Source organism: Acetanaerobacterium elongatum, assembly GCF_900103835.1.
Classification (GTDB): Bacteria; Bacillota; Clostridia; order Oscillospirales; family Ruminococcaceae; genus Acetanaerobacterium; species Acetanaerobacterium elongatum.
Map to the genome: position 1 here is coordinate 1 of NZ_FNID01000019.1, position 57,671 is coordinate 57,671.

A 57,671-nucleotide genomic window follows, 5' to 3' on the forward strand; every position below is an offset into this window, starting at 1 on the left:
TCCTTCTGCGCATGCGACCTATCAGGTCGAGCTCTTCTTTGGTATGCTGATTTGGATGACTGTGTGGCCTTCGTGATTGGCAGCCTAGAGATTCTACCGTTCCATCATATCGCTTTTTCCAAAAATAGATATACGATCGGCTTTTGTTATATTTCCGGCTGGCTCGGCTCACGCCATATTTCTCCACATACTTCATTAGGGATTGTCTGTACTTCATGTCTTGTGTTATGCTGTTCATGAGAGATGAGGTCTCCTTTCGGCTTGTTAGGTGTGGTAACTCAACAATAACCGATTTCTCCTCATCTTTCATCTTTTTTTATCTACTGTCCAATATGTATTGTAGTCCTACAATTTCTTACTGAAAAATACACTTAAACCACTTGCATTTGATGTAATTCCATGTTAATATATATAGGCATTTAGTGTTCCTCCGGGCAGGTGTGTCCGGTGGGGTTTGATGCCCGGCTTCTTGAGCTGTGACATTAAAGCTGACAGTCCTCTGCCGTTATTGCTGTAACGGGAATGAATGTCTGATAATTTAAGGAGGATTTACCTATGGATGCCCTTAAGCAGTTTGCTGCAGAGCAACTAAAGAGCGAGATGCCCGAGATTAATATCGGTGATACCGTTCGTGTTCATGTAAAGATTGTAGAAGGCGAAAGGCACAGAATTCAGGCTTTTGAAGGTACTGTAGTTGCCCGTAAGCATGGCGGCATTGCCGAAACCTTTACCGTGCGCCGTGTTTCTTACGGTGTTGGTGTAGAGAGAGTGTTCCCCATTCACTCACCGAACGTTGATAAAGTTGAAGTTATCAGACACGGTAAGGTTCGCAGAGCGAAGCTCTACTACCTGCGTGATAAGGTTGGTAAGGCCGCTAAGGTTAAGCAACAGATTCAATAAGCTTTTAAAAAGGGACTTAAATGTCCCTTTTTTGCTATTGCCTCAATCATGTTAAAAACTACCATGCAGAAAGAGGCCCTTTATGCAGCAGGAAGTGTTAGAGAATAAAATACCAGACACTGAAAATACGGGAAAAACTAGCCTGATAAAATCTGTGTATGAATATGCGGAGATGATTATCTGGTCGTTACTTTTTATTGTACTGTTGTTTACGTTCATCGTAAGAGTGGTGCAGGTAAGCGGCCATTCCATGGATAACACACTTCATGATGCCGAGATGTTGGTAGCCTTCAACTGGTTTACGCCTCAGGATGGCGATATTGTCGCAATTGCACATACGCAGGGCTTGGATAAACCTCTAGTTAAACGTGTGATTGCCACCGAAGGCCAGACAGTTGATATCAATTTTGAGAACGGTGATGTAATTGTTGACGGCAAATTGCTAAAGGAAGATTACATAAAGGAGCGTACGGCAGTAAAAGGTGACGTGATATTCCCCGTAACCGTACCTAAAGGGCAGGTATTCGTAATGGGTGACAACAGAAACAATTCAACTGATAGCCGCTTTTCAGAGGTTGGTATGGTTGATAATCGGTTTATCTTCGGCAAAATAATCTTTAGATTATTCCCAATTAACAGAATGAGCGTATTTTAACCTGTTTCATTACAGGACTATATAAGTTTAAAATTAAGTGAAAGAAGCAGATAGCATGGAAACTGCACAGGAAGTAGTTACGCCGGGCGGTGAGGAGAAGTTTAATCCGGTTAAGTCGGTGTATGAATGGACTGAAACACTCATTTGGTGTTTTGTATTTGTGGTTATTCTTTTTACCTTTATTGTCCGCGTGGTAGGAGTAACAGGCCCTTCCATGGAAAATACATTGATTAAAGAAGAGCGGTTGATAACCTTTAACTATTTTACACCCCAATACGGTGATATTGTAGCAATCACTCAACCGATAAATCTCAAGGTGCCCCTAGTTAAGCGAGTAATTGCCACCGAGGGACAGTCTGTTGATATTAACTTTGATAAGGGAGAGGTTTACGTCGACGGTAAACTTCTGACCGAAAAATACATTAAAAACAGAACTACCGTAAAGGGTGACGTGGACTACCCTATAACAGTACCCAAGGGTTGTGTTTTTGTTATGGGTGATAACCGAGATGTTTCTTTAGACAGCCGCTATAAAGAGGTTGGCATGATCGATACTCGTTATATCTTTGGTAAAGTAATCTTCCGAATACTGCCCGTCAACAGGTTTGGAACTCTGCAATAATAATCTGCGTTTTCAGCATTCTGTAAGTAATATGTAAGATAGTGGATAGTCTGCTATAGATTTGCGCGGAGTCGCTTTTATGAGAAAGGAATGGTCATAACAATGACCGAAACACCATCAATACAATGGTTTCCCGGCCATATGGCCAAAACCAGAAGGCTGATGCAGCAAAGCCTTTCACTGGTAGATATTGTAGTAGAACTGCTGGACGCCAGAATACCGGCCAGCAGCCGAAACCCCGAGATAGACAGGCTTACCAAGGGTAAGCCGAGAATGGTTGTTCTTAACAAGAACGATATGGCCGACGGCAACATCACCCGCCAGTGGTGCACCTATTTTGCTTCCAAGGGAATTCCTTCACTTGCAGCCGATTGCCGCAGTGGTAACGGCTTGAAAGCATTTCTGCCAACCGTCAAGGAGGTATTAAGTGAGGAGCTGCTGCGCTGGGAAAAGAAGGGGATGGCGGGTAGGCCTATCCGCATGATGATTGTGGGGATACCCAATGTAGGAAAGTCGTCCCTGATTAATCGGCTCGCGGGTTCAAAACGTGCAAAGGTGGAAGACCGCCCCGGTGTTACCCGCGGAAGACAGTGGGTAAGCTTGGAGGGCGGTATCGAGCTTTTGGATATGCCCGGTGTTCTATGGCCAAAGTTTGACGACCGTCAGGTGGGAGAGTTTCTGGCGTTTACAGGTGCCGTAAAGGACGATGTAATAGATATCGAGCACCTTGCTATGCGCTTGCTTGGCAGACTTAACAACGATTTTCATGACCTGTTGGATGCCCGATATAAGGTGGGGGATACACAGGGCATGGAGGATGCCGACCTGCTTGAGCTTGTGGGCAGAAAACGTGGCATGTTGGTTTCGGGCGGGGAGGTAAACACCGAACGAGCCGCCATAACCGTTTTAGATGAATTCCGAAGTGGAAAAATCGGCCGTATAACACTTGAACGCCCACCTAAAACGGAGGCAGAAAAGTGATGAATGACCTGTTTGGGTTTGATGCAGCTTATTATGAAAACGGCGTGGGGCTTCTGTGTGGAGTGGATGAGGCTGGCCGCGGACCGCTAGCAGGCCCAGTGTTTGCAGCAGCGGTTATTTTGCCAAGGGGCGTTGTAATTGACGGCCTAAACGATTCTAAAAAGCTTACCGAGAGTAAGCGTGAGTTTTTATATGATCAGATTATCAATACCGCTGTAGCGTATGGTATCGCCTATGCTACCGAAGCGGAAATCGACGAATATAATATTCTGCAGGCAACCTTTCTGGCAATGCGCCGTGCGGTTGATCAGCTGGGTTCACTGCCGGGTTGTATATTAGTAGACGGCAATCGTATGCCGCCGCTGCCTTCACCCGCTGAATGTGTTGTGAAGGGTGACGCAAAATCTGCGTGCATTGCCGCAGCCTCCATTCTTGCTAAGGTTTCGCGGGATCGATTACTGTATGAACTGGATAAGCAATATCCGCAATACTGCTTTGGGCAGCATAAGGGCTACCCGACGGAACTGCACTATGAGATGCTTATACGGTACGGTGTTTCCCCCGTACACCGTAAAAGCTTTTTAAAGAACCTTTCGGAGAAAAGTCATGCGTGAAACAGGCAATAAGGGCGAAGGTTATGCTGCCGAATATCTGAAAAATAACGGATATAATACCCTTGCCCGGAACTACAGCTCCCGCTATGGAGAGGTTGATATTATCGCCAGTAAGGATGAATTTATTGTATTTGTTGAGGTGAAAACCCGCAACAGCCGCTGCGCTTATTCACCCAGAGAAGCCGTAGATATTGCGAAGATGAGGAAGATTACGAAAACTGCGCTGTGCTATCTGCAGGAACACCCTTCAACATTACAGCCAAGGTTTGATGTAATAGAAATAGTTACTAAGGCTAACGAGCCCTTTTCGGTTCTTTCATGTGACCATATCATCAACGCGTTTGATTCTGTTCTATAGATAAACTATGCCTTTCATATATTAAGACAGGCAAATTGGGGGAAGTTATGAATTATTTCGACCTGCATTGCGATACTCTTTCAGAGATACAGAAAAACAATACCGCATTATCCGACGGTAAAACCGCCGTCAGCATGCAAAAGGCTGAAAAGCTCGAAGCTTGGTGCCAGTGCTTTGCGGTTTGGACACCCGACTTTTTAAAGGGCGAGGCAGCTTATCAGAACTATAAAAAGCAGATTGAGATTTTAACTGAGCAATCCCTGCAGAATAACGAAAAGATGGTATTCTGCAAGAAGAAGGATGATATTGCCGAGGCCATTAAAGAGAACAAATGTGCTGCAATCCTGACTGTGGAAAACGGCTCAATACTTGCAGGTGACCTTGCACGTATTCAGGAACTGAAAAAAGACGGTGTAAAGATATTCTCCTATACATGGAACGGGCAGAATGAGCTCGGCAGCGGCATCAGCAACAATAACTCTCTTTCTATGACCGGCCGAAGTGCAGTACGTGAATTTAACCGCGTGAACATTACGATTGACGTTTCACATATCGCCGATAAGGGGTTTTATGATATTTTAAACCTCACCTGCAAGCCTATCATTGCCACTCATTCCAATTCCCGCGCGGTTTGTAACCACCCCCGAAATCTTACCGACGATCAGTTTCAGGCGATCCTGCAAACAGGCGGTATCGTAGGCATTAACTTCTATAACCTGTTTTTAAACAACAGCAAGAATGCAGGCTTAAACGATATTATCAAGCACATCGAGCATTTCTTAAAGCTCGGCGGTGAGAACAGCCTGTGTATCGGTTCTGATTTTGACGGTGCGGAGCCACCGGCACAGCTAAAAAATATCTCGATGGTTGATGCGCTTTATGAAGAGATGCTCAAACGCGGGTATGGTTTTGAGCTAGCTAACAAGATTATGTTTAAAAACGCTTATGATTTTGCGATGAAAAATTTTGATTAATGTGATAAGATAGATACATCTACTCATCCTGGAAAGGTACGGTTATAAATATGGATTATAAAAGCACTAGGGATTCCTCGCTTAGAGTTACCTCTGCACAGGCCATCGCACAGGGGATATCAAAAGACGGCGGTTTATTTGTGCCGGGGGAGATTCCGTCAATCACCTTAAATGACATTAAGGCGCTATGCGATATGAGCTATATCGAACGTGCCGAGTGCATACTTCTTAAGTATCTGACCGATTTTACGTTAGATGAAATTAAGGAATGTGCAAACGGAGCTTATGGCGGCGAAAAGTTTGAAAACGGTATGCCCGCGCCGCTCAGCAAAATCGGGGACACAGGTTTCTATATGCTTGAGCTGTGGCATGGCCCTACCTGCGCGTTTAAGGATATGGCGCTTCAGCTTTTGCCATACCTGCTTACCTATTCGGCGAAGAAAACCATTGCCGGAAAAGAGATTGTTATTCTGGTGGCTACCTCCGGTGATACGGGTAAGGCGGCGCTTGAAGGTTTTAAGGATGTAAAGGGCACCCGTATTGTGGTGTTTTACCCGCAGGACGGTGTAAGCGCCATGCAGAAGCTGCAGATGACTACGCAGGAAGGCGGCAATGTATTTGTTTGCGCCGTAAAAGGCAACTTTGATGACTGCCAGCGCGGGGTGAAGGAGATATTCACAAATCTCGAAATCACCAAGGAGCTTGAAGCGCATAACCTTGTGTTCTCTAGTGCAAACTCCATTAACTGGGGCAGGCTGCTTCCGCAGATTATCTACTATATCAGCGCCTACTGTGACCTCGTAAACGATAAAGAGATTACACTAGGCGACGAGATGAATATTGTTGTGCCTACCGGTAATTTCGGCAACATCCTTGCGGCATATTACGCCAAGAAGATGGGGCTTCCGGTAAAGAAGTTTATCTGTGCCTCTAACGCCAACAATATACTTACAGATTTTATCAATACAGGCGTCTACGATACCAACCGTAAATTCTACACCACCATGTCGCCTTCGATGGATATCCTGATATCCAGCAATCTGGAACGTCTTCTTTATGATCTTTCAGGATGTGATGATCGTTATATCTCCGAATGTATGTCAGCCCTCAAAAACGAGGGGAAATACACCGTGCGTTCCGAGATGCTTCAGCTTTTAAAAGAGCAGTTTGTAGGCGGCTGTTGTGATGATGCGATGACACAGGCTACTATCAAGGAACTGTTCGAGAAATACTCCTACCTTTGTGATACTCATACAGCAGTTGCCGTAAAAGTGTATAACGATTATGTAAAGGCTACGGGGGATAACACTAAAACGGTGATCGCCTCTACCGCTAACCCCTATAAGTTCCCCAAGAGCGTTGCCGAGGCGATTGAAGGCAAGAGCGGAGAGGATAATGAGTTTGTAATCTCGCACAGGCTGTCTCAGCTTACCAAAACCGCAATGCCCAAACCCTTGGGCGGCCTTGATGAAAAAGCAGTACGGTTTAACGGTGTATGTGATAAAACAACGATGCAGAAGGTCGTTTATGATTATCTTGGCATTTGACCAATAAGACAGGGCCGCAAGCCCGATATACCGGAGGTGCGCCGTGGCCCTGTATGCAATAGCTGACCTGCATTTATCGTTAAGCGGCAGTAAGCCGATGGACGTTTTTCCGGGGTGGGAAAACTATGTAAGCCGCTTGCAAGCCGGCTGGGAAGCGCTGGTGAGGCCACAGGATACGGTGGTAGTGCCGGGGGATATCTCATGGGCCATGGACCTAAACGGTGCACTTGCGGATTTTAGGTTTCTGGATGCGCTTCCGGGAAAAAAGGTAATACTAAAAGGCAATCATGATTACTTTTGGACGACGCTTTCCAAAATGAACACCTTTTTAAGCTCGAATGGTATTGAAAGCATTTCCATACTCCATAATAACTGTATTACGGCAGAGGGGTATTGCCTATGCGGAACCAGAGGTTGGGTATACGACGGAACCGAGCCTGCAGACCAAAAGGTAATTCTGCGCGAGGCAGGCAGGCTGCGGATGTCGCTTGAACAAGGGGCGAAAACTGGTTTTCCTATCCTATGTTTTTTGCATTATCCGCCTATTTTAGGCAAAGAACGCTGTGAAGAAATTTTACAGATTCTAAACGAATTCAACATAACCAGATGTTATTATGGTCATATACACGGAAGTGCCTGCCAGTTTGCCTTGAATGGTATGGCAGAGGGTATTCAATTCACCCTTATATCAGCCGACGCACTTCGTTTTATACCGCTTCGTATTCAATAAGGAAAAAACAGTAGATTAATTCTGTATGTTATGCTATAATTGTACGGATATAGTATTATTACAGTTTTAATATCCAAGTCACGAAAGGATTGTTAACTATGCAGTTAAATGCCTCCAAAGAGATTGAAACCAACAAATACGAGCTTGAGATCGCCGTTACCGGCACAGAGTTTGAGGATGCCGTAGCTAAGGCGTTTCATAAGAACTCGGGTAAAATACAGGTTCCCGGCTTCCGCAAGGGCAAGGCCCCCAGAAAGATGATCGAGAAGATGTATGGTAAGGGTGTATTCTGGGAGGATGCTATTAACGATTTATATCCTTCCGCGTATGACGCCGCTGTAAAAGAAGCGAAGATTGAGCCCGTAGATCGTGCTGATATCGAAGTACTGTCTGTAGATGAAAACGGCTTTACCTTTAAGGCAACCGTTTTTGTAAAGCCTGAGGTTAAGGTAAATGATTATAAGGGCTTAAAGGCTGAAAAGGTGATTCCAACCGTTTCTGAGGAAGAAATCGGTGCAGAACTGAAAAAGATGCAGGAGAGAAATGCCCGCATCATCAATGTAGAGGATGAACCTGCAAAGCTTGGTGACTCTACTGTTATAGATTTTGAAGGCTTTACCGACGGTGTAGCTTTTAACGGCGGTAAAGGCGAGAAGTATACACTGGTATTAGGCTCCAACCAGTTTATTCCTGGATTTGAAGACCAGATTGTTGGGCATAAGATTGGTGAAGAATTTGATGTAAACGTTAACTTCCCCGAGGAATACCATGCGGAAGACCTAAAGGGTAAGCCCGCTGTATTCAAGGTGAAGCTGCACGAGATCACCAAAACCGAACTGCCTGAGCTTGATGACGAGTTTGCCAAGGATATAAGCGATTTTGACACCCTTGCTGATTTGAAGGCTGATATCCAGAAGAAGATTCAGGAGCACAAGGATGCCCATGCAAACGACGATGTAGAGAATGCACTCATCGACCAGATTATTGCCTCCATGGAGGGCGAGATTCCCGAGGTTATGTATGAGCGCCGCATCGACGAGATGGTGCATGATTTCGAGCATCGTCTTGAGGGGCAGGGGCTTAACCTTGATACCTACTTAAAATATACCGGCAGCGAGCTTTCTACCTTTAGAAAGACCTTTGCTGAGCAGGCACAGCGTCAGGTAAAGATTCGTCTGGCTCTTGAGAAGATTGCCGAGATAGAGAAGCTTGAGGTGTCTGAACAGGATATTAACGCTGAATACGCCAAGATTGCCGAAGGGTATAAGATAGATCTGGAGCAGGTAAAGGCTGTAATCCCCGCGCAGGAACTCGTAAAAGATTTGGTAGTTACTAAGGCTATTGATCTTGTACGCAACAGTGCCGAGATTACCGAGAAGGCAGAGGATAGCGCGGAGGCCGCTACGGCCCCTAAAAAGGTAACTGCAAGAAAAACAACAAAAAAAGCAGAGGCTCAAAAAGACGCTGAATAGTGGTATAAACCGTTCAAAACAGCCTCATAATGAGGATATTATGTTCAATGCGGCCTTGAAAGCTTCATGTATGTTGTATCTGGTTTTTTATGGAACACATAAGATGTAACGTATTGGGAAAGGTGTTGAAATTATGAGTTTAGTACCAATGGTCATAGAGCAAACCAATCGCGGCGAGCGCTCTTACGATATTTTTTCAAGGCTTTTAAACGATCGTATTGTAATGCTTTCTGATGAAGTAAATGATACAACCGCAAGCCTGATTGTGGCACAGCTGCTTTATCTTGAAGGGCAAGACCCGGATAAGGATATCAACTTTTACATTAACAGCCCCGGCGGCTCCATTACTTCCGGTATGGCGATTTACGATACCATGCAGTATATTAAATGCGACGTTTCTACTATCTGCGTTGGTATGGCGGCCTCGATGGGCGCATTTCTGCTCTCATCGGGTACTAAGGGCAAACGCTTTGCGTTGCCTAACAGTGAAATCATGATTCATCAGCCTTCCGGCGGTTCGCAGGGCCAAGCTACCGATATCAAGATTCATGTGGATAGAATTATCCGCATTAAGGAAAAACTGAATAGGCTTCTTTCGGAGCAGACCGGCCAACCCTTTGAGGTGGTTGAAAGGGATACCGAGCGCGATAACTTTATGACTGCCGAAGAAGCCGTAAAATACGGTTTGGTTGATAAGGTTATAACTAGCAGATAGCCGCGTCTTAAAAAAACGAAGCCTCCTTATGGCTTCGTTTTTCGCGCTTCTATTGTAAATTAGGCGAAAATGAATATCTTGTCAGTTTTAGCTGTGTGTGACAAGAATGTTGCCAAAAGAAATGCCGGCACGCAGCGGCGGAATGGAAGAACACTATGCCAAAGGATGAAAACAAACCCATACGATGCTCGTTCTGCGGCAAGCAGCAAAGCGAAGTAGACCGCATTATCGCGGGCTCGGGGGTTTATATCTGCAATGAATGTGTGGAACTGTGCATGAGTATTCTCTCTGACAGCACACCGATGCCTTCCTCAAGGCTGAACAAACAGCGGGATGAATACTCCATTACTATCCCCACGCCTTCTGAGATGAAGGCCACGTTGGACGAATATGTTATTGGGCAGGAAAGGGCAAAGATAACTCTTTCGGTTGCGGTTTATAATCATTACAAGCGTATTTATTACCGCGGCAACAACGACGTAGAGCTGCAAAAAAGCAACGTCTTGCTGCTTGGGCCTACCGGCGTAGGCAAAACGATGCTGGCTCAAACCCTTGCCAAGATTCTTAACGTACCGTTTGCCATTGCCGACGCCACTACACTCACGGAGGCAGGCTATGTTGGCGAGGATGTTGAAAATATCCTTCTGCGTCTAATTCAGGCGGCTGACTATGATATTGAAAAGGCTGAGCGAGGCATTATCTATATCGATGAGATCGATAAGATTACCAGAAAATCTGAAAACACCTCCATTACCCGTGATGTAAGCGGGGAAGGAGTTCAGCAGGCATTGCTGAAGATCTTGGAAGGTACCTTATCCAATGTTCCCCCGCAGGGAGGGCGCAAGCACCCGCAACAGGAGTTTATTCAAATCAACACGGCTAATATTCTATTCATCTGTGGCGGCGCGTTTGACGGCATTGAAAAGCTGATTGAAAAACGTGTTGGCAGCGGTTCCTTAGGGTTTAACGCAAAGCTAAAGGAAAAGCGTGAGGATGTTGCAGCCGAGCTGATGGCTCAGGTTACCCCGCACGACCTTGTAAAGTTCGGGCTGATTCCGGAACTGGTAGGTCGTCTGCCGGTAATTACTGTGCTACAAAATCTGGATGAGGATATGCTGGTAAGCATTCTAAAGGAGCCAAAGAATGCCCTGCTCAAGCAGTATATTAAGTTGTTTGAAATGGATGGGGTAAAGCTTGAATTTGAGGAAAGTGCTTTAAAGGCTATCGCGCACAAAACCATAGAGCTTAAAACCGGTGCGCGTGGTTTGCGTTCGATTATAGAGAATGTACTTTCTGATATCATGTTTCAGGTGCCCAGCGATCATACGGTTGAAACTGTACGGATTACAGGGGAATGTATTACCGGAAGCGACAAACCGTTGCTGCTGAGAAACCCCGAAAAGCGGGCGGCAAACCTGCTGCTCACTACAAAACGTACGAAACCCAGAAAGAGTTCAGTCAGCTAAAACCTGTTAAGCCAACACTGTTTTAGTGTTGGCTTTTCTATAATATTATCATCCATATTTTATCAGTATTGGCATCTATCATAGAAACTAACCCAAAGATTATTATGCTGTAAAGCCGAAATGTGTTAATAATATTAATAGTATTTGTTGATATAAATTTGTTGAAATAAAGCGCTTTTTTTTATATAATGGGTTAAGAATTGCAAATGTAAATCTCGGTTAAGACACAATAAATTATTAGTATATGAGAACAGAAACTCGGGATAAACCGAGCTTGGAGGGAACCTATATGGAGGAACAGACCGTACAAAACCGAGCTGCAAAGCTCCCTATGCTGGCATTAAGGGGCTTGGTCGTGTATCCAAACATGGTTCTGCATTTTGATGTTGGCAGAAAAAAATCAGTCCTTGCGCTAAATGAAGCGATGGGTAGCAACCAGCTGATTTTTCTTGTAGCCCAGAAGGACATCCGCGAGGATGAGCCGAAGGATTATGATTTATATACCGTTGGTGTTGTGGCTGAGGTACGTCAGATTCTGAAGATGCCCGGTGACAGCTTAAGGGTACTGGTGGAAGGACTTTATCGCGCCAGACTGCTGGACATCTTGCAGGAAAACCCGTTTATGACCGCTTCGGTAGAAGAGATGCCGTTAAAGGCAATACATACCAAGGCTCAGCGGGATACGGCCGAAGCGCTGGTGAGAACCATAAAGGATCTGTTTGAGGAATACGCCTATCTTACCCCGCAGATGCCCAAGGACTACATGCTTAATGTAATGGCAAGCGACGATCCGGGCTATCTCTGCGAGTATATTGCCGGCAACCTGATGCTCAAAACACAGGATAAGCAGAGCATTCTTGAAGAAAGCAGCCCGATTAAGCGGCTGGAGCTCTTGGTAAAAATACTGGAGAACGAGAACAGCGTTCTTTCGATTGAAAAAGACCTTTACGACAAGGTGAAGCAGCAGGTTGATAAAAACCAGCGGGAGTACTTCCTGCGCGAGCAAATGAAGGTAATCTCCAGCGAACTGGGCGAAGGGGAAAATCTTCAGGATGAAGCCATGGAGTATTTTTCCCGCATAGAAAAGCTGCATCTGTCTAAGGGCACCGAAGAAAAGCTGATGAAAGAGGCAGAGCGGCTGTTTAAAATGCCGTTTAACTCTCAGGAAGCCACCGTTATCAGAACCTACTTGGATACCTGCCTTGACCTGCCTTGGAATAAGGTGACCAAAGATAAGATAGATATAGAAAAAGCTAAAAAGCTTCTGGATAAGGATCACTACGGGCTTACCCGTGTAAAGGAACGTATCCTTGAAATCCTGGCTGTACGCAAGCTTGCTCCTGAAATTAAGGGACAGATTATCTGCCTGGTAGGTCCTCCGGGTGTGGGTAAAACATCTATTGCACGCTCGGTTGCGGCGGCGCTTGGCAGAAAGTACGCCAGAATCTCTCTTGGCGGTGTTAGAGATGAATCTGACATTCGCGGGCACAGAAAAACCTATATCGGTGCAATGCCCGGTAGAATTATCGATGCAGTGATTAAAGCAGGCAGCAAGAATGCCATGATCCTGCTGGATGAGGTTGATAAGCTCGGGCACGACTTCCGCGGTGACCCTGCATCGGCGCTGCTTGAGGTTCTGGATGCAGAGCAGAACAAAACCTTCAGGGATCATTACATAGAGCTGGAGTTTGATATCAGCGACATTTTGTTTATTACTACCGCAAACAACCTCGGAGATATTCCCGAACCGCTCCTTGACCGTATGGAGATCATTGATCTTTCAAGCTACACCCGTGAGGAGAAGTTCCATATTGCCAAGAATCACCTTGTAGTAAAGCAAGTAAAGCGAAATGGCCTTACAGCTAAACAGGTGAAGATTTCAGACTCTGCCATCTATGCGTTGATTGATTATTATACCCGTGAGGCCGGTGTGCGCAAGCTGGAACGCGCGATAGCCGCACTCTGTCGCAAGGCCGCAAAAAAGATTGTTGAAAACAATGAGTCTAAAATAGTCTTTACCGATGCCAATATCACCGAATACCTTGGCGTTCATAAGTATCGCCCCGACAGTATGCTGAAAAAGAATGAGGTTGGCGTTGTAACCGGCCTAGCATGGACGAGTGTCGGTGGCGAAATCATGATGATTGAAGTGAATGTCGTAAAAGGAAATGGGAAGATACAGCTAACAGGTTCACTTGGCGATGTAATGAAGGAGTCGGCCAATATTGCCATCAGCTATATCCGCAGCAAGGCCGAAAAGCTGAAGATTGACCCTGACTTCTATAAAGACTGCGATATTCACATTCATGCGCCGGAAGGAGCCGTTCCCAAAGATGGGCCGTCTGCAGGCGTTACCATGACTACGGCACTTGTATCCGCACTAACAGGTGTACCGGTTCGCCGTGAGGTTGCCATGACAGGCGAGATTACATTGCGCGGCAGGGTACTGCCGATCGGCGGGCTAAAAGAAAAAACGATGGCGGCTTATCGTGCAGGTGTTAAAACCGTCATTGTACCAGAGGAAAACAAGCCGGATATTGAAGAGATTGATGAAACGGTTAAAAAGAACCTGAACTTTGTGTTTGCAGACGACGCGGATACTGTTTTAAAAACTGCTTTGCTGTTTGCCACAGAGCCGGATCAATTACTCAAGGAGCCTCTTATACATAGCGGTGTAGACAGAAACATTAAGCCTGCGCTGGATACCGCCGTGATAACACAATAAAAGTAACGCATTTATTGTGTTTGACATTTAATTTTGAATAGGAGTATCCAATGAACTTTAACAACGCTGTTTTTGAGGCTTCCTATGGCCTGTTTTCGCAGCTGCCTGAAACGGCTCAGCTGGAAATAGCAATTTCGGGCCGCTCCAATGTGGGAAAGTCTTCACTGATTAACAAGCTTTTAAACCGTAAATCGCTCGCAAGGGTTAGCTCCATGCCGGGTAAAACGGCTACCATCAATTTCTATAGGCTCTCGAATAACGTTCGGCTGGTAGATTTGCCCGGCTATGGCTATGCCAAGGTTGCCAAGGGTGAAAAACAGCGGTGGAACGAACTCATTGGCGGCTATTTTGAGCAGGGAAGAAACCTTGTACTGGTTTTACAGCTTATTGATATGCGTCACGAGCCTTCAAAAGAAGACCTGAATATGATCGAAACGCTGGTTGAGAATGAGCTGCCCTTTATAGTGGTGCTAACAAAGAGCGATAAGCTCAACAGCACTGAGCGCAAAGAACGCCTCAGCGGTTTAGCTCACGAGATTCCCTATGCCGAGCAGATTACCATGCTGCCCTTTTCATCTGTTACAGGGGAAGGTGTGCAGGAACTGCGCGGAATAATCGAAGACGTTACAAGCGAACAGGAGTAATTCAATAAGTGAACAATCAACCGTTTTGCAGGCAGCAAGGCGGTTGATTGTTTTGCTCAAAAAGCCCCATTTTAAATGATTATGACCAGTTTCTCATTTACTTTCATAATTCAATGTGTTAAAATTAACCCTAGAGGAAACTAATATTTATATAGATTTAATCCTTACATTCAAATTAACGACGTAATCTGAAAGGAATGGTAAACACGATGAACAACAAGCTAAAGGACCCTAATATTGAATATCTGTTTAAAGCGATTTTAGCGTTGGAAACGCTGGAGGAAAGCTATAATTTTTTTGAGGATTTATGTACTGTTCCCGAGCTGAAGGCATTATCACAACGGCTGCAGGTAGCTAAAATGCTGAGCGAACATCACGTATACAGTGATATTGTCAACGAAACCGGAGCCAGCACCGCTACTATCAGCCGTGTTAATCGTTCCTTAAACTATGGCTGTGACGGGTACAGCATCATCTTTAAAAGGCTGAGTGAAGCCGAGAAATGAGCTCCTATAACGCATTTGCAAAGTATTACGATACCCTTACACAGAATGTAGATTATCCGGCTCGTGCGGATTATTTTAATAAACTGATACAAAAATTCGGCAACGGCGGTAAGCTGTTGCTTGATTTGGCATGCGGTACCGGCAGTCTCTCAAGGGAGTTTGCGAAAAAGGGGTATGATGTCATCGGCATTGACAGTTCATACGAGATGCTGGGCTGTGCAATGGGAAACACTTCGCCGGAATTGGGGATACAATATATCCGCCAGACGATGCAAGGCTTAGACCTTTACGGCACAATAGATGCCTGCGTCTGCGCACTGGACAGCATTAACCACATTACCGCGAAGAATGTGCTTCAAAAAGGATTTTCACGAGTTTCGTTGTTTTTAGATCCTGAGGGTGTTTTCATCTTTGATGTGAACACACTATATAAGCAACAGGTTATTCTTGCCAACAATACGTTTGTTTATGATTACGAAAATGTCTACTGTGTTTGGCAGAATACCTTTTCGCCTGAAAGCGCCACTACGCGTATAGAGCTTGACTTTTTTGAGTATGATACGGAAAGCGGCGCCTATTACAGGCAGGAGGAAGCCTTTGAAGAACGGGCCTATTCGCATGAAGAGCTTGCAGAAATGCTTGATAATGCAGGCTTAAGAATTATGGCCTGCTTTGAAGGGGATACCATGGATTCTGTAAAGGATAATACCCAAAGAGCGGTGTATATTACGAAAAAGAAATAGCTTATTGGAGATACCATATGGGAAAGATAATTAGGGCTATCGCGGAAGACGGCAGCGTGATGGTTTGTGCAATTGATTCAACCGATATTATAAACAAGGCTGAGCAGATACACCAAACCTCTGCTGTAATAACGGCAGCGCTTGGACGACTGCTGACAGCGGCATCGATGATGGGTGCGATGTTAAAGGGTGAACAGGATTCTCTTACGCTTCGTGTGGCCGGTGACGGCCCCGCCGGTTCAGTGATTGCGGTTTCCGACAGCAAAGGCAATGTACGAGGCTATGTAGGAAACTCCGTTGTAGAGATTCCGTTGAACAACAAAGGGAAACTGGATGTTGCCGGTGCCGTGGGCAGTAATGGTACCCTTTATGTCATAAAGGATATCGGACTAAAAGAGCCCTATGTTGGACAGGTTCCGATTATATCCGGCGAAATTGCAGAGGATATTACCAACTACTTTGCTGTGAGTGAGCAGACGCCTACTGTCTGCGCCCTAGGCGTTCTAGTCAATCCAGATCTGACCGTAAAATCGGCCGGGGGCTTTATTGCGCAGCTGTTGCCCGGTGCGGATGATGAGTCAATTACCAAGCTTGAAAACAACATCAATAAAATAGATGCTGTTACAAAAATGATTGCGGACGGTAAAACTCCAGAAGACATCAGCGAAATTGTGCTTGCAGGCTTTAATCCGCAGATACTTGATATTATGGAAGTTGACTATATCTGCCGCTGCAGTAAAGAAAAATATAAAAAAGCTCTCGCTGCCATCGGGCGCGAAGAGCTAAACGATATCATTGAGAAAGAAAAACAGGCTGAAGTGGTATGCCACTTTTGCAATAAGCGTTATCAATTCAATGAGCTTGAGCTTCAAAATATCCTGAATGGTGAATAAAAAAAGTATTGACAGTTAAGCTATGAACCTGTATAATAAACTATGTTGTCTGCAACATTGGTTTGGGAGCATAGCTCAGCTGGGAGAGCATCTGCCTTACAAGCAGAGGGTCATAGGTTCGATCCCTATTGTTCCCACCATATTACCCGAGGGTAAAACCTTCGGGTTTTGTTTTTGTATAAAGAAAACTGGCAAAGCATATAACACTTTACCAGAAGCGATATTACCTATATTTTTTCGTTATAAATGTAACTAAGCACCTCATGCACCCGAACCCATTCTTCGTGGTTAAGCGAATAATAGCGCCAGAGGCCGGATTTACGGCAAACAACCAAGTTAAGCTCCTGCAAAACCTTCATATGGTGAGAAAGGGTAGGCTGAGTGATATCAAGTTCCTTAAGAATATCGTTTGCGCATTTCTCGCCGTAAGAAAGAATATCAATAATTTTCAGCCGGTTAGGGTCGGAAAGCGCCTTCAGGGTGGCTCCCAGAACTTTATATGGCATAAGAATGTCACCTTCAGTAATATTAAGGATATGCATTGATTATAATCTATACTATACCCAACCAACAATATTGTCAAGAACTGCTAAGCCTTTAGTGCCATGTGAAATGTTAGTCGTCCTTTTTATTTCTTGGCTTAATCTTGGCAAGCGGTGATTTCTGCGCTGCGGCCTCTAACTGCTCGTTGGAGATATGCGTATAAATCTCGGTGGTGCCAAGGTTTGCATGCCCCAGAATTTCTTTAAGCATTCTAATATCAACATGACCATATTGGTACATCAGTGTGGCGGCCGTATGACGAAGCTTATGTACGGAATAGCCCTTATGATCAAGCCCGACTGCCTTCAGTTGGTTTTCCACTATCTGCTGAACACGGCGGCGGCTGATACGCTTACCGTTGCGGGACAAAAATAAAGCGTTTTTATCGGTTACATCATTTGGTCGTAACTTTTTATAGGCTTCAATAGAGGCTATGCAGGCATCGTTTAGATAAACAATACGTTCCTTATTGCCTTTACCTAATAGTCTGAGTTGATTGTTCCGTATATCCGTCAGGTTAATTCCTACAAGCTCCGAAAGACGCATACCGCAGTTTAAAAATAAGGTAATCATGCAATAGTCACGCTCTTTATAGTCGCCATCTTCAGTCTCTGCACTGGCTAACAGCTCAATACTGTTTTCAAGGGTTAGATACTTTGGAATACTCTTTTTTAAACTGGGAACCTCAAGCTCACGAACAGGGTTTTCATCCAATAAGTGCGCTTTTACTGTCAGGTAATTAAAGAAACCACGAATGCTGGATACCTTTCTGGCACGAGTAGCACTGTTATTCGAACGATCGCTGGCAGTAAAATGCAGAAATTCATAGACGTCTGAAAGCGTGATCGTCGATATCAGCGCCATATCTACATCACGGATGGAAATCTCTTCAAATGAAAGGGAAGGGGGAACCAAATTTTTTGCGCGTTTTATGTATCGAAAAAAGGTACGTAAATCAATGTAATAACCTTCAACGGTTCGCGGCGAACGTCCTTTGATGGTCTCCATATAAAATAAAAAATCCCGTACCGGAACCGGGCAATCCGATAAAATAGCATTGTTCATAATAAACTCCGAATATTATAGTCTAAAAACTTTGTTTATATCCATTATACACCTGTTTGAGTTTTATTGGCAAGATTGGTATTGCTGCTATTGGAACTTGGTTTGATTGCCCCCTTAATTTCGCTAAATTTTTATTTAGTGAAATACGCTGTAAAAAGTTAGGGGGTTGTAGACATTAGTCCACATAGCATTCCCTTTCCATCGAACGCTTTCCTTAACTTATAAATAACCCGCAAGCAGCTGCCTGAAGCCGCTTGCGGGTATCTGTTTAGTTATTAGTTTTAAATCTTATCATTCGGAGTTTCATCAGAAAACAGCGATACGTTCTCCGCGGTCTCTTTGGCTTCCGGGCTTTCCTGCTTGATTTTATCATAATACGGGTCTATACAAAACTTCTTGATATATTGGAATGAGTTAAAGCAAATGATAAAACCAACGAGCGCCGGAATAATGACAATGATAAAAATCAAAGATATCGGATAAAACAAGAACGTTGGTACTACGATTAAAGCAACAAAAAAGGTCGTAATCAGGTTCGTTTTAAGACCTAAAATGGCTAGAATCAACGCGTTTTTATAAATCTGGGTTAGCTTTAAATCAACAGTTATAATCAATAGATAAACATAGTAAGACGCGAACAGTATAAGTAATGCTACGGCGATTGTAATACCCATCATAACGGTATAGATCATGGATTGAGCCATATTTAAGTAATAGAAGTTTATGGTGAAAGAAAAAAGAAAACCAATTAAAATAAGCAGTATGCCGGTTGGAACCGATTGCTTCCAGTTATCCTTTACTGCATCCTTAAAATCCGAAAATAAAAATGCGTGCTGTTCCCTTGCATAGTTACGCAAAACATAGGTTAACCCTGTGGTCGCCGGCCCGATTGGTATTACAGCTATTATGGTGATAATTCCGGCCAGAAGCTTGTTAAGTAAGGCTCCCTCAAACCAAGGGAAAATAAAAATAACAACTAAAAATAATGGGACAAACGCAAGAACAAACAGGAAGTTTACCTGAATAAGCTTCCAAAACTTCCTGAAGAACAATTCAAAAAACAGAAAGAATCGCTTTTTCTCAGGTGCGTTCTTTGAAACACCCTTGCCTGGTTTTGAGTAGTTACCGAAACCTAAAAACCCCAAAATCTACAACTCCTTCAGAGTATTACGCACGAGGGTGACACCGGTTGTAAACATCCTTAAATTTATTCTTCATAATTTGCGCATAAACCTGCGTGGAGGATATATCGGCATGGCCAAGCATCTCCTTGATGTCTTTCAGCTGAGCGCCGTTTTCCAACAGATGCGCTGCAAAGGAATGCCGTAAAGTGTGCGGCGTAATCTCGGTTTTAATATTTGCCTTTTCAGCATATGTTTTTATTATCTTCCAAAATCCCTGTCTAGTCAACCGACTTCCGTTTAAATTAATAAATAATGCATCAAAATCACTATCTGGCACGATGGCAATTCGAACACGATAGATATATTCATTCAATGCCTTGAGCGCTTCAGGGTAAATCGGTATAATCCGGCTGGCGCGACCGTTGCGGCAGTTTAAAAAGCCTACATTGAGGTTTACATCCTGGATATTCAGCGATACCAGTTCAGATACACGAATTCCGGTCGCATATAAAAGCTCCAGCATTGCCTTATCGCGGCAGCCCTTTGGCTCATTCGAATTCGGGCTTTTTAATAGCTGATCGATCTCGTGATTGGTTAGAATGCTTGGCAGCTTTTTCTCTACCTTTTCAAGCTTAATACTTCTGGCTGGGTTGGTTGTGGCATAACCGTTTAAAACCAGGTACTGAAAAAATGACCGAAGGGATGCAATGCTGCGGGTGATGGTGGAGTTGCTTTTATTCAGCTCCTTTAAGTGTTCCACATAATCCTCAATACATTCGTTTGTAACCTTGGAAGGCTGTGTAATGCCCTCCCCTTTCGCAAATAAAGCAAAAGCGGTTACATCTCGAATATAGGACTCTAGCGTATTCTCTGCCACATCCTTGCTGTCTGATAGATACCCCTCAAAGCTTTTGATAAACTGTGTCATTTTTTCTCGTCCGTTTCTGCCGCTGTTCGCAGGCTAAATTATTAACAAGTTTCAGAAAAATTGATATGCACAGTAGCAAGATATAAAAAACCTATGGTGATATGCCGCCAAATAAGCTGCAGCATAAACCATCCACCAACGCCGCGATAAAAATCAATACGGTGTAAACAATGTATCTGGTAAGATATGCCTCTGCAGCGATAGCTATTGAGCTCTCATTCTTGTTGGAGAACAATGAGAAGTATATCCCGGAGAGCTTATATGAGCTTGCGCAAGCCAAAATGATTGCAAACGAGGCAATCAGCGAAACAGGCACGAGGTTTTCAACCGCATACCATATACCTGTAGTGCCGCAAGCGGCGTATAGGTAACCAATAGAAACGCCAAGACTAAACCCTTTGGCTGTTGATGCAAACATGATAAACGGTATGCCGATGGCGCAAAAGCCCAAAAAGAAAAGCAGAAATAGAATTAAAAAATTGACTGTAAAAGAGGACAAGAAGGCTGACAGAAAGGTTTGCTCTACTCTTTTGCTGATATAGCCAGACAATACGGTGGCAAGCTCCCCGGCTATCGGTTCGTTGCAGTATTTCACCGTAAGTGAACCGGCGGCTATTCCTACGAGAAAAAGCGCAAACATACCGTAAACAAGCCTGTTGCGCAGTACGAACTTAAGAACATCAGAGGCGTATGTACGGCTGTTACGCAGACTGTTTAAGGTTGTCCTTCTCATTTGAAAATCCCCTTTTCTGAACCATTATAGTACTATAAATATTCAGGTGAAGGGGGTTTTAGAATTTATCGGCCCAGTTCGTATGCCCTGTCTATGCACGAGCGCATAGCGGCACGTACTGTCTTTTCAAAGCCATATTCCTCAAAGGTGGAAAGCGCCTTCAGGGTGGTTCCTCCAGGGGAAGAAACCATTTTAATCAGTTCATCAGGGGTTAGCTTGCTTTCTGTAAGCATTTTGGCACTGCCGATTAACGTTTGTGAGAATAACCGCAGGGCAACATCGTAATCAATTCCCTGCTCCTTCGAAAATTCTGCAACAATCTTTGCAAACAGGTAGATAAACGCAGGGCTGCTACCATTAACGGGGATTACCTCACAGAGCTTATCCGCAGGAATCTCCTCACTGATGCCTGCAGAGGCAAATATACTTTTTACAAAGATAAAATCTTCGGTGCCGGTTGGTGGAATGCAGGCCAACGCCGATGCACCCTCACCGAGCATTAGAGGCGTATTTGGCATTACCAGCACCAGCTTACAGTCAAACCCGATTATATTCTTTATATATTGTGCGCCAACACCTGCGGCAATTGAAACAAACACATTATGTTCACCCGCGGCAGGTTTCAGGGCGGTTAACACGTCTGTGATTACCTGTGGCTTCACGCACAGAAAAACATATTTGCTTTGAGCCACTACTTCCTGTTCGCTTTTAGCAGCTGAAAGCCCTTTTTCAGCAAACGCAGCGCACTTTTCAGAAGAAACATCATAGGCACAGATTTGGGAGGGGCTTACAACCTCCTTTGCAAGAATACCGCCGATAATTGCCGAGGCCATATTTCCAAGCCCAATAAATCCAACTTTAAACGTTGCAGACATCAGTGTCATTACTCCTAATCCATGCTCAATATTAATAAATCTTAAACTATATTTTAATATAATACATTCCAAATGAATATTCAATAAGAATTCGAAATATTAATATTGATTTGTTGCAAATATCAAAAATTATGTCAATCTAATTATGTATAGTTACAAATATTATGTAAACTGCAATATGTAAACGCAGTTAAATAGAAAATCCAGCCCATTTTAAGGGCTGGATTTTTATACATTATCGTTGTATATCGTTTTATAACTGAGCAGCCTTCATCATGATAGCACACTCTAAACGTTTTTTCTCAAGCTCGCAGGAGATTCTGTGAGGCTTTAAGATGTCCCCTCTGTACTGCATGTTGTTTGCGTTGCACCCACCGGAACAATAGAACTTTGCCCAGCATTCTTTACATTCCTGCTTGCCATAGATGTTGGCCCGTGCAAAGGTGTTCTTCATCTCTTTATTTATGGTGTTGTCAAGTACACTACCCATCTTCCACTCTTCCATGCCAACGAACTGGTGACATGGGTAGATATCGCCATCCGGGGTTACTGCTATGTATTCATTGCCGCATCCACACCCGCGCAGACGCTTGATAGCGCAAGGACCCTGCTCCAGATCAATCATAAAGTGGAAGAAGTTAATCCCCTCTTTTTTTGCCTTTAACTCCAGCAGCAGCTTTGCTAACCGCTCGTACTCTTCAAATACACGCGGCAGTTCCTTTTCGGTGATGGCGTAGTCGTTTTCAAGGTCTGAAACCACTGGCTCCACAGATACCTGATCAAACCCCAAGCGCCTAAGCTCCATTACGTCATTGGTGAAGTCCTCGTTAAACTTGGTGAAGGTGCCACGAACATAGTACTGCCCGTCGCCTCGTTTTTCTACAAGCCGTTTGAACTTCGGAACAATAATGTCGTAGCTGCCAGAGCCATTTACACACTTGCGAACCTTATCATTAACCTCTTTACGGCCATCCAGAGAAAGTACGATATTGTACATCTCTTTGTTGATGTAATCAATCTTTTCGTCATCCAAAAGCACACCGTTGGTGGTAAGGGTGAAACGAAACAATTTGTTGTGTTCCTTCTCCTTGCTTCTTGCGTAATCAACGATCTGTTTCACTACCTCAAAGTTCATGAGCGGCTCACCGCCAAAGAAGTCCAGCTCAAGGTTTTTGCGGGCACCCGAGTGCTCTATTAAAAAGTCGATGGCCTTCTTCCCTATCTCAAAGGGCATCAGTTTGCGGCCCTTGCCAAAATCACCGGTGGAAGCAAAGCAGTAGCTGCAACGGAGATTACAGTCATGTGCGATGTGAAGGCACATTGATTTAATTGGGGAATTCACCATCATCTCTTTAAAGGGTTCATAGTCATCAGCCGAAAACAGCACACCGTCCTCATAGAGCTTATACAGCTCACCATAAGCTTCGGTAATATCTGCATGTGGATATTCCTTGTCCAGCGCCTGATAAATCTCGTCAGGGCAATCCTTTACAAAATCATTCTTAATATAGTCCAGTAAACGGTAAGATAATTCATCAACAATGTGTACGGCACCGCTGTGAACATCCAGTACTATATTAAAACCATTCAAAGAGTATTTATGAATAAGGTAGTTTTCCATATTAAATATCATACCTTCCAAGGCGTATTCTATAAGGGTAGGGCTTATCCTCTATTTATATTCAGTGCAATGTTGACAACAAAAATCAAGGGACAGCGTCATCTGCCCCTTGATGATTTGTACGGTTTGAGGTTTTAGCCGCTTATTTATTAGCGTTCTCGCACTTCTGGTTAGCAACCGTGCAGGATGTTTTACATGCAGACTGGCAGGAAGCTTGGCATTCGCCGCAGCCGCCCTTTGCAGTGCTCTTCTTAAGATTTGCGGTATTTAAGGTTTTAATATGCTTCATGAGTGATGTCCTCCTAAACGAATAGCTTATTACAGTATTTTATTGTATCATATTTTGTCATAGGTTGCAATTATAATTTTCTTTTATTCATAATATTCACCCCAATAATGCCGCCAATCGTTGCGCTTATTACGATAAGCATTATTTTTGCAAGCAAAAACAAGCCAAAACCGTTATGCAGTATGATGATATTCATAATCAGTATCAGTAACGCCAGCACGATGCCGGTTGCTAAACCAACAGGCAGCCCTTTGGCTTTCGCAATTCTGGCAGAGAATATCCCCCCAAAGAGCGCCGCCACAACCAGCATAGCAACGGCTGCCGGGGTAAATACCGAAGCCGACAATCCTGCGCCAGAGAATAACGCTGCAAGCAGCAGTGAAAGTAACAGTAAAGTTGCCAAAGCTGCTCCTGTGCCAAATAAAACCGGCCGTGCAAACTTAGTGTTCTTCTGTTCGGCTGCATTCTTCAAAAAAATCGACCTCCAAGCCATCCCTCAATACCTAGATAGAACTTGTATTGATAAAGGATATTCGGAGGCCGTACTATTTATGACAAGTTATTTGGAGGAAGCATCCTCACTGTTATGCACGGTATTGTTGGTTTGGATAGCCCATCTTGCAATGCGAATCTTGCTTCTGTCAGAGCCGGTTTCAATAACAACCGTATCCTCACGAATGCTTACCACAAGACCGATAATACCGCCGCTTGTAACAATCTCATCGCCAACCTGCAGGTCGCTGCGCATCTTCTGAATCTCTTTTTCCTTCTTCTTCTGAGGTCTAATCAGGAAGAAGTAGAATACAACAAAGATTAAGACAATGGGACCGACTTGTATTAATAAGGCCAGTGCGGAGTTGGCTGGTGTAGCGGAGCCGCTGGCTGTTGCCGCCGAAGCAGTATTAGCAGCCGATAATAAGAATTCACTCATTTTTTCTTTTTCCTCCAATAAGTCGGTAATAACAATATATGGTTAAGTTTTGCATATGATATTTCAATTATACATATAAACTCTTTACCATGCAATAGTTTTCAAAAGAATACACAGAAAGTTCAAGAAATTCTAGTCTTTACAGCGTTTATCAAGTATCGGCACATATCTTTCCTTGAATTGTTCAAAGGTTCCCTCTTCAATAGCCTCACGAATCCGCTCCATCAGCGTATTATAGAAATAGAGGTTGTGCATCACGGCCAGACGCATACCGAGCATCTCGTTTGCCTTAAACAGGTGGCGGATATATGCGCGTGAGTGGTTTTTGCATACAGGACAGTCGCAATCCTCAGCAATCGGTCGTTCATCGTTGGTGTATTTAGCATTGATGATATTCACAATACCATTAAAGGTAAACATATGCCCGTGGCGGGCATTCCGGCTTGGCATTACGCAATCGAACAGATCCACCCCGCGTGATACGGCCTCGATGATATTCACCGGCGTACCCACTCCCATCAGGTATCGGGGCTTGTCCGCAGGCATATAAGGCTCCACTGTTGAAATAATCCGGTACATATCCACGGCGGGCTCCCCTACTGCAAGGCCGCCGATAGCATAACCGTCCAGATCAAGTTTCACGATGCTTTCCATATGCTGAACACGCAGGTCTTCATATACACAGCCCTGATTAATCCCGAAAAGCATCTGATTGGGGTTTATGGTATCATGTAAAGCATTAAGCCTTGTCATTTCATCCTTGCAGCGATATAACCACCGCTCAGTTCGGTCGCAGGACTTTTTTGAATACTCATAAGGTGCCGGATTCTCAACGCATTCATCAAAAGCCATCGCGATAGTGGAGCCAAGGTTGGATTGGATACGCATGCTTTCCTCCGGCCCCATAAATATCTTGCGGCCGTCGATATGTGATTGGAAGGTAACACCCTCCTCCTTGATCTTTCGCAGCTGAGCCAGCGAGAAAACCTGAAAGCCGCCGCTATCGGTAAGAATCGGCCCGGCCCACCCAATGAAGCGATGCAATCCACCCATCTCACGGATCAATGTGTCGCCCGGGCGAAGATGCAGATGATAGGTATTGCAAAGCTCTACCTGACATTTTAAATTCTTGAGGTCGTAAGACGAAATCCCACCCTTAATAGCCCCGGCAGTTGCTACATTCATAAATGCGGGAGTTTGTACAGTACCATGAACGGTGGTAAACTCTCCCCGTCTGGCCTTACCGTCCTTCTTTATCAGCTTGTACATATCTGGCCTCCGTTAAACAATAAACATTGCATCGCCGAAGCTGAAAAACCGGTATTGCTCCTCGACGGCAATCTTATAAGCATTCATAGTATGCTCATAGCCTGCAAAAGCACTCACCAGCATAATCAGCGTGCTTTCGGGCAGATGAAAATTCGTTATAATGCCGTCCAATACCTTAAACTCAAAGCCCGGATAGATAAAGATATCGGTGTAGCCTTCACAGGCCTGCACACATCCATAGGTAGCTACGGCGGCCTCAAGCGTACGACAACTGGTTGTGCCAACGGCGATAACCCTCTTACCGTTCGCTTTAGTTTTATTTATCAAATCAGCTGTCTCCTGCGGCAAATAATAGTGTTCGCTGTGCATTTTGTGGTCTGTAATGTTATCTTCCTTTACAGGTCGGAATGTACCTAACCCCACATGAAGAGTAACAAAACCAATGTTTATGCCCTTGCTTTTAATACGCTCCAGAAGCTCCGGCGTGAAATGCAGCCCAGCGGTAGGCGCAGCAGCAGACCCCGGTTCTTTTGAATAAACCGTTTGATAGCGTTCTTTATCCTGCAGCTTTTGCTTAATATATGGCGGCAGCGGCATCTGGCCAATCTGCTCCAGTACATTAAAAAAGCTGCCACACTGCCATTTAAAGCGCACAAGACGGTTGCCATCCGCCGGCAGTATATCTAAAACTTCAGCATTGAGCAGCCCATCACCAAATACAAATTTGCTGCCGATACGTGCCCGTTTGCCGGGTTTCACAAGGATTTCCCATATATCCTGCTGCTTCTGTTCAAGCAAAAGGAACTCAATGTCGCCGCCGGTATCCGTTCGTTTGCCGTACAGCCTGGCGGGCAATACGCGTGAATTATTTAGAATCAGGGTATCCCCTTTATTTAGTAAATCTAGAATATCATAAAAATGCCGATGGCCGATTACGCCTGTCTTTCGGTCTAGCGTCAGCATTCTGGAGGTATCACGAGGTTCTATTGGAGTTTGAGCGATCAGCTTTTCGGGCAGATCATACCAAAAATCGGATTTTCTCATGAGCTTTTTCTCCCGATATCAACTAATTTCAGAAAATAAATTGACAGATGAAACGACAGATGCTAATATGTATTGTAAGAAATGGATAGAGGCGCGGGTTTAAAGAGTAGCAAATGTTAAATCGCCGAGATTGCTTGAGCGTTTGTTAAAGGTAAAACCGCCGAAGGGAACAGCACGGCAGCTGTTAACCTGGTTGCATGGCCGAACAGGCATGTGACTGTCATCATTATGATAATGATGGAGAGCTATACACCAATTTCACAATTGTACCCTATTTTTGTGTTATGGTCAATAGCCGAAAATTATTATATTGATTGACAGTCCGGTTTTAAACCGGATTTTTTGTTATTTTTCGCTATTGCGGTTATAACATTTCATTTCTAAGCATGTTAAAAGGAGAATTGATGATGAAACAGTTTCATGTAGGTATTATTGGTGCAACTGGTATGGTTGGTCAGCGTTTTATTTCGCTGCTGGAGAATCACCCTTGGTTTAAGGTTACACTGCTTGCGGCATCTTCCCGTTCAGCCGGCAAAACTTATGCTGAAGCCGTTGGTACCCGCTGGGCTATGAAAACGCCGATTCCTAAGAATATAAAAGAAATGGTAATGCTGGATGCTACCGCAGATATAAAAACGATTGCCTCCTCGGTAGATTTTGTGTTTTGCGCAGTAGATATGAAAAAGGATGAAATCAAGGCGCTGGAGGAGATGTATGCTAAGGCGGAATGCCCTGTTATCTCCAACAACTCTGCCCACCGCTTTACGCCCGACGTGCCAATGATGATTCCTGAGATTAATGCCGACCACGCTGAAGTTATTAAAGCGCAAAGAAAACGCCTGGGAACCAAGCGCGGCTTTATTGCCGTAAAGTCCAACTGCTCGCTGCAAAGCTATGTGCCCGCCCTTCATCCCTTAATGGAGTATGGGATAACAAAGACGTTGGCATGTACTTACCAAGCAATTTCCGGCGCAGGTAAAACCTTTGAAACCTGGCCTGAGATGATTGACAATGTAATCCCCTACATTGGCGGCGAGGAAGAAAAAAGCGAGAAAGAGCCGCTTAAAATTTGGGGCGAGGTGAAAAACGGCGAGATTGTTCCGGCTACCTCCCCTGCTATCACCACCCAGTGCATTCGCGTGCCGGTTTCCGATGGCCATCTTGCTGCAGTGTTTGTTTCCTTTGATAAAAAGCCCACCATTGATGAAATTAAAGCAAAATGGGCTGCATTTAAGGGGGAACCCCAGGAATTGAATCTACCCTCAGCCCCCAAGCAGTTCCTGCATTATTTTGAGGAGAACGATCGCCCGCAGACCAGGCTTGACCGTGACCTTGAAAATGCAATGGCGATTTCTCTTGGCAGGCTGCGTGAGGATTCTCAGTATGACTATAAATTTGTGTGCCTCTCCCACAATACGGTAAGGGGCGCTGCAGGTGGCGGTGTTTTGATGGCTGAGCTGCTTGCCGCAAAGGGCTACTTTGATTAGTGTTTGTTTTTTGACCAATAATATTGGAGGGACATTAGGTGAAGAAGACTGTATTTACCGGCGCCGGCTGCGCCATCGTAACCCCTATGAACCCCGACGGCACCATCAACTATACCTTGTTAAGCGAATTGATTGATTATCAGATACAAAACTCTACCGACGCTATTGTTATTGCGGGAACTACAGGCGAATCCTCAACCTTTACCGATGCGGAGCATATTAATGTGCTGCACTATGCGGTAAAGGCTGTAAACGGGCGCGTGCCGGTTGTTGCCGGTGCCGGTAGCAACGATACCTCCTATGCCGTGGCACTTTCAAAAGAAGCAAAGATTGCGGGCGTTGATGCGCTGCTGCATGTTACCCCTTACTATAACAAAACCTCACAAAAAGGCTTGGTAAAGCATTTTACGGCAATAGCGGACGCTACTGACCTGCCAATGATTCTTTATAATGTTCCCAGCCGTACAGGTATGAACATTGGTATTAACGCTTACAAGGAGCTTGCGAAACATCCAAACATCGTAGCCACCAAAGAAGCAAGCGGCAACATCTCGGCTATCGCGCAGGTTGCCGCAGAATGTGGCGATGAGCTGACCATCTACTCCGGCAACGATGATCAGATACTGCCAATCCTCGCGCTTGGCGGTAAGGGTGTAATTTCGGTGCTGTCTAATATTATGCCAAAAGAGACACATGATATCTGCCAGCTGTTTTTTGACGGGGATATCAAGGCCAGCACCAAGCTTCAGCTAGAGCTGCTCGAGTTAATGAATAACCTGTTTATTGATGTAAACCCCATCCCTGTAAAGGCGGCTTTAAAGCTGATGGGCTACCCTGTTGGGGATTGCCGGCCTCCTCTTGATACACTCAGCGACGAGCATACTGCTGTACTGAAGGCGTCACTTGAAAAGTACGGTTTATTGAAAGCACCGCGCAATTAACTATTCGGAGGCAGAGACGTGAAAAAAAGAATTATACTGTCTGGATGCAACGGCTATATGGGGCGGGTAATCACTGCCAGTGTGTCTGGTCGTGACGATTTAGAAATTGTTGCAGGTATTGATATCAGCGGCGAGCAGAGAGAGCATTACGAGGTTGTTACCTCCCCCAATAAGGTTACGGCCGAGGCTGATGTCATCATAGATTTCTCTCACCCCTCCGCACTTACTCCACTGTTAGGGATGGCTCAAAAGCGTAAGCTGCCGATTGTGGTATGTACTACCGGCCTTTCGGCGGAACAGCTTGATGAGCTGAAAAACGCCTCCGCCAATATTCCGGTGTTTAACTCCGGAAATATGTCACTGGGAATGAACCTTCTTATAAACCTTGCCAAGAAAGCGGCTGTTGTGCTTGGGCGGGATTTTGACATCGAGATTATTGAAAAGCACCACAACCGCAAGCTGGATGCGCCCAGCGGTACCGCTTTAATGTTGGCCCAGGGTATCAACGAGGCCGTCGAACAGCCCTACCGTTACGAGTACAACCGTGCATCGAAGCGCGAAAAGCGCTCAAAAACCGAGATTGGTATCCATTCAGTACGCGGCGGTACAATTGTTGGTGAGCATGATGTTATCTTTGCGGGGCCGGACGAGATTGTTACCCTGTCACACAGTGCAAGATCACGTGACATATTCGCAACCGGCGCTATCAATGCTGCGCTATTTTTGTGTAAACAGAAGCCCGGATTCTATGAGATGTCTGATTTACTAGCATAATTGATTGAAAAGCTGACAAATACTAATCTTCGGTAGAAATGTAGGTAAAACTGCATATCAAAACCTTTTGCTGGATTTTTGGTACATTTCCTAGAAGAAGATAAGTATTAAGCGGCGGAATGGAGCTTGTTATGAACGGAGTATCGAAGATAACCATAACCGATGATGTGGCGCTCATTACCATAAACAAGGCACCGGCCAGTGTCCGGCTTCTGGCCTCCATTCTGGGTGAATTTTCTGATGCGGGCATAAACATCGATATGATCTCCCATGCCGCACCGCAAGGCCAATACACCTCCCTTTCCTTCTCTATTTTAAGTGAAGATTTGGTGAAGGCCTTAAACCTTACCGCACGATTTGCGGATACCCACCCTACTATTAAGCCGCTTGTAAGCAACGGCAACTGCAAGATACAGCTCTACGGCGAAGAAATGGCTGAAATGCCGGGTGTGGCAGCGGCTGCCATGAAAGCGATTGCTGCCGCAGATGTGGATATCTCGATTATTACCACCAGCTCTGTGGATATCTCCATCCTAGTGGCAAATGCAGATAAGAACAGTACCGTTGCTGCATTAAAGAAGCAGTTTGGTTTATAATAGCAGCAGAACAATAACGAAAGCCTCAAGAGAGTGAAAGCTCTTCTGAGGCTTTTTATTATGAGGATAATTCGGCCCATTCGTCATAATACTTTGAAAGGGCTGCACGCTTCACTTCAAGCTCTGCGCAGTGCTGCTGCATAGCCAGATAGTCAGTGTATACGTTTTCAAGCGTCATTTCATGCTCGTGTTCAGCTATCTCTGCCTCAGTGTCGGCAATAAGGCGTTCAAGCTCCTTAATGCGATTTTTAATACGAGCCTCCGCGCTCTTTTGCTCTTTGCTTTTATAGTATCCCTCATGCTTATTGGGGATTTGTTTAAGAATTTCAGCAGGCTGTCCCTCCACCTTTAATTGCTTCTCTTTCGTTACTTCGCTTACATAGGCATCATAGTTACCGTTATATGATTTGATGCCGTCATTATGAAGTTCGACGATTCGTGTAGGCACCCGGTTGAGCAGATAGCGATCATGCGATACAAACAGCAATGTTCCCTCAAAGCCTAACAGTGCCTGCTCCAGGTCTTCCTTTGCAGCCAAATCAAGATGATTGGTGGGCTCGTCGAGAATTAAAACATTGGCGCGTTCCAGCATCAATACCGCGAACGCGAGCTTGGCGCGCTCACCGCCGCTGATGACCTTTACCTTCTTATATACGTTATCACCGGTGAGCAGCACATTTCCAAGTGCCGTTCGGATAACAACCTCATTGTAGGTTAAATGTCGATCCCACAGTTCGTCCAATACGGTCTTCTCGGGGTGAAGATTGCCGTTTTCCTGTTCATAATAGCCTATAGAAGCGTTCTGCCCCCAAGCGTAGCTGCCTGAATCAATGGGTATCATGCCTTGAATCGCCTTTAACAGAGACGATTTTCCAATACCGTTTGTACCGATAATCGCTACCCTTTCCCCTCTTGTTACCTCAAGGTTCAGATGCTGAAAGAGCTGCTTTCGGCTTTCCTTCTCGCCAACCGAAAGAGCCATATTATTGATTTTTAAAAGTTCTTTATAGGGCACCTTATCGGTTTCAAATCGCAGGTTCATACGCTTGATGGCTGTACTGGGGCGTTCCATTACCTCTATCTTTTCCAGTGCTTTCAGTCTGCCCTTTGCGCTGTTGGAGGTGGAAGCCCGTGCCATGTTTTTATCAATATACTCCTGCAGCTCTGCGATATGAAGCTGCTGTTGTTCATATTCCTTCTGAAGCCTGGCTACACGCTCTTGCTTGAGTATTAAGAATTTCGAATAGTTCCCCGGGTAACCAGTCAGTGTATTTCGTTCCAGCTCATAGATTTCACTAACGACCTTATCTAAAAAGTAACGGTCGTGCGATACCACCACAATTGCTCCGTTATATGTACCAAGGTACTCCTCCAGCCACATCAAGGTTTTAAAATCCAGGTGGTTTGTCGGCTCATCCAGTATTAGCAGGTTTGGCTCCTCTAAAAGCAGTCTTGCCATTGCCAAACGTGTTTTTTCACCGCCGCTAAGGGTTTGAATTTGCGTATCTAACGGAACGCTCTGGAACCCCATACCGTTTAGGATGGTTTTTATCTTGACCTCAATGAGATATCCGCCACCCTGTTCAAACGCTGTTTGCTTGTTGGCGTAACTCACGGTAAGGCGTTCATAGGCCTCAGACTGCGTATCAATTCCGGAAAGCTGCTGCTCCAGTGCGTGCATCTCCTCCTGTAGTTCTAACAAAGGTGCAAAAACACTTAGCATCTCGTTATAAATGGTGCTTTCACGCTGAAGGCCGCTGTTCTGCTCCAAAAAACCAAGTGACATGGTAAAAGCGCGGTAAACGCTTCCGCTGTCACCCTCCAATCGTCCACACAGGATATTCAGCAGCGTAGACTTTCCTGCACCGTTGGCACCGATAAGCCCGATACGGCTCTTTTCTTCGATCTTCAGATTTATATTGGTCAAAACTGTTTTATCGCCAAAGCTCTTATTAAGCCCGTCTATTGTTACCAGCATCGTATAGTTTTCCTTTACTAAAGAATCGCAACCTCGGATATTATATCATCCTAAGCCTCCGTTTGCAAACATCCATTGGAGATTACTACAGGGAAACTAGGCTTTGCTATTTTTATAAGGTTTACAGGACTTAAAACGTATCTTTGTGACGGCACATCAAAGGCAATATCCCGCCAATATCCAACAATTCGCATTCTGTTAAGCATACATACTTTACAGAGCGTTGAGTTAAGAAATCTGCAATCTTTTTTCCGTTTGGATGGCTAAAAATGTTCCCTGTAAACGCCAAAACATCCTTTTCAATCAAGCCGCAACAGCCGCCGATGAACCCATAAGGGTATCCGGGCAGTTTTATAAAACCGGGCTGTATCAAAAGAACTTCGATTCCCGATGTTTCGCAGGCTTTGGCAATTGAACTGTCTGCCGTAATAACGGCATAGGGCGATGCAATTGCAACCGAACACCTTGCGTATCCTTGATTTACAAAATTCACAGCAATGCCGTTTGGGGCGCAGTAATCAACAATCTCGGGCGCCGTATCCTTACGGCAAAACAGTGTTCTCCCTATACGAGCTGCGTTTAACGCTACATCCCCTGGGTACGTTTTATGTAGGCTCTGAGATAATACGCTTACCTCAAAACCAAGTAATTTCAGCTGCTCAACATAAGGAGCATCCTTATCGGCAGCGAGGATTTGTTTTCCGCCCAGATGGTGCAACAGCATATCCGCATGGGTTTGCACCGGCTCAGCCAACCCACCGTGTTGTGTTACCTTAATGCATTTTATCCCCTGCTGTTTCAGCGCGGATATAATTTGTTGGTTTTGTTCAGAAACTGCCGCCACTAAAACCTTGCCCTGCGGCAGATTTGGGGAGCTTACATATTCCATAGTGCTGTTTTCCTCGAAAGTTTGGTTTTCCCCCCAGGTCTATTCTGTTCTGAGTGCATCCACAGGGTTCAGCTTGGAGGCTTGTGCTGCCGGGTAAACGCCAAAGATTGTGCCGTTTACTATTGCAAAGCCAATACATATCAATAGCAGCGGTATATTGATAATCGGCGTAATATTCATAAAAAAGAAGCCTAACAGCGAAAGCAATAGCCCGATCACGCTTCCAATCAAGCTCCCGAGTATTGAGATTGCAAAGGCCTCAAGAATAAATTCGCTCATGATGGTGACCCTGCGCGCTCCAATGGCCTTTTTAATACCAATCTCTCTTGTTCTTTCGTTTACTGAAACCAGCATTACTGTCATAATGGAAAGCCCAGCAACAATCAGCGATATCGCCGCAATGGCTGATAATACATACGAAATAATGCTTAAAAGATTGTTCAGCTTATCCTTCTGGCCTGCAATATTCTGCGTTTTATAGATTTCTTTATACCCGGTTGCCTGCTCCAGCCTGCGGATAACATTTTTAGCCACCGCATCAATGGCCGAAGAATCGGCCACCTGTAAGGCAATCTGATCAAAGCTTTGTTTTCCCGCAGCCTTTTGCAGAGAGGTATACGGTACATAAACAAAGGTAGGGATATAGCTGCTCAGCAATGATTGTAACATATTTCCGCCTGAATTGACAACCCCGATGATTTTAAATTCTTCATCGCTGCCGCCAAGACGGATTTTAATCGCTTTGCCGACGATATTGGTACGTTTATAGGTCTGCTGAGCAAATACCTTATCTACCACACAAACATTTTCCGAGGCGCCCACATCAGCTTTTCCTATCAGACGGCCATATAACAGCTGCAGTGAAAAAATCTGCTTAGCTCCAGAATCAATACCCCATACAGCACTGTTAAGTACCAGATTTCTGGTATAGGCATTGGTGTACTCCAACATAATTGGAACCGCTTTTGTAACCTTATCGGTTGATTGAATTACCTGCAAATCATTTTCACTTAGCTCCATATCGGTAACGCGTTTGTCGGTTTCAATCGTCAGTGCACCAATCCCCAGACTGTTTAGTTCGCTGTTGATTGCGCTTTTCCCCATATCGGATATCGAACCGATGATAATCACGGAACACACGCCAATGGCGATACCTATAATGGTGAGGAAGGTTCTGAACTTATTCCGAAACAGATTCTTCACCGCATACTTAAGATAATCGCTCATCCGCTTCCCCGCCCTCTTTTATTCCAATAAGCACACTAAGGTGTTATCTTTAAGTGTTTCTGTAGGGTTTGTAACAATATAGTCGCTTTCGTTCACTCCGCTTTTTATCTCAATACCGTTGAGCAGTTCGGAGTCGGTTTTTATCAGTTGCTTATGAACCCGCCCACCCGAATAGACAAAGACAAACTCCTTTTGTTCATCATCCTGACCGATAGCCTCATAGGGGAGTACATATGCCTTGCGCCCTTCTTCAATAAGAATTTTACCTTTGATGGAGTAACCCGGTCTCAGGGTTTTATCAGGATTTCGAATTTTCAATATAACATCTACCATAGCTTCTTTACTGGTTGAAAGCAGTGCTTTTTGTGCTGTTGGGTAGATTTTGCTAACGGTACAGTTATATTGGCTGCCATTTTGGGCAAGTACCGTAAGGGTGGCTTTCTGCCCCTCCCTAACCTTCGAAATATTGGATTCGCTGACGCTTACCCTTGCTACAAGGCTGCTGCTCTGAGCAATGGTAATAATAGGGGTAAACGCCGAAGACATCTCCCCCTCCTGCGCGTTAACTTCTGTTATTACACCATCTTCAGGTGCAGTCAATACAGTTGGTAACGCTTTTATTTCGTCCTTGTATTTCGCAAGAATCTCCGTGATAGAATATTCCCCGGAATTAACATACTGTGACAGCAGGTTCTCCGGTATGGCAGATACACTGCTCCCCATTAGCGCAGAAACGGCAGCTACTGTGTTTAAGCCGGAATATGCTGAAACAGTGGCATCTTTGTCCACAACCGCTATCCGGTCACCTTTCCTTACGTAATCGCCTACCTCAACCTCAATGTGTGAGATCTTTACCGGTATTTCAAGGCTGACATTGCTTTTCTTTTCCACCTCAATGCTCCCGGAACAGTTTAAGTACTGGTTATATACGGTCTTTTCTAGCTTTGTCACATTCACCTTGGGCATTGACGAAAGCATTATATCGGGGATAAAGATGGACGCCAGCAACAGCATCATACCTGCCAGCAACACTGTCAGCCTTAACTTCATACCTGCCACCCTTTTACCTATACTATTCTGCTTAGAAGAATAGTATTATACGGCAAAATTCTTCCTATAATTTCGCTAAAGATGAATTTAGCGCCGTCTGTCTACACACCCCAAAACATAATAGAAGCTTAACAGCTAAGATTTATTATATTATTAGGTTTGTTAGGCATACAAACGCTAGTTAAATTCATCCTTTAACTCTATAATATTTTGGCTGAAATACGGCTTATTATTTATGAAGAGATTATGAAATTAATAATATAAAAACTGCCGTACAGCTTTAATCTGTACGGCAATCGATAACCTGAAACAATTATTTTTTTAAGGCTGCTATCGCCTGTGAAATAGAGCTTACCCCGATAATCTCTATCCCGAATTTCTGTGGGTTTACAAGCTTTGTAAGTGACGCTTTAGGTATAATACATTTTTTAAAGCCAAGCCGTGCAGCTTCATTTACACGCAGCTCCGCATTGGACACCGAACGTATCTCCCCTGCCAGACCAAGCTCGCCAAAAACAAAAACGTCATCCCTGATGGGAATATCGGTTAATCCCGATACAAGCGCCAGCGCTACCGAAAGATCTGCTGCGGGCTCATCCAGTTTTAGACCACCAATGATATTTACGTAGGTATCAAGGCTTGAAAACAAAAAACCAGCGCGCTTTTCAAGAACAGCAAGAATAAGCGACATACGATTGTAATCAAATCCTGTAGACATTCTTCGAGGAGTACCAAAGCCTGTTTTGGTTACAAGCGCCTGCACCTCGGCAAGGATAGGACGGCTGCCTTCCATGATACAGGCTACGCAGGTGCCTGATACATCAACGGGCCGGCCGGAGAGCAGCATCATTGAGGGGTTCTCCACCTCACATAGGCCTTCGCTGGACATCTCAAAAACACCGATTTCGTTGGTTGAGCCATAACGGTTCTTCACGGCGCGCAGGATACGGTAAGGCAGGTTGCGTTCACCTTCAAAGTACAGTACGGCATCCACAATATGTTCCAGTACCTTCGGCCCCGCAATGGCACCATCCTTATTGACATGCCCTACAACAAAGATTGAAATCTCTTCTCCCTTAGCGCAGCGCATCAATGCCTGCGTACATTCTTTCACCTGGCTGACGCTTCCCGCCGCGGAAGAAACAGCGCTGTGTGTCATGGTCTGGATTGAGTCGATCATCACTAGATCTGGCTTTTCTATAATAATGGTATTAATGATGCTTTCTATATCGGTTTCAGCCAGTAAAAAGAGGTTAGGAGTTGAAACATTCAGGCGGGCCGCACGAAGCTTTATCTGCCGCTGTGATTCCTCGCCCGAAACGTACAGTATCTTTAACGTTTTACCCAGATGACCGCAGATCTGAAGCAGCAGAGTGGATTTTCCGATACCCGGATCGCCGCCCAACAGCACCAGCGAACCTTTTACTATACCGCCGCCTAATACACGGTTTAGCTCGTTTACCTGGGTATCATAACGTATCTCATCGGCTTCACAGATATCATTTATGGTAACCGGAGTGAACACCTTAACCGCGCCGGTTCCGTTCTTTTTACCGGTATCCGTCTCCTGCCCGCGAATCTCCTCAACCAGTGTATTCCACTCACTACAGCTAGGGCATTTACCAAGCCATTTTGGGGACTCTGCGCCGCATTCACTACAAACAAAAACGTTTTTTAACTTTGTGCTCAATGGTTATTACACCTCTGCGTTTCTATCATAGGTCAAATACTTTTTAACCTATTCTAACCCTTTTTTGCTTTTATCGATATATTTCATCAGGCCCGCATAAATTGAAAAGGCAACCTGATTTTGATATTCATCCTTTAAAAGCTTCTCACATTCATTTTGGTTTGACAAAAAGCCGCATTCCACCATAATCGACGGAATTTTTGAATGGTAAAGCAGATAGATTTCTTTTCCTGCCTTCTTAACCTGACGACTGTTATCAGGCTGTATCAGTTCACGAAAACTATCCTGAATGGCCTGCGCTAAATCTTCACTGTCGGAATTGTTCGGGCTATAGAATATCTGAGTTCCATTTGCGGAATCTTGCGTAAACTTATTCTGGTGAATGCTTATAAAGATCGCATCGGGGTTTTTTTCTATTATCTGCATACGGTTTTGAATATCTGAAACCTTTCGCTGTCTTACAGTATTCAGACCTTCATCATTGAGTAATTGATCCTTCTCGCGTGTCATAATTACCCTAAAGCCACCTATCGTTAAAAACTGTTTGAGCTTTTGGGCAACTGCAAGATTTATGCCTTTTTCACATGTATTATTGTCGTAGCCTACGGCTCCGCCGTCTTCTCCCCCATGCCCCGCATCAATAATTACTGCAATTTGATTATCGGATGTTGCAAACGCAGGCTGCGCAGATTCATTTACCCTTCTGATTACATAGATGATAACTAGCAGAACGAGCAAAATAAACAATGCGGTAAAAATGGCCTGGCGTACATCAAGATTTCGATAGTTATAATATCTTTTTGCCACATACATCCCCTCCACCAAAGGTTATGCTGGAGGGAACCTGAAATATGTTTACTTTTTCTTTTTATAAATAAGCTTACCGATTAAAGAGATACGCTTGTAACCGAAATGGTAGGCAAGGGAGGTTATCAATGGAATAATCAGTGGATAAATAAGGGTTACTAACATCGGTAGCCAGTTTACGTCCTTTATAGTTACCGGCAATAACATGCGGATGAAGCCGTAAAAAAGAGACAATATTACCTGGAAAATAGCATATAAAAACTGGTCGTTATTAATTTTACTCAGAAATAGCAGTATATAGGGCAGGTATAATGCAATCATCCCTATCAGGCCAATCTTTAAGCCGCAATAGCGATCATAGGTTATCCTACCGGTAAGTACATAATTGATATCCTTTTCGCCTACCGTCCAGACAGGAAGATAAACAAGACTTAAGAGTATGAGTAGATTAAGAATTTGAATAAGGACTGTACCGAAGACGTTGGGCAACACACTGGCTAACGAGATAAAAACGAAAATACTTAGAATATCGGCGAATAAAATACTGAGCATTAGCGAGAGCCCATGCCGCAGATTAGATTTACGATTCATGTTATGCCTCCATTTGTAGAAAAAGTAAGAATACTGGATTGCATTAATTATAGCCGATAACCCTAACGCTTTCAAGGCAAAACAATTAAGGTTATACAAAACTATAAATATAAAACCGCCGAATAACTCCGGCGGTTTACATTGGAGGTACCACCCAGATTTGAACTGGGGAATAGAGGTTTTGCAGACCTCTGCCTTACCACTTGGCTATGGTACCGTATGGAGCGGGTTACGAGGTTCGAACTCGCTACCTCCACCTTGGCAAGGTGGCGCTCTACCAAATGAGCTAAACCCGCATATCTGGTGCTTCCGGTCGGAATCGAACCAACGACACGAGGATTTTCAGTCCTCTGCTCTACCAACTGAGCTACAGAAGCACTTGATGGCGACCTGAAGGGGGCTCGAACCCCTGACCTCTAGCGTGACAGGCTAGCGTTCTAACCAACTGAACTACCAGGCCATTATGGTGGGAACAATAGGGATCGAACCTATGACCCTCTGCTTGTAAGGCAGATGCTCTCCCAGCTGAGCTATGCTCCCATGCCGCTTTCGTGAGTGGCAACGAAAATTATTTTACTATATTTAGCCTGTATTGTCAACAGTGAAAAGTATGAAATAATTTGAAAGAACACGGGGTATGCAAATCGACTACCTTTTAATTCTGCACTGGTGCATCCTTGATTAGAAAGGTGATGGAAAAGATAAGAATACTGATTATTACTAATAATAGCGCTACAGGGAAAATGGATAATAAGCTTATATTCTGAGATAAGATGCTTCCAACAAGATTACCAATTACACTGCTTAACCCCATGTTCAATGCCATACCGATCGAAAGCGCGGTAGAGCGTAATGCAAGCGGCGAAACCTCTGCTGTATAGGCAACCGTAGACGGCAGATACAGCCCATAAGAAAAGGATTGGGTAATTTGAAATACAATGAGTGCAGTAGTATTGCCGGATGCAGCCCAGAAAAGGAGAAAGCGGATTACAAAAAAGAACAGGGAGAACAAAAATAAGGAGCGATTTTTAAAGCGCTTCGCAAATTTTGAGTAGAAGATCATTACACAGCCCTCAGACATTGCCGTAACAAACAGGTATATGCCAACATCCTCACTGGTTCCGCCAGCGGAAAGCAGAATTATGGGAAAATATGTATTAACCATAGTGATAGAACAAGATGTTATAAAAATACTGAGCATTAAGACTACATATCTTTTATTTCTCATTAAGATACCTATAGAATTAATTAAGCCGGAGGATGACTGCAATTGCTTTTCATTATGAACTTTTTTATTCAAACATGGTATGTACTTTACTAAAAAGAGAATAACAAGTATATCTAATGTGTAAAAACCAGCATGCAATATAAATATAATATCAGAACCTAGCTTTTGCATCATAAAGCCTACCAGTATTGCAGTGAATGCAAAGCCCATTGAACCGGTACCCCTTGTTAAGCCGTAATTGATGGGCTCCCCTGCAGCAATCAACTTTGATGACCAACTGCTGATTACACCTGTCACCGAGCTTTCACATACCGTTAGCAACAGTACGGTGATAAGCGCATAAACAAAACCCTGTTTGGCAAGCGGGATGAGAAAAGCCAAGCCGATACTGATGAGTATGGACAATGAAATGAGAATTTTAGGAGGTATATAGGAATCAGCAAGATAGCCAAACAATGGCTGTGTAATCATCAAAATCATTGCGACGACAGCCATGATTAGCCCGATGATAGAATCCGAATAATTTAGCTGTTTGAGATAGCTGGATATAAAACCAAGCACACAGCAATAGCCTGCCCAGAAAAAACATTCTAAAAATGCAAAAGCGAGAGTTTGATTCTTTATGCCAGTCTTCATATTGCCTCCGGTTATTCTTACTGTCTGCTCGGCTTGCCGTTATCAAAGCTGTCTCCGCAGGTAATCTTTTGGGGTGTGCCATTTAGAATGGATGAAGCAATTTTTTGTATGAGCAGCGCGGCCTCCGGTTTAGATGCCTCAAATAATTCATCGAAGCTCTGGGTAAAGGTAATCTCCGGCCGCTGCAGGTTACGCCAAGCCCGGTGTTCATAGTTCATTACCCAACGGTTATAACGTTTAACCCGAAGAAGGCTATATACCCTTTTATCCTTAAAGCTAAAAAAATCAATAATTCGTGCAATCACCCCCAAGCCAAGGCGATCAATAATTAACTTATAGTACCGCTTGCTGCCCTTAAAAGCGGTGAGCAGCTCCTGTTCGGTAACCTTAATACCATATAGATTATTTAGCAAGTACTTATACAATCGTGCGATTGGCAGGTATTCCTGCTGTTCGTTTAACAGCCTGTCGGGTATCTGAAACGCCTGAGGCTTAATCCCGTATTTACAGTAGGCCATCGCAGAATCAATATCACTTTCAATCTTATTGTGCACGCTATGATGCCTTGGATTTAGCTTTTTCTTCTCTTTCTGAAAATAATAAACATATGGATGGCAGTTTTTATCGAGCACATAATGGCACACAAACCCGCAGATATAAGAGAATACCGCTTTAAAATCAGATGTATCTTTGATATTAACGGCGTATTCCTGCATTTTGATAAAAAGCTCGTCGGTTTTGCTGTTATGCATGATTGACCCGTATTGAGGCAGTTCTTTATTACCGGCAAGTACCGCAAAAAACAGAATATCCGGCCCTTGAAGCGCCCATTCAAAAGCGGGTTGGCTGATGGAATACCCGCAAATCGCATAGCCCTTGCTTTGATCATTAACAAAACGACATTTTAAAACCTCGTTGCCAAAGATGCTGTGCGTAATGTGCGCCGGCATACCATTTCCCCCTTTTCAATACTTTTAGAAAAGAACCGCAGGCAGAGAGAAAACCTCTGCGTTGCGGTTATCTTTATACTATCCCCATCTTCTGCAAGGTTATAAAATGAGTACTAACGTGTGGTTATTCTACTGCGTTCCAATATCTTCTCCAGTGCCTTAGATACAAAATAAATCATTCCGGTTTCAATCGGGTACATAATAAAGTTCTTAAGTACCCTTGCCGGGAGTAAGGCAAGAAAGGCCTTATCATAAAGCACTGCAATCCATACGGAGTTTAAAAGAAGCTGTACAAAAATTACAACCGTAAGATGGGCAAGCGCCACCCGCCAAAGCGTTATCTTATTTTTGTAAAAGAACAACCCATAGATAAAACCGGTTAGAAACGCACTAATTGTAAAGCCGATAAAATATGGCCCGGTGGGCTTAATAAAGAATTTTAGCAGATCGCCCGCAATACCGGCAAGGCCCCCGGCCACCGGCCCATAGAGCATTCCCGTTATCGAAAGCGGAATAAATGCAAAGGTAAACTTCAGTAACTCATTGGGCTGTATGGTAAAAAAGCCAAGAACAACATTGAGTGCTGTCAGCATCGAAGATATTGCAAGCGACAGCACACTCTTTAACTCCCTTGCCGAGCTGATAATTAAACCTGCGAACTTTTTCAACAAAAAAACCTCCTTAAATATAGCAATATAAAAGATTGCTACACATAGGAGGGCGACCTCTATACAGTTTCCCAGGATAAAAGGCTGCAGGCATTCGGGAACCCGTACAAACTATCATGTAGCAGCGGGATGCGAAGCCTGTACCGCAAGTTAAACTTTTCGTCCACCCGGCAACTCCCCGTCCGGCTGGCACTTTACGCACAGGTTTCTACTCTGCTAAATCTTTCTGCTGTAAATATAGCACAATTATTACAGATAATCAATTGCACAAATTAACCTATAAAATAAAGAATCAGGGGGATTTTCTGTGGAAATCCCCCTGAAACTATTTATCCAATTCAAGCTAAATCGATTACTATTCGATACTAAAGAATAACCTTATGGAAGACCTTTTTGCCCTTCTTTAGCATTAAAGTATTGTCGGTAAAGTCAGCGGCGGTAACCTTGGCGCTGATATCCTCCACCTTGTTTCCGTTTACGGTAATGCCACCCTGCTGAATCAGCCGCCTGCCTTCGCCCTTGGATGGTGCAAGCCCGGTTAGCACCAACAGTTCCAGTACCTCAAGCTCACCGTTTTTAAAGCTTTCGGCGGTAAGCTGGGTGGTAGGCATGTTTTCATCGCTGCCACCGGCAGAGAACAACGCTTTGGCTGCGCTTAATGCCTTTTCGGCCTCTTCTTCACCGTGAACAAGCTTGGTAAGCTCATAAGCCAAACGCTCCTTCGCTTTATTAAGGTCGCTTCCTTCCCATTTTGCCATCTCACGGATTTCATCCATCGATACAAAGGTAATCAGCTTTAAGCAGTTGATAACATCAGCGTCGGCAACATTGCGCCAGTACTGGAAGAATTCATACGGCGGTGTTTTTTCGGGGTCAAGCCACAGGGCGCCCTTTTCGGTTTTGCCCATCTTTTTACCTTCCTTGGTGGTAAGCAGCGTAAAGGTCATGCCGTAAACATCCTTGCCATCGCACTTTCTAACAAGATCAACGCCTCCAAGGATATTTGCCCACTGGTCGTCTCCGCCAAGCTCCATCTTACAGCCGTAATCGCGGCTTAAGCGTAGAAAGTCGTAGCTCTGCATCAGCATATAGTTAAACTCTATAAACGTAAGCCCTCTCTCAAGACGGGATTTAAAGCATTCGTAGGTCAACATCTTGTTCACCGAGAAATGCACGCCAATTTCACGCAAGAATTCGATGTAGTTCAGCTTCATCAACCAATCGCCGTTACGCACCAGAATTGCCTTATCCTCGCCGAAATCAATAAACCTTGACATTTGGCGCCGGAAGCACTCGGCGTTGTGATTAATCTCGTCCACCGTAAGCATCTTGCGCATATCGGTTTTTCCTGTCGGATCTCCCACCATCGTGGTACCGGTGCCCAGCAGAACGATTGGGCGGTGGCCAGCCTTCTGCATATGCGACATTACCATCAGTTGCAGAAAATGCCCCACATGCAGGCTGTCTGCTGTAGCGTCAAAGCCGATATAAAATGGAACCTTCTCGTTTTCCAATAGCTTTCTAATCTCTGACTCATCGGTCATCTGCGCAATCAAACCGCGCTCCTGCAGTACATCAAATACACTCATCTTAGTCATTCCTTTCTTGTAAACCAGAAATAAAACTAAAAGCCCTCTGCACAAGGGCTTTCCCTAGTGCAGAGGGCGTAATCTACGCGGTACCACCTCTGTTTGTCGCTGCCTCACGGCTACACCCAACATAAAACGGTGCGCGACCTTACTGAGTACGAACACTGTTTTTCTCAGCATATATACTCTCTCGCTTTAACGCGCGAACTCGGCACAAACCTACAGGGCAGATGCCCACTCAGCAAGGCTGCTCCAGGGTGTATTCACTCAAGTGTTCCGTACCCTTCGTTACACCAACCCGAAGGCTCTCTTTGCCGGAATGACTAAAGCTACTGTCCCTTTCATCGCATTTGTAGCAATTATAGTATACCCGTTTTTGTTTGTCAATTAAAATTTAATTTCCTGCAAGCTTAAGTTGAGTGTATTTTTCAGTAAGAAATTTCTATCAGGACTCTTTATTGGTCTGATGGAACTGCTTTAAGTTACCAATCTTCTTTCTGCGCTCTTCTAAAACGGCTTCTACCTCTGAAAGCTCTATGCCCTGCTGAGCCATCAGCACCAACAGATGATAAAAAAGGTCGCAGATCTCGTTCACCGTTTCGGCATTATCCATGTTCTTTGCGGCGATGATAGTTTCGCTGCATTCCTCGCCACATTTTTTTAATATCTTATCCAAGCCCTTGTCAAACAGGTAGCAGGTGTAAGAACCCTCCTCGGGCTGTGCTTTTCGAGCCTTAACAATCTCAAAAAGGCCCTGCAATGTATCATTAGCCATATTCTATTCTTTCCTTTCATGACAGAATCACTGTTGTTCGTTTACCTGTAATTCAATCTTATTAAAAAAGCAGCTCTTAGCGCCTGTATGGCAGGCGGGGCCGGTTTGTTCCACCGTAATCAGGAGGGTATCGTTATCGCAATCGGCGGATATGCTGAGCACCTTCTGTACATGACCGGAGGTCGCTCCTTTGTTCCACAACTCCTGCCTGGAACGGGAATAAAACCAGGTGTAGCCCGTTTCAAGTGTTTTTTGAAGGCTTTCGCTGTTCATATAAGCGAGCATTAGAACCTCTCCGGTTTTGTTCTCTTGAATAATTGCGGGAATCAGTTCGCTTTTTTGAAAATACTGAGCCAGATTCATAGATAACTACACCTCGTTATTATGCCTTTATTTTCCTGACTGGGATAGCATGCTTTGCAAGATGTTGTTTTACCTGTTCTACCGTCAGCTCGCCATAATGAAAAAGTGAAGCCGCGAGAGCGGCCGAGGCCTGTGTCTTTTCAAAAACATCAGAGAAATGTTCAAGACAACCGCAGCCACCGGAGGCAATCACTGGGATATCCAGCATGTTGGAGATTGTATCGGTCAGTTCAATATCAAAGCCGTTCTTAGTGCCGTCGGTATCCATAGAGGTTAGCAGAATCTCGCCTGCCCCCAGCTTATATACCCGCTGCGCCCATTCAACGGCATCTATACCCGTATCAATGCGGCCACCGTTAATCACCACATGAAAGCTACCCTTGCCGTCTCGCTTGGCATCAATAGCCACCACGACGCATTGGCTGCCAAACTTATCGGCGGCTTCGCGTATCAGTTCAGGATTATGCACCGCCGCGGAGTTCACCGAAACCTTATCGGCTCCCGCACGCAAAATATCCCGAAAATCATCAATGGTGCGAATGCCCCCACCGACACACAGCGGGACAAAGACATTCTGGGCGGTTCTGCGTACAACGTCAATCATGGTGCCACGGCCCTCATGCGTAGCCGTAATATCCAAGAATGTGATCTCATCAGCCCCCTGCCGGTTGTACTCAATTGCGCACTGAACCGGATCACCGACCTCTTTGATATCGATAAAGTTTATTCCCTTTACAACCTTACCATCCTTCACATCGAGGCAAGGGATAATTCTTTTGGCCAGCATTCTATCTACCTCGTTTCACATTCCCTGAGGGCTTCCTGTAAACCCAGTGTGCCCTGATACAGGCTCTTACCACAGATTGCCCCGTAAAGCTTTCTGTCGCGCAGTGCCTGAATATCATGGATATCCTTGATGCCGCCGCTTGCGATGATATCACAGGAGACCGCCCTGCTAAGCGCTTCCAGCTGTTCTAAATTGGGGCCATGAAGTGTACCGTCTTTCGAGATATCGGTAAAGATAATACAGCGAACCCCAATAGCCTCCATCCTTTTAGCAAGCTCTATATAATGAACGCTGCTGGTATCCAGCCAGCCTTCGGCGGCTACCATTTCATGCTTCGCGTCGATGCCAACGGCTATCTTTTCGCCGAACACCTTAACCGCCTCTTTAACCAGCGTAGGGTTCTTCACCGCGGCGGAGCCAAGGATTACACGGCTGATACCATTTGCAAGGTAAAACTCAACCGTTTCCATGCTCCTGATGCCACCGCCAATCTGTACCTTTAAGCCGGTTTTAGCCGCAACCTTGATGAAAATCTCGCTGTTTTGAGGGGATGCCGCCTTTGCACCGTCAAGGTCTACCATATGAACCCAGCCGGCACCCGCCGCCTTAAACCCTAAAGCTGTTTCCACCGGGCAGGCTGCCACCTTTTGTGCGGTAGCAAAATCGCCCTGTGTCAGCCTCACACAGGTTCCGTTTTGTATATCAATGGCCGGAAAGATAATCATTGCAGTACTCCTTGATTACAGTGTACAGAAATTCTTTAGCATGGTAAGACCCACATTCCCGCTCTTTTCGGGGTGATACTGCGCGCCGTACACCATTCCTGACATTACAAGTGCGGGCACCCTCTGCCCATAGGTTGTGTAAGCCGCAATATGCTCATCCGCAGTTTCGGCGCAGAAGGAGTGATCGAAATACACATAGCTCTGCTCGGGAACATCATTCATAAGCGGGCAGGGTGTTAACGCGGTTAAATCATTCCAGCCGATATGCGGAATCTTTAGCCCGCAGCTCTCTATCTTTTTTACACTGCCTTCTATAAGCCCAAGACCTTCGCATTCGTAAAACTCATAGCCCTTTTCAAACAATATCTGCATTCCTAAACAAATACCCAGCAGCGGCTTTTTAAGCGCCTGTTCCTTAATGGTAGGTACCAGCCCGCTGGCGTTTAGCATCTTCATTGCGTCTGGAAAAGCACCAACGCCCGGCAGAATAAGCTTATCAGCCTTTCGCAGCTCGTCGGCATCTTTGGTAAAACAGCTTTCGAACCCTATATAATTCAGCGCGTTTTTAACCGAGAACAGATTACCTGCACCGTAATCTATAATTGCTATCATCTGGCTTGCCCCTTTTTCAATTAGTCGAGCAGTCCTTTGGTGGAAAGAACCGGCTTGCCATTCTGCTGCAGAGCGATTTTCAGTGAATGAGCTACTGCCTTGAATATCGCTTCGCACTTATGGTGGTCGTTGGTGCCATATAACAACCTGATGTGCAGGGTAATACCCGCATTAAAGGCAAAGGCTCTAAAGAATTCCTCTACCATAGCGGTTTCCATTTCGCCCATGCGTTCCCCTGAAAAGGGACAGTCAAACACCAGATACGGCCTCCCGCTGATGTCCACCGAAGCGAAGGCGAGCGATTCATCCATGGGAATATAAAAGCTGCCATAACGCATAATGCCGCTTTTATCGCCCAGCGCCTTTGCAAAAGCACGGCCCAGAACAATTCCGGTATCCTCAATAGTATGGTGACAATCTACCGCAAGGTCGCCCACTGTTTTAATACCGGCGTTAAAACCGCCATGTACGACAAAGGCTGTAAGCATGTGATCAAAAAAGCCGATGCCGGTAGAAACCTCCGCTTGCCCTGCTCCGTTAAGATTAAGGCTTACTTGAATATCGGTTTCTTTGCTTTGCCGTCTTTCCGTCGCTTCACGCATGAAACTCGCCTCCCATATTCTATTCCTTATTATTTCAGCAGCTCATCAAGTGCTGCAACCAATGCCTTGTTCTCATCCTTTGAGCCTACGGTAATACGCAGATGACGGTTAAAGCACCGAACCACAATCCCTTTGTTCATCAGTGCTGCATGTGTCGCCTTTGCATCCTGAAGCTCAACAAAGATGAAATTAGTCTCGGACTTATAAACCTTTATGATATCAGCTTTTTTTAAGGCAAGATCTGTTAAATCTTGGTACAACTCCGCACGGTTTTGAAGCACCTGCTTGATACAATCTCGGTTATAATCAGCCTCATTTAAGATCGCCGCGCCAATAGCCTGCGTGACACTGTTTACGTTGTAGGGCGATTTGGCCGCACGCAGCGCGTTGGTAATGCGCTTGTTGGCTACCGCAAAGCCAAGCCTGATTGCCGCAGAAAACGCCTTGGAACAGGTTTTTAATACAATCACATTATCAAAGGAAACAGCCTCCTGCAGAATCGACTGGTTACTGAAATCCATGTAAGCTTCGTCTACCACCACCAGCATATCGGTACTATTGATTAAACGCAGAACCTCATTTTTATCGGTAACCAAGGAGGTTGGGTTACAGGGGGTGGAGAATATTATCGCCTTGGCGCTATGGTCTTTAGCAGCCTTTAGAATATCATCCACGTTTACTTCAAGGCTTTCGCCTTTCTTAAGAGTAACCATATTCATTTCAGCCATCTCGCCGTAAAAACGGTACATGGAAAAATCGGGCGAAAGGGTAATCAGGGTATCCCCTTTTTGCAGCAGAGAACCAATAATTACCGAAATCAGCTCATCAGAGCCGTTACCAGCTGTGATATATTCAACGCCTACCCGGTAGTAAAGCGAAAATGCTTTACATAGTTCAACTGCCAACGCATCGGGGTAACGGTTAAAGCTTACCTGCGCAACAGCATCCTGAATCTTTTGCTGTAGCATCTTATTCGGAGCGATAAAGGATTCATTTGCGTCTAATCGAATGGAGTAATCTCCGTTTATGGGTTCATAGGGGGTCATATTCTTTATTTTTTCGCAAAGTTCGTAAGGCATAATCAAGGGCTCCTTTTAGTTCTGAGATGGAAAGCGCACTTTTATGGAGTTTGCATGCGCATACAACCCTTCGCGCTCGGCAATACAAACGATATCATCCTTGGCAGCTTGTAGCGCCTTTTCGGTATAGCAGATAAAGCTCGTACGCTTTAAAAAGCTGTCTACCGAAAGTGGGGAGAAGAAACGGGCGGTTCCGCTGGTGGGCAGCACATGGTTCGGGCCCGCATAGTAATCGCCAAGAGGCTCAGGAGAATACCTGCCAAGGAATATCGAGCCTGCATTCTCCAACCTGCCAAGATATTCGGTGGGATTTTCGGTCATAACCTCAAGGTGCTCAGGTGCAAGCTCATTGGCAAGCTCAACCGCACGGTTCATATCATCGCATACAATAATCGCCGAATAATCCGCCAGTGATTTTTCAATGATATCCCTTCTGGGCGCTTCTGCGGTTTGTTTTTGAAGCTCCTTTAAGGTTGCGTCGGCAATACGCTGGCTGTTGGTGATAAGGATCGCCGATGCCAAAACGTCATGCTCGGCCTGACTGAGCATATCTGCCGCAAGGTAGGACGGGTTTGCGCTTTCATCGGCAATAACAAGAATCTCACTGGGGCCTGCAACCATGTCGATATCTACAATCCCATATAAAAGCCGTTTCGCGGTAGCCACATAGATATTGCCGGGGCCTACAATCTTATCTACCTTCGGGATAGTCTCGGTACCAAAGGCCAGTGCCGCCACCGCTTGCGCCCCACCAACCAGGAATATCTTTGTGATGCCCGCAACATAGGCGGCAACCAGAATATCCGGGTTAACGCCTCCGTTTTTGGAGGGCGGCGTAACCATAACAATATCCTTAACACCGGCAATCGCCGCAGGAATAGCGTTCATCAGCACCGAAGAAGGATAAAACGCTGTTCCGCCCGGCACATAAAGCCCTACACGATGCAGCCCGCGCACCTTCTGCCCCATCAGTACTCCATCCTCGTTGGTTACCGTAAAACCATGCTGCAGCTGCTTTTGATGAAAGCGGCGGATATTCTCTGCGGCATTTTTAAGTGCCTGTAAAAATACCGGATCGGCAGCCTGAACTGCCTGATCAATCTGATGTTGAGGTACCTGTAAAGGGTCTGGGATAATCTTATCAAACTTCAGGGTATAATCGAGCAGCGCTTTGTCTCCGCCGGTACGAATCGTCTCTATAATCTCGGAAACCCGCGCTGACACCTCTCTGCCGGTTTCTCCGCTTCTTGTACGCAGGGTTTCAATCAACTTCACCTCATCGGTGCCGTTTGCCTTTACTAAGTTTATCATAACAAAAACCATACCCTTCAATAGCAATTCAGTTGAGTTGATTACTCATCTGAGCGAGTAATGTCTCAATCTCGGTCTTTCTAAGTTTAAGAGAAGCAGTGTTCACAATCACACGCGCGGATATTGGGGCAATGTCCTCTATTACCGAAAGCCCGTTTTCCTTTAGCGTTGTACCGGTTTCTACTATATCCACAATCGCGTCGGCAAGACCGATGAGCGGTGCAAGCTCCACAGAACCCTCTATCTTCACAATGTCTACATCCATACTCTTGGTTTCAAAGAAAGCACGCGCTACATTCGGATATTTCGTCGCAATGGTTTTTACGTTATATCCTGCGTAAAAATCCGCATCCTTAGGGGCAGCCAGCGAAAAACGGCAACGCCCGAAACCGAGGTCAAGCATCTCAAAAAAGCTGTGCCCCTGCTCCATAATGGTGTCTTTGCCCACAACACCCAAATCACAGGCACCGTGCTCCACATAGGTGATGACATCCGCGGCCTTGGCAAGCACCACCTCAAGGTTTGCATCGGGGATGGTTAAAATCAGCTTGCGGCCTTTATTTAACAATGCTTCACAGTTAAAGCCCATCTTCTCAAACAGCTTTACCGTATCGTTTTCCAGTCTGCCCTTTGTTAAGGCAATACGAAGAGGTTTCATGTGCTCAGTTTCCTTCCTTGCCGGTTGCTCACAAAAATCCGGTTATAGGCTTATTTCAACAGTCTTGTTACAAACGTGAAGCAGCTTTGAAATACCCTTTTGCTTGGCATAGGCCTTTGCTTCATCAAGGGTATCGAATAAGCAGTATTCGCACCGCAGCCCTTTACTGATCAGTTCTTTTTGGCGTGCTAGCCCTTCCATTTGGTATTCGGTTTCTGCATAAATTAAGACGTCGGCAGACCGCAGCTTCACCGTGCTGTCACCCTTGGAAAGAGCCGAGGCGATTGCCGAGATATCGGCCGCAAAACCGATGGCAGGCAGGTTCAGCCCATAATCGGCAATTAACGAATCATAACGGCCGCCCGAAAGCACCTGCTCGCCGCAACCTTCTATATATCCACGGAAAACAATGCCGGTATAGTAATCCTTACGGTGAACAAGCCCAAGGTCTATAATCACCTTTTCACTAAGGTTTAATCTTGCTAATTCATCGTAGATGCCTTTCAGGTAATCAAGTACCTGCTTGGTTTCGGCACTTTCAAAAAGCTGCGCAGCTTCTTCAATGACTTCATCGCCGCCGAACAGTGACGGCAGTCTGCGCAGCGCAGCAATCGCTTTGGTATCACCGATGGTATCTAAAAGATCATTCAGTGCCGCATAGTTTTTCGTTTCAACAAAGCCTCTGATTTCTTCACGGGTTTCATCTTCCACAGGCAAGCTTGCTATTAAAGCGTTAAAGAAACCGATATGCCCAATTTCCAAGCGGAAATCAGTGGAATTACACGATCTTAGCGCATCCAGCGCCGTTACAATGACCTCCAAATCCGCACGTCGCGAGCTTGAGCCGATGAGCTCAATGCCCATCTGAACAACCTCGTCGCTGCGGCCGGAGAGGCTTTTGGTCATCTGGTAAACATCCTGATTATAAAAAAGCCTGATTGGGAGCGTTTCATTCCTTAAACGGGTGGCAACAAGCCGTGCGATAGGTGCGGTAGAATCCGGCCTGCACACCAGAAGCCTGCCTTTATTATCCGTCAGCTTATACATGCTTTCCTGCGGGAAATGCAGGGCATCAGATGAAAAAACATCGTAGAATTCAAGACCGGCAGTAACCACCTCGTTATATGCCCTGCCTAAGAACAATTCACGCAACAGCTTTTCATACTTACGGCGCGCTACGCATTCCTCAAAAAGCAGATCGCGTATACCCTCCGGCGTTATGGTATTGTATCGTTTCATTCCTATGACCATGCCTTTCCGGCACTTGTGCCGGAAAGGCACAAAACACCATAATTGCGGTGCAGCTTTGCCGCAGGAGGAATTACACTCCGACAGTAATTCTTACATAGTTTGAAAATTCATTTTCAAACTCTCCTCACGCAAAACAAGCCATCACTTTAGTATGCTACTATATTACCATGATAAAATACTGCTGTCAACCATTATAAAGATTATCCACATATTTTATTACATCTGCTAAACTAGAAAAGCGTAAGCTGACTGGTTTTAGGCAACCCTTCCAACGCACCGGCATTGTCCAGAATCTCAATCACTGATTTGGATACCCCCGCTTTGGCTGCAAGGTCATCGGCCGAAAGAAAGGGTTCACCGCCTCTGGCGGCCTGCAGATTCTGAGCGGCGCTCTCGCCAACTCCCTTCAATGCACAAAACGGCAACCGAATCTTTCCGTCCTCACAAAGGTAACTGGTGGCGTGGGATTTATAAAGGCTTACCGGCAAAAAGTCTAAACCACGGGCCAGCATCTCGTTAACAATCTGCAGCGATTCAAAAATACCGTCCTCCTTGGCGGAGCGCTCGTTTTTGCGCACCTTTAAATCCGCAAGCTTCTGCATAACAACCCGTTTGCCCGCAATAGCACTTTCTGCATCAAAGTCGCCGCCGCGCACGGTAAAGAAGGCTGCATAGAACTCCAGCGGATAATACACCTTAAACCACCCCAGACGAATCGCACCGATAACATAGGCTGCGGCGTGCGCCTTAGGGAACATATATTTTATCTTTAAACAGCTATCAATGTACCACTGTGGAACATTGTGGTCCAACAGAGTTTGAATCAGCTCGGGCGTAAACTCCTTTGGAGCCTTTCCCTTACGGGTATACTCCATAATCTTAAACGAGAGTTTTTTCTCTACACCCTTGTAGATCAGGTAGGTCATAATCGAGTCACGCGTTCCGATAACCTCCGAGATAGTACATGTCCCGTTTTTAATCAATTCCTGCGCGTTGCCCAGCCAAACGTCGGTACCGTGGGAAAGACCCGAAATCTGCAAAAGGTCGGAGAAGTTCTTGGGCCTAGCGTCCAGCAGCATGCCACGAACAAAATCGGTGCCCATTTCCGGTATCGCAAGCGAACCCGTTTCGCAGTCGATATCCTTCGGTTCAACCCCAAGCGCCTCGGTGGATGTAAAAAGGCTGTAAACCTTTGGGTCGTTGAGCGGTACATCGTTAATCTTGATGCCAGTAAGCTGTTCCAAGTGCTTATAGAGCGTGGGAACATCGTGCCCAAGGATATCGAGCTTGAGTATAGTATCATGCAGCGAGTGGAAATCGAAGTGCGTTGTGGTGATTCCCTTTTCTTTTTGGTCAGCCGGGTGCTGAATGGGGGTGAAATCGGTAACATCATACCCAGCAGGAATAACAACCATGCCGCCTGGGTGCTGGCCGGTAGTACGCTTTACCCCAACACAGCCGCTTACCAGCCTGTTCTCCTCCGCTTTATGTACCACACGTCCATGCTCATTAAGGTAGTTCTTCACATAGCCATAGGCGGTTTTATCGGCAACCGTGGCAATCGTTCCGGCCTTGAAAACATTATCTGCCCCAAACAGCTCTTCGGTGTACCTATGGGCAGTGGATTGATATTCACCCGAAAAGTTCAGGTCGATATCCGGCGCCTTATCGCCGTCAAAGCCAAGGAAGGTTTCAAACGGGATATCATGCCCATCCTGCTTATACCTTGTACCGCAAACAGGGCAGTTCTTCTCGGGCAGGTCAAAGCCCGATCCTACTGAACCGTCTAAAAAGAATTCGCTGTTTTTGCAGTTTGGGCACACATAATGCGGCGGCAGCGGGTTAACCTCAGAAATACCCGCCATGGTTGCCACAAACGACGAGCCTACCGAACCACGCGAGCCCACAAGGTAACCGTCGCTTTCACTCTTAAACACCAGCTTCTGTGCAATCATATAAAGCACCGCAAAGCCGTGCTTTATAATCGACGTTAATTCCCTCTCCAGCCGTGCCGAAACCACCTCCGGAGGGTTTTCGCCGTAGATTTCATGCACCCTTTTCCAGGTGATGCGCTGCAGATCCTCTTCAGAGCCAGGAATGCTCGGCGGGTAGGTGCCATCCGGTATCGGCAGGATAGAATCGTCAATCAGATCGGCGATGTGGTTGGGGGCCTCTACCACCACCTCGTAGGCCTTCTGTTCCCCTAGGTAGGAAAACTCCTGCAGCATCTCATCCGTTGTGCGCAGGTGGAGTGGCGGCTGGTACTCGGTATCGGTATACCCCTGCCCCGACAGCAGAATCTTTCTGAAAACACCGTCCCGTTCATTCAGATAATGCACATCTCCGGTGGCCACACAGGGTTTACCCAACTGTTCTGCAAGCGACACAATCAGCTTATTGTATTCAATCAGCTGCGCTTCATCCTTAACCTTACCGCTCCTGATTAAAAAGTCGTTGTTGGTGAGCGGCTGAATCTCTAAGAAGTCATAATAGGCGGCGATATCCAGCAGCTTCTGGTGGCTTTTCTGTTCCACAATAGCTCTGTAAAGCTCTCCGGCTTCACAGGCTGTTCCAAGGATAAGCCCTTCGCGAAGCCTGGTAAGCTCTGACTTTAAAATCCTCGGTTTTTTATAAAAATGCTCAAAATGAGACTTGGAAATAAGCTTATATAGGTTTTTAAGCCCCACCTGATTCTTGGCAAGGATTATCTGGTGGTAAGATGGGAGTTTTTTGTAATCATCCAGCACAAGCCCGCCGTTAATCTCGTTGACTGCCTGGATATTAAACTGCGATTTCATCGTCTCAATAAACTTCAGGTAGATACTAGCAAGTACTGCGGCGTCGTCACAGGCGCGGTGATGGTTAAAGTCATCAAGTTTCAGTGCCTTGGCAACTGTATCAAGCTTATGATTATTTAAATCGGGCAGCAATGCACGAGCGATAGAAACCGTATCCACCGCTGTATAATTGCAGGTAATATCAAGACGTTTCAATGAGATATTTAAAAAACCGGTATCAAATGAGGCATTATGCGCTACCAGTATTGGACTTTCCCCACAAAAGGCATAAAAATCCCGCACCGCCTGCTCTTCCAACGGTGCATCCTTTACCATATCATCCGTGATCGAGGTTAGCTCGGTAATCTTTTCACTGATAGGGCGCTGTGGGTTTACAAAGGTGGAGAATCGGTCGATAATCTCCCCATTCTTAAGCTTTACCGCACCAATTTCAATAATGCGGTCGTTATAGGGCGAAAAGCCGGTGGTCTCGAGGTCAAACACCACAGTTTCATCCTCAAGCGGCGCTGTTGAATCCCCTTGCACCACGTCTAATGAATCAAGCACCAGATAGGCTTCAACGCCGTAAATAATCTTAAACTGTCCACCCCCCTTGCGAATATCCTTTACGGTGTTCATCGCCTCGGGGTATGCCTGCACCACACCGTGATCGGTAATAGCTATTGCCTTATGCCCCCACTTGTAGGCGCACATAATCAAGTCCTTAGCGCTGCTCATACCATCCATAGATGACATATTTGTGTGACAATGCAGTTCTACACGTTTATTCTCTGCATTATCTTTTTTCTTCACCTGCTGTGCCGTCATGATATCCAGCGGGCGGATGTTTACCTCGTTATCATACTTGTCAAAGCCGGCATCACCACGAATGATAATTGTGGTACCTTTTTTCAAGCCGTCAAGCTTTTCAACCTTCTCTTTATCCTTTGCCTTATCGCAAATTAGCTTTAGGGTATTAGAACCGGTATAATCGGTAAAATCGATGGAATATATGTATTTCGCCTTATCACGGGTTTCTTTTTTATCGTTTGTAAGCACATCACCCCAAACCACCACCTTGCCCGATTCGGCATTTACCTCTTCCAGGCTTATTGGCTGCTGGTTGATGGCCTTTCCGATCAGTACCTGTGCGCTTCCCGAAACGATGGGTAAACGCTCAAACGGATTACCGGGCACCGGTTCTTTGTTCTGCCGCTCAACGCGTTTGGGGGCAGAACGTTCTCTATCAGAATCTTTAGCCCCCACAACCGGTTGCATTTTTGTGGGGTGAGCAGCTGAATCTGACAAAGCTGCCTTTTCTGCGGCTGTAAAAGTACTGATTTTAGCCGCATAATCTTCGGCAATCTCGGTGGTACCGCAGAAGGTAATCTCACGGTTAACGCAGAATTCATCTTTGATAAGTTGCCGTAAAGCCGTATCGAATCCTGTTTGCTTTAAGATCTTTAAACCACCGTAGCATAGGTTTACCGATACACACTGATCAGTAATCTCGACCTCAGCATCATCCAAGAATCCGTTTACAATCTTACCTTTATTTCGCAGGGCAGTTACTAATTCAGGAAAATATTCACGGGTAAGCAGATGCTCCTGATAACGCGGGTATATAATCACCGAGCGCAGATTCATCTTGGCAGCAATGTTTTCCTCCAGCAGGTAAAGCTCCTTTTTGGTTATGGTCTGGTCAAATTCCGCGGCAATACCCAAAAAGCTGTTTTCGTTGTCTACGTCAAGATGCAGAACTCTACCTTTGGCGATTGCATCCGAAAGCATGTCCTTACAAAGGATTGCGCCAAACAAAGCACCAAACGTTCTTTCCATTGCTTTATCTTACCTTTCCGTAAACAATAACAACAACCATTGCTACATAGCCTTTATCTCTGCGAGCAGTACCGGTATAATTTCGGCTTCAGGTATCTTTCTAATGATCTGCCCCTTTTTAAAGAGCATTGCCTCCCCGTTGCCGCCCGCAATACCGATATCCGCTTCCCGCGCTTCTCCCGGGCCGTTTACTGCACAGCCCATGATAGCCACCGTAATATCCTTATTAACGCCTGCCAAAGCCGCCTCTGCCTCCTTGGCAAGCCTGATTAAATCAATACTGGTTCTGCCGCAGGTTGGGCAGGAGATTATATTCACACCGCCGTATAGCTGCAGCCCCTTCAGGATATCCCTTGCCGCAGAGACCTCTTTAACAGGGTCGTCGGTCAACGAAACCCTGATGGTATCGCCAATATCATCAAGTAAAAGGGGGGCCAAACCTTCTGCAGACTTAATAATACCCATGCGCTCGGTCCCAGCCTCCGTAACCCCAAGGTGCAATGGAAAACTACAGCGCTCAGCAGCCAGACGGTAAGCCGTCACCATGGTTTTAACGTTGGAGGATTTCATTGAAAGCACTATATCCTCAAAATCATAGCGGGTTAGCAGCGAGGTGTGATACAGGGCACTTTCGCACAGAGCTTCTGCCGTAGGTGCTCCGTATCGCTCAAGAATATGCTTCTCCAATGATCCGGAATTTACCCCGATTCGTATCGGAATTCCCTTTAGGCGGCAGGTATCAGCCACTTGCTTTACATGCTCGTCGCTGCTGATATTTCCGGGGTTGATACGAATCTTGTCCACCCCGGCGGCAGCTGACTCTA

At 45.2% G+C, this 57,671-nt stretch carries 56 protein-coding genes, 6 tRNA genes, 1 pseudogene and 2 riboswitches (1 of these 65 running past the window's edge); of the genes and pseudogenes, 22 read left to right on the top strand and 41 right to left on the bottom strand.

Features of this window, described 5'->3' with window-relative positions:
• A pseudogene (locus BLR50_RS14580) lies at positions 1-238 on the bottom strand (IS481 family transposase); the annotation flags it as partial.
• A 317-nt stretch (positions 239-555) separates the two neighbouring features.
• Between BLR50_RS14580 and rplS the strand changes: the two are divergent.
• From rplS to BLR50_RS08220, 18 genes are all read left to right on the top strand, one after another.
• Positions 556-900: a 50S ribosomal protein L19 gene (rplS, locus tag BLR50_RS08135; protein ID WP_092640415.1), complete on the top strand. Its 345-nt coding sequence runs from the start codon at positions 556-558 to the stop codon at positions 898-900.
• A gap of 82 nt (positions 901-982) precedes the next feature.
• Positions 983-1,555 carry a signal peptidase I gene (gene lepB / locus BLR50_RS08140; RefSeq protein ID WP_092640418.1) on the top strand — a complete coding sequence of 191 codons (573 nt, stop codon included), beginning with the start codon at positions 983-985 and terminating at the stop codon, positions 1,553-1,555.
• A 55-nt stretch (positions 1,556-1,610) separates the two neighbouring features.
• A complete protein-coding gene (gene lepB / locus BLR50_RS08145; protein ID WP_092640421.1) occupies positions 1,611-2,177 on the top strand; it encodes a signal peptidase I in 567 nt (188 codons plus the stop codon).
• A 102-nt stretch (positions 2,178-2,279) separates the two neighbouring features.
• The gene (gene ylqF / locus BLR50_RS08150) at positions 2,280-3,158 is read left to right on the top strand and encodes a ribosome biogenesis GTPase YlqF (RefSeq protein WP_092640424.1); all 879 of its coding nucleotides are present in this window, start codon (positions 2,280-2,282) and stop codon (positions 3,156-3,158) included.
• Positions 3,158-3,772 carry a ribonuclease HII gene (locus BLR50_RS08155; protein ID WP_092640427.1) on the top strand — a complete coding sequence of 205 codons (615 nt, stop codon included), beginning with the start codon at positions 3,158-3,160 and terminating at the stop codon, positions 3,770-3,772. Before ylqF ends, BLR50_RS08155 begins: the two co-directional genes overlap by 1 nt.
• On the top strand, positions 3,765-4,130 hold the full coding sequence (locus tag BLR50_RS08160; protein ID WP_092640430.1) for a YraN family protein: 366 nt from the start codon (positions 3,765-3,767) through the stop codon (positions 4,128-4,130). Before BLR50_RS08155 ends, BLR50_RS08160 begins: the two co-directional genes overlap by 8 nt.
• 47 nt (positions 4,131-4,177) lie before the next feature.
• A complete protein-coding gene (locus BLR50_RS08165) occupies positions 4,178-5,104 on the top strand; it encodes a dipeptidase (RefSeq protein WP_092640434.1) in 927 nt (308 codons plus the stop codon).
• Between the two features lie 50 nt (positions 5,105-5,154).
• On the top strand, positions 5,155-6,651 hold the full coding sequence (thrC, locus tag BLR50_RS08170; protein WP_092640437.1) for a threonine synthase: 1,497 nt from the start codon (positions 5,155-5,157) through the stop codon (positions 6,649-6,651).
• A 43-nt stretch (positions 6,652-6,694) separates the two neighbouring features.
• Positions 6,695-7,381, top strand: a complete 687-nt coding sequence (locus BLR50_RS08175; protein WP_092640441.1) for a metallophosphoesterase — start codon at positions 6,695-6,697, stop codon at positions 7,379-7,381.
• A gap of 98 nt (positions 7,382-7,479) precedes the next feature.
• Positions 7,480-8,853 carry a trigger factor gene (gene tig / locus BLR50_RS08180; RefSeq protein WP_092640444.1) on the top strand — a complete coding sequence of 458 codons (1,374 nt, stop codon included), beginning with the start codon at positions 7,480-7,482 and terminating at the stop codon, positions 8,851-8,853.
• A 133-nt stretch (positions 8,854-8,986) separates the two neighbouring features.
• Complete coding sequence (clpP, locus tag BLR50_RS08185; protein WP_092640447.1) at positions 8,987-9,568, top strand: ATP-dependent Clp endopeptidase proteolytic subunit ClpP; 582 nt, start codon at positions 8,987-8,989, stop codon at positions 9,566-9,568.
• 155 nt (positions 9,569-9,723) lie between these two features.
• The gene (clpX, locus tag BLR50_RS08190) at positions 9,724-11,034 is read left to right on the top strand and encodes an ATP-dependent Clp protease ATP-binding subunit ClpX (RefSeq protein WP_092640450.1); all 1,311 of its coding nucleotides are present in this window, start codon (positions 9,724-9,726) and stop codon (positions 11,032-11,034) included.
• A 289-nt stretch (positions 11,035-11,323) separates the two neighbouring features.
• Positions 11,324-13,759: an endopeptidase La gene (gene lon / locus BLR50_RS08195; protein ID WP_092640453.1), complete on the top strand. Its 2,436-nt coding sequence runs from the start codon at positions 11,324-11,326 to the stop codon at positions 13,757-13,759.
• A 50-nt stretch (positions 13,760-13,809) separates the two neighbouring features.
• Positions 13,810-14,403: a ribosome biogenesis GTP-binding protein YihA/YsxC gene (gene yihA / locus BLR50_RS08200; RefSeq protein ID WP_092640456.1), complete on the top strand. Its 594-nt coding sequence runs from the start codon at positions 13,810-13,812 to the stop codon at positions 14,401-14,403.
• 209 nt (positions 14,404-14,612) lie between these two features.
• Positions 14,613-14,909, top strand: coding sequence for a YerC/YecD family TrpR-related protein (locus tag BLR50_RS08205; protein ID WP_092640459.1), 297 nt, complete (start codon positions 14,613-14,615; stop codon positions 14,907-14,909).
• Positions 14,906-15,652 carry a class I SAM-dependent DNA methyltransferase gene (locus tag BLR50_RS08210; protein WP_092640462.1) on the top strand — a complete coding sequence of 249 codons (747 nt, stop codon included), beginning with the start codon at positions 14,906-14,908 and terminating at the stop codon, positions 15,650-15,652. The genes BLR50_RS08205 and BLR50_RS08210 overlap by 4 nt, the downstream gene beginning before the upstream one ends.
• Before the next feature lie 17 nt (positions 15,653-15,669).
• The gene (gene hslO, locus BLR50_RS08215; RefSeq protein WP_092640466.1) at positions 15,670-16,545 is read left to right on the top strand and encodes an Hsp33 family molecular chaperone HslO; all 876 of its coding nucleotides are present in this window, start codon (positions 15,670-15,672) and stop codon (positions 16,543-16,545) included.
• A 64-nt stretch (positions 16,546-16,609) separates the two neighbouring features.
• Positions 16,610-16,685: transfer RNA gene (locus tag BLR50_RS08220), tRNA-Val, on the top strand.
• An 87-nt stretch (positions 16,686-16,772) separates the two neighbouring features.
• On the opposite strand, the gene BLR50_RS08225 is transcribed toward BLR50_RS08220, so the two are convergent.
• The 12 genes from BLR50_RS08225 to queA form a co-directional block, all read right to left on the bottom strand.
• Positions 16,773-17,051 (bottom strand): ArsR/SmtB family transcription factor, encoded by a 279-nt coding sequence (locus tag BLR50_RS08225; RefSeq protein ID WP_092640469.1) that lies wholly within the window; start codon positions 17,049-17,051, stop codon positions 16,773-16,775.
• Between the two features lie 109 nt (positions 17,052-17,160).
• Entirely contained in the window at positions 17,161-18,096 is a 936-nt protein-coding gene (locus BLR50_RS08230) for a tyrosine recombinase XerC (protein ID WP_242871719.1), read from the bottom strand.
• 338 nt (positions 18,097-18,434) lie between these two features.
• Positions 18,435-19,298, bottom strand: coding sequence for a DUF624 domain-containing protein (locus BLR50_RS08235; RefSeq protein WP_162840370.1), 864 nt, complete (start codon positions 19,296-19,298; stop codon positions 18,435-18,437).
• Positions 19,299-19,320: 22 nt separating this feature from the next.
• Positions 19,321-20,205 carry a site-specific tyrosine recombinase XerD gene (xerD, locus tag BLR50_RS08240; RefSeq protein WP_092640478.1) on the bottom strand — a complete coding sequence of 295 codons (885 nt, stop codon included), beginning with the start codon at positions 20,203-20,205 and terminating at the stop codon, positions 19,321-19,323.
• A gap of 91 nt (positions 20,206-20,296) precedes the next feature.
• The gene (locus BLR50_RS08245) at positions 20,297-20,938 is read right to left on the bottom strand and encodes a stage II sporulation protein M (RefSeq protein WP_092640481.1); all 642 of its coding nucleotides are present in this window, start codon (positions 20,936-20,938) and stop codon (positions 20,297-20,299) included.
• Positions 20,939-21,003: 65 nt separating this feature from the next.
• On the bottom strand, positions 21,004-21,813 hold the full coding sequence (gene proC, locus BLR50_RS08250) for a pyrroline-5-carboxylate reductase (RefSeq protein WP_092640484.1): 810 nt from the start codon (positions 21,811-21,813) through the stop codon (positions 21,004-21,006).
• Between the two features lie 253 nt (positions 21,814-22,066).
• Positions 22,067-23,434, bottom strand: a complete 1,368-nt coding sequence (scfB, locus tag BLR50_RS08255; RefSeq protein WP_092640488.1) for a thioether cross-link-forming SCIFF peptide maturase — start codon at positions 23,432-23,434, stop codon at positions 22,067-22,069.
• A gap of 142 nt (positions 23,435-23,576) precedes the next feature.
• Entirely contained in the window at positions 23,577-23,723 is a 147-nt protein-coding gene (gene scfA, locus BLR50_RS08260; RefSeq protein ID WP_092640491.1) for a six-cysteine ranthipeptide SCIFF, read from the bottom strand.
• Between the two features lie 70 nt (positions 23,724-23,793).
• A complete protein-coding gene (locus tag BLR50_RS08265; protein ID WP_162840371.1) occupies positions 23,794-24,195 on the bottom strand; it encodes a TIGR04086 family membrane protein in 402 nt (133 codons plus the stop codon).
• Positions 24,196-24,282: 87 nt separating this feature from the next.
• Entirely contained in the window at positions 24,283-24,654 is a 372-nt protein-coding gene (gene yajC / locus BLR50_RS08270) for a preprotein translocase subunit YajC (protein ID WP_092640497.1), read from the bottom strand.
• Positions 24,655-24,786: 132 nt separating this feature from the next.
• Positions 24,787-25,923 (bottom strand): tRNA guanosine(34) transglycosylase Tgt, encoded by a 1,137-nt coding sequence (gene tgt, locus BLR50_RS08275; protein ID WP_092640500.1) that lies wholly within the window; start codon positions 25,921-25,923, stop codon positions 24,787-24,789.
• Positions 25,924-25,935: 12 nt separating this feature from the next.
• A complete protein-coding gene (gene queA, locus BLR50_RS08280; protein WP_092640503.1) occupies positions 25,936-26,967 on the bottom strand; it encodes a tRNA preQ1(34) S-adenosylmethionine ribosyltransferase-isomerase QueA in 1,032 nt (343 codons plus the stop codon).
• A 78-nt stretch (positions 26,968-27,045) separates the two neighbouring features.
• Positions 27,046-27,223: riboswitch (Lysine riboswitch) on the top strand.
• Positions 27,224-27,374: 151 nt separating this feature from the next.
• Here queA and asd point away from each other — a divergent pair.
• From asd to BLR50_RS08300, 4 genes are all read left to right on the top strand, one after another.
• On the top strand, positions 27,375-28,454 hold the full coding sequence (asd, locus tag BLR50_RS08285) for an aspartate-semialdehyde dehydrogenase (protein WP_092640505.1): 1,080 nt from the start codon (positions 27,375-27,377) through the stop codon (positions 28,452-28,454).
• Between the two features lie 38 nt (positions 28,455-28,492).
• Positions 28,493-29,395, top strand: coding sequence for a 4-hydroxy-tetrahydrodipicolinate synthase (gene dapA / locus BLR50_RS08290; protein ID WP_092640508.1), 903 nt, complete (start codon positions 28,493-28,495; stop codon positions 29,393-29,395).
• 18 nt (positions 29,396-29,413) lie between these two features.
• The gene (gene dapB / locus BLR50_RS08295) at positions 29,414-30,169 is read left to right on the top strand and encodes a 4-hydroxy-tetrahydrodipicolinate reductase (protein ID WP_278277987.1); all 756 of its coding nucleotides are present in this window, start codon (positions 29,414-29,416) and stop codon (positions 30,167-30,169) included.
• A 131-nt stretch (positions 30,170-30,300) separates the two neighbouring features.
• Positions 30,301-30,765 (top strand): ACT domain-containing protein, encoded by a 465-nt coding sequence (locus tag BLR50_RS08300; RefSeq protein ID WP_143008072.1) that lies wholly within the window; start codon positions 30,301-30,303, stop codon positions 30,763-30,765.
• A gap of 58 nt (positions 30,766-30,823) precedes the next feature.
• On the opposite strand, the gene BLR50_RS08305 is transcribed toward BLR50_RS08300, so the two are convergent.
• From BLR50_RS08305 to ispG, 28 genes are all read right to left on the bottom strand, one after another.
• A complete protein-coding gene (locus BLR50_RS08305) occupies positions 30,824-32,743 on the bottom strand; it encodes an ABC transporter ATP-binding protein (RefSeq protein ID WP_092640515.1) in 1,920 nt (639 codons plus the stop codon).
• Positions 32,744-32,873: 130 nt separating this feature from the next.
• Positions 32,874-33,632: a DUF6873 family GME fold protein gene (locus BLR50_RS08310; RefSeq protein ID WP_092640519.1), complete on the bottom strand. Its 759-nt coding sequence runs from the start codon at positions 33,630-33,632 to the stop codon at positions 32,874-32,876.
• Positions 33,633-33,671: 39 nt separating this feature from the next.
• Positions 33,672-34,859, bottom strand: coding sequence for an ABC transporter permease (locus tag BLR50_RS08315; RefSeq protein WP_092640522.1), 1,188 nt, complete (start codon positions 34,857-34,859; stop codon positions 33,672-33,674).
• 18 nt (positions 34,860-34,877) lie between these two features.
• Complete coding sequence (locus BLR50_RS08320) at positions 34,878-35,909, bottom strand: efflux RND transporter periplasmic adaptor subunit (RefSeq protein WP_092640525.1); 1,032 nt, start codon at positions 35,907-35,909, stop codon at positions 34,878-34,880.
• A gap of 313 nt (positions 35,910-36,222) precedes the next feature.
• Positions 36,223-37,599 (bottom strand): DNA repair protein RadA, encoded by a 1,377-nt coding sequence (gene radA, locus BLR50_RS08325; RefSeq protein ID WP_092640528.1) that lies wholly within the window; start codon positions 37,597-37,599, stop codon positions 36,223-36,225.
• Between the two features lie 48 nt (positions 37,600-37,647).
• On the bottom strand, positions 37,648-38,406 hold the full coding sequence (locus BLR50_RS08330) for an N-acetylmuramoyl-L-alanine amidase (RefSeq protein ID WP_162840372.1): 759 nt from the start codon (positions 38,404-38,406) through the stop codon (positions 37,648-37,650).
• Positions 38,407-38,454: 48 nt separating this feature from the next.
• Positions 38,455-38,997 carry a hypothetical protein gene (locus BLR50_RS08335; protein WP_092640534.1) on the bottom strand — a complete coding sequence of 181 codons (543 nt, stop codon included), beginning with the start codon at positions 38,995-38,997 and terminating at the stop codon, positions 38,455-38,457.
• Between the two features lie 142 nt (positions 38,998-39,139).
• Positions 39,140-39,214: transfer RNA gene (locus BLR50_RS08340), tRNA-Cys, on the bottom strand.
• A 3-nt stretch (positions 39,215-39,217) separates the two neighbouring features.
• Positions 39,218-39,293: transfer RNA gene (locus BLR50_RS08345), tRNA-Gly, on the bottom strand.
• Positions 39,294-39,298: 5 nt separating this feature from the next.
• Positions 39,299-39,374: transfer RNA gene (locus BLR50_RS08350), tRNA-Phe, on the bottom strand.
• Between the two features lie 6 nt (positions 39,375-39,380).
• A tRNA-Asp gene (locus tag BLR50_RS08355) sits at positions 39,381-39,457 on the bottom strand.
• 4 nt (positions 39,458-39,461) lie between these two features.
• A tRNA-Val gene (locus BLR50_RS08360) sits at positions 39,462-39,537 on the bottom strand.
• Positions 39,538-39,652: 115 nt separating this feature from the next.
• Positions 39,653-40,861 (bottom strand): MFS transporter, encoded by a 1,209-nt coding sequence (locus BLR50_RS08365; RefSeq protein ID WP_092640537.1) that lies wholly within the window; start codon positions 40,859-40,861, stop codon positions 39,653-39,655.
• Positions 40,862-40,878: 17 nt separating this feature from the next.
• Positions 40,879-41,811: a zinc dependent phospholipase C family protein gene (locus tag BLR50_RS08370; protein WP_092640540.1), complete on the bottom strand. Its 933-nt coding sequence runs from the start codon at positions 41,809-41,811 to the stop codon at positions 40,879-40,881.
• A 113-nt stretch (positions 41,812-41,924) separates the two neighbouring features.
• Positions 41,925-42,479, bottom strand: coding sequence for a folate family ECF transporter S component (locus BLR50_RS08375; protein ID WP_092640543.1), 555 nt, complete (start codon positions 42,477-42,479; stop codon positions 41,925-41,927).
• A 120-nt stretch (positions 42,480-42,599) separates the two neighbouring features.
• A riboswitch (THF riboswitch) is annotated at positions 42,600-42,697 on the bottom strand.
• Positions 42,698-42,844: 147 nt separating this feature from the next.
• A complete protein-coding gene (gene tyrS, locus BLR50_RS08380) occupies positions 42,845-44,068 on the bottom strand; it encodes a tyrosine--tRNA ligase (RefSeq protein WP_092640546.1) in 1,224 nt (407 codons plus the stop codon).
• A gap of 445 nt (positions 44,069-44,513) precedes the next feature.
• Positions 44,514-44,843 (bottom strand): phosphoribosyl-ATP diphosphatase, encoded by a 330-nt coding sequence (gene hisE, locus BLR50_RS08385; RefSeq protein WP_092640549.1) that lies wholly within the window; start codon positions 44,841-44,843, stop codon positions 44,514-44,516.
• 27 nt (positions 44,844-44,870) lie between these two features.
• A complete protein-coding gene (gene hisI, locus BLR50_RS08390) occupies positions 44,871-45,206 on the bottom strand; it encodes a phosphoribosyl-AMP cyclohydrolase (protein ID WP_092640551.1) in 336 nt (111 codons plus the stop codon).
• A 19-nt stretch (positions 45,207-45,225) separates the two neighbouring features.
• On the bottom strand, positions 45,226-45,993 hold the full coding sequence (hisF, locus tag BLR50_RS08395) for an imidazole glycerol phosphate synthase subunit HisF (protein ID WP_092640554.1): 768 nt from the start codon (positions 45,991-45,993) through the stop codon (positions 45,226-45,228).
• A gap of 5 nt (positions 45,994-45,998) precedes the next feature.
• Positions 45,999-46,718, bottom strand: a complete 720-nt coding sequence (gene hisA / locus BLR50_RS08400; RefSeq protein ID WP_092640557.1) for a 1-(5-phosphoribosyl)-5-[(5-phosphoribosylamino)methylideneamino]imidazole-4-carboxamide isomerase — start codon at positions 46,716-46,718, stop codon at positions 45,999-46,001.
• A 15-nt stretch (positions 46,719-46,733) separates the two neighbouring features.
• Positions 46,734-47,330: an imidazole glycerol phosphate synthase subunit HisH gene (hisH, locus tag BLR50_RS08405; RefSeq protein WP_092640561.1), complete on the bottom strand. Its 597-nt coding sequence runs from the start codon at positions 47,328-47,330 to the stop codon at positions 46,734-46,736.
• 20 nt (positions 47,331-47,350) lie between these two features.
• Positions 47,351-47,932 (bottom strand): imidazoleglycerol-phosphate dehydratase HisB, encoded by a 582-nt coding sequence (hisB, locus tag BLR50_RS08410; protein ID WP_092640564.1) that lies wholly within the window; start codon positions 47,930-47,932, stop codon positions 47,351-47,353.
• A gap of 29 nt (positions 47,933-47,961) precedes the next feature.
• Positions 47,962-49,011, bottom strand: a complete 1,050-nt coding sequence (locus BLR50_RS08415) for a pyridoxal phosphate-dependent aminotransferase (RefSeq protein ID WP_092640567.1) — start codon at positions 49,009-49,011, stop codon at positions 47,962-47,964.
• A gap of 15 nt (positions 49,012-49,026) precedes the next feature.
• Positions 49,027-50,322, bottom strand: a complete 1,296-nt coding sequence (gene hisD, locus BLR50_RS08420) for a histidinol dehydrogenase (protein ID WP_092640609.1) — start codon at positions 50,320-50,322, stop codon at positions 49,027-49,029.
• Between the two features lie 28 nt (positions 50,323-50,350).
• Positions 50,351-50,980, bottom strand: coding sequence for an ATP phosphoribosyltransferase (gene hisG, locus BLR50_RS08425; protein WP_092640570.1), 630 nt, complete (start codon positions 50,978-50,980; stop codon positions 50,351-50,353).
• A gap of 42 nt (positions 50,981-51,022) precedes the next feature.
• A complete protein-coding gene (gene hisZ / locus BLR50_RS08430; protein ID WP_092640573.1) occupies positions 51,023-52,219 on the bottom strand; it encodes an ATP phosphoribosyltransferase regulatory subunit in 1,197 nt (398 codons plus the stop codon).
• Between the two features lie 242 nt (positions 52,220-52,461).
• A complete protein-coding gene (locus tag BLR50_RS08435; protein WP_092640576.1) occupies positions 52,462-56,847 on the bottom strand; it encodes a PolC-type DNA polymerase III in 4,386 nt (1,461 codons plus the stop codon).
• 42 nt (positions 56,848-56,889) lie between these two features.
• Positions 56,890-57,671 carry the 3' portion of a flavodoxin-dependent (E)-4-hydroxy-3-methylbut-2-enyl-diphosphate synthase gene (ispG, locus tag BLR50_RS08440; protein ID WP_092640580.1) on the bottom strand. The gene runs 268 nt beyond the window's last position, so the window shows 782 of its 1,050 coding nt (coding positions 269-1,050); its start codon lies off the right edge, out of view; the stop codon is at positions 56,890-56,892.

What these genes read in the sequence shown, in the direction of transcription:
- BLR50_RS08165 (WP_092640434.1), top strand. Translation starts at nt 4,178, where the DNA reads ATGAATTATTTCGACCTGCATTGCGATACTCTTTCAGAGATACAGAAA.
- BLR50_RS08310 (WP_092640519.1), bottom strand. Translation starts at nt 33,632, where the DNA reads ATGGAATATGTAAGCTCCCCAAATCTGCCGCAGGGCAAGGTTTTAGTG.
- thrC (WP_092640437.1), top strand. Translation starts at nt 5,155, where the DNA reads ATGGATTATAAAAGCACTAGGGATTCCTCGCTTAGAGTTACCTCTGCA.
- BLR50_RS08210 (WP_092640462.1), top strand. Translation starts at nt 14,906, where the DNA reads ATGAGCTCCTATAACGCATTTGCAAAGTATTACGATACCCTTACACAG.
- tgt (WP_092640500.1), bottom strand. Translation starts at nt 25,923, where the DNA reads ATGTACAAGCTGATAAAGAAGGACGGTAAGGCCAGACGGGGAGAGTTT.
- clpX (WP_092640450.1), top strand. Translation starts at nt 9,724, where the DNA reads ATGCCAAAGGATGAAAACAAACCCATACGATGCTCGTTCTGCGGCAAG.
- hisB (WP_092640564.1), bottom strand. Translation starts at nt 47,932, where the DNA reads ATGCGTGAAGCGACGGAAAGACGGCAAAGCAAAGAAACCGATATTCAA.
- hisD (WP_092640609.1), bottom strand. Translation starts at nt 50,322, where the DNA reads ATGATAAACTTAGTAAAGGCAAACGGCACCGATGAGGTGAAGTTGATT.
- rplS (WP_092640415.1), top strand. Translation starts at nt 556, where the DNA reads ATGGATGCCCTTAAGCAGTTTGCTGCAGAGCAACTAAAGAGCGAGATG.
- hisZ (WP_092640573.1), bottom strand. Translation starts at nt 52,219, where the DNA reads ATGAAACGATACAATACCATAACGCCGGAGGGTATACGCGATCTGCTT.
- BLR50_RS08320 (WP_092640525.1), bottom strand. Translation starts at nt 35,909, where the DNA reads ATGAAGTTAAGGCTGACAGTGTTGCTGGCAGGTATGATGCTGTTGCTG.
- hslO (WP_092640466.1), top strand. Translation starts at nt 15,670, where the DNA reads ATGGGAAAGATAATTAGGGCTATCGCGGAAGACGGCAGCGTGATGGTT.
- BLR50_RS08435 (WP_092640576.1), bottom strand. Translation starts at nt 56,847, where the DNA reads ATGGAAAGAACGTTTGGTGCTTTGTTTGGCGCAATCCTTTGTAAGGAC.
- BLR50_RS08365 (WP_092640537.1), bottom strand. Translation starts at nt 40,861, where the DNA reads ATGAAGACTGGCATAAAGAATCAAACTCTCGCTTTTGCATTTTTAGAA.
- scfB (WP_092640488.1), bottom strand. Translation starts at nt 23,434, where the DNA reads ATGGAAAACTACCTTATTCATAAATACTCTTTGAATGGTTTTAATATA.
- lepB (WP_092640418.1), top strand. Translation starts at nt 983, where the DNA reads ATGCAGCAGGAAGTGTTAGAGAATAAAATACCAGACACTGAAAATACG.
- hisG (WP_092640570.1), bottom strand. Translation starts at nt 50,980, where the DNA reads ATGAAACCTCTTCGTATTGCCTTAACAAAGGGCAGACTGGAAAACGAT.
- clpP (WP_092640447.1), top strand. Translation starts at nt 8,987, where the DNA reads ATGAGTTTAGTACCAATGGTCATAGAGCAAACCAATCGCGGCGAGCGC.
- BLR50_RS08205 (WP_092640459.1), top strand. Translation starts at nt 14,613, where the DNA reads ATGAACAACAAGCTAAAGGACCCTAATATTGAATATCTGTTTAAAGCG.
- hisI (WP_092640551.1), bottom strand. Translation starts at nt 45,206, where the DNA reads ATGAATCTGGCTCAGTATTTTCAAAAAAGCGAACTGATTCCCGCAATT.
- tig (WP_092640444.1), top strand. Translation starts at nt 7,480, where the DNA reads ATGCAGTTAAATGCCTCCAAAGAGATTGAAACCAACAAATACGAGCTT.
- BLR50_RS08305 (WP_092640515.1), bottom strand. Translation starts at nt 32,743, where the DNA reads ATGCTGGTAACAATAGACGGGCTTAATAAGAGCTTTGGCGATAAAACA.
- yihA (WP_092640456.1), top strand. Translation starts at nt 13,810, where the DNA reads ATGAACTTTAACAACGCTGTTTTTGAGGCTTCCTATGGCCTGTTTTCG.
- hisH (WP_092640561.1), bottom strand. Translation starts at nt 47,330, where the DNA reads ATGATAGCAATTATAGATTACGGTGCAGGTAATCTGTTCTCGGTTAAA.
- BLR50_RS08415 (WP_092640567.1), bottom strand. Translation starts at nt 49,011, where the DNA reads ATGCCTTACGAACTTTGCGAAAAAATAAAGAATATGACCCCCTATGAA.
- tyrS (WP_092640546.1), bottom strand. Translation starts at nt 44,068, where the DNA reads ATGAGTGTATTTGATGTACTGCAGGAGCGCGGTTTGATTGCGCAGATG.
- yajC (WP_092640497.1), bottom strand. Translation starts at nt 24,654, where the DNA reads ATGAGTGAATTCTTATTATCGGCTGCTAATACTGCTTCGGCGGCAACA.
- BLR50_RS08300 (WP_143008072.1), top strand. Translation starts at nt 30,301, where the DNA reads ATGAACGGAGTATCGAAGATAACCATAACCGATGATGTGGCGCTCATT.
- BLR50_RS08370 (WP_092640540.1), bottom strand. Translation starts at nt 41,811, where the DNA reads ATGCCGGCGCACATTACGCACAGCATCTTTGGCAACGAGGTTTTAAAA.
- xerD (WP_092640478.1), bottom strand. Translation starts at nt 20,205, where the DNA reads ATGACACAGTTTATCAAAAGCTTTGAGGGGTATCTATCAGACAGCAAG.
- BLR50_RS08335 (WP_092640534.1), bottom strand. Translation starts at nt 38,997, where the DNA reads ATGAATCGTAAATCTAATCTGCGGCATGGGCTCTCGCTAATGCTCAGT.
- BLR50_RS08315 (WP_092640522.1), bottom strand. Translation starts at nt 34,859, where the DNA reads ATGAGCGATTATCTTAAGTATGCGGTGAAGAATCTGTTTCGGAATAAG.
- queA (WP_092640503.1), bottom strand. Translation starts at nt 26,967, where the DNA reads ATGAGAAAATCCGATTTTTGGTATGATCTGCCCGAAAAGCTGATCGCT.
- asd (WP_092640505.1), top strand. Translation starts at nt 27,375, where the DNA reads ATGAAACAGTTTCATGTAGGTATTATTGGTGCAACTGGTATGGTTGGT.
- BLR50_RS08245 (WP_092640481.1), bottom strand. Translation starts at nt 20,938, where the DNA reads ATGAGAAGGACAACCTTAAACAGTCTGCGTAACAGCCGTACATACGCC.
- BLR50_RS08155 (WP_092640427.1), top strand. Translation starts at nt 3,158, where the DNA reads ATGAATGACCTGTTTGGGTTTGATGCAGCTTATTATGAAAACGGCGTG.
- scfA (WP_092640491.1), bottom strand. Translation starts at nt 23,723, where the DNA reads ATGAAGCATATTAAAACCTTAAATACCGCAAATCTTAAGAAGAGCACT.
- lon (WP_092640453.1), top strand. Translation starts at nt 11,324, where the DNA reads ATGGAGGAACAGACCGTACAAAACCGAGCTGCAAAGCTCCCTATGCTG.
- BLR50_RS08230 (WP_242871719.1), bottom strand. Translation starts at nt 18,096, where the DNA reads ATGGAGACCATCAAAGGACGTTCGCCGCGAACCGTTGAAGGTTATTAC.
- BLR50_RS08225 (WP_092640469.1), bottom strand. Translation starts at nt 17,051, where the DNA reads ATGCCATATAAAGTTCTGGGAGCCACCCTGAAGGCGCTTTCCGACCCT.
- proC (WP_092640484.1), bottom strand. Translation starts at nt 21,813, where the DNA reads ATGTCTGCAACGTTTAAAGTTGGATTTATTGGGCTTGGAAATATGGCC.
- hisE (WP_092640549.1), bottom strand. Translation starts at nt 44,843, where the DNA reads ATGGCTAATGATACATTGCAGGGCCTTTTTGAGATTGTTAAGGCTCGA.
- lepB (WP_092640421.1), top strand. Translation starts at nt 1,611, where the DNA reads ATGGAAACTGCACAGGAAGTAGTTACGCCGGGCGGTGAGGAGAAGTTT.
- ylqF (WP_092640424.1), top strand. Translation starts at nt 2,280, where the DNA reads ATGACCGAAACACCATCAATACAATGGTTTCCCGGCCATATGGCCAAA.
- hisA (WP_092640557.1), bottom strand. Translation starts at nt 46,718, where the DNA reads ATGATTATCTTTCCGGCCATTGATATACAAAACGGAACCTGTGTGAGG.
- BLR50_RS08160 (WP_092640430.1), top strand. Translation starts at nt 3,765, where the DNA reads ATGCGTGAAACAGGCAATAAGGGCGAAGGTTATGCTGCCGAATATCTG.
- hisF (WP_092640554.1), bottom strand. Translation starts at nt 45,993, where the DNA reads ATGCTGGCCAAAAGAATTATCCCTTGCCTCGATGTGAAGGATGGTAAG.